Annotated in this window: 64 protein-coding genes (2 of these 64 only partly in view); 47 read left to right on the top strand and 17 right to left on the bottom strand. The window is 57.0% G+C overall.

Annotation, left to right across the window (positions count from 1 at the left end):
- From secE to rplQ, 40 genes are all read left to right on the top strand, one after another.
- Positions 1 to 92 carry the 3' end of a preprotein translocase subunit SecE gene (gene secE / locus IIA05_00600; protein MCH9025602.1) on the top strand. It extends 286 nt beyond the left edge of the window, so the window shows 92 of its 378 coding nt (coding positions 287-378); its start codon lies off the left edge, out of view; the stop codon is at positions 90 to 92.
- A gap of 1 nt (position 93) precedes the next feature.
- On the top strand, positions 94 to 627 hold the full coding sequence (gene nusG / locus IIA05_00595; protein ID MCH9025601.1) for a transcription termination/antitermination protein NusG: 534 nt from the start codon (positions 94 to 96) through the stop codon (positions 625 to 627).
- 121 nt (positions 628 to 748) lie between these two features.
- Positions 749 to 1,180: a 50S ribosomal protein L11 gene (gene rplK, locus IIA05_00590; GenBank protein MCH9025600.1), complete on the top strand. Its 432-nt coding sequence runs from the start codon at positions 749 to 751 to the stop codon at positions 1,178 to 1,180.
- 1 nt (position 1,181) lies between these two features.
- Positions 1,182 to 1,871 (top strand): 50S ribosomal protein L1, encoded by a 690-nt coding sequence (gene rplA, locus IIA05_00585; protein MCH9025599.1) that lies wholly within the window; start codon positions 1,182 to 1,184, stop codon positions 1,869 to 1,871.
- A 319-nt stretch (positions 1,872 to 2,190) separates the two neighbouring features.
- Positions 2,191 to 2,718, top strand: coding sequence for a 50S ribosomal protein L10 (rplJ, locus tag IIA05_00580; protein ID MCH9025598.1), 528 nt, complete (start codon positions 2,191 to 2,193; stop codon positions 2,716 to 2,718).
- 63 nt (positions 2,719 to 2,781) lie between these two features.
- A complete protein-coding gene (rplL, locus tag IIA05_00575) occupies positions 2,782 to 3,159 on the top strand; it encodes a 50S ribosomal protein L7/L12 (GenBank protein ID MCH9025597.1) in 378 nt (125 codons plus the stop codon).
- 160 nt (positions 3,160 to 3,319) lie between these two features.
- On the top strand, positions 3,320 to 7,399 hold the full coding sequence (gene rpoB, locus IIA05_00570) for a DNA-directed RNA polymerase subunit beta (protein ID MCH9025596.1): 4,080 nt from the start codon (positions 3,320 to 3,322) through the stop codon (positions 7,397 to 7,399).
- A 4-nt stretch (positions 7,400 to 7,403) separates the two neighbouring features.
- The gene (gene rpoC, locus IIA05_00565) at positions 7,404 to 11,708 is read left to right on the top strand and encodes a DNA-directed RNA polymerase subunit beta' (GenBank protein ID MCH9025595.1); all 4,305 of its coding nucleotides are present in this window, start codon (positions 7,404 to 7,406) and stop codon (positions 11,706 to 11,708) included.
- Between the two features lie 270 nt (positions 11,709 to 11,978).
- The gene (rpsL, locus tag IIA05_00560) at positions 11,979 to 12,353 is read left to right on the top strand and encodes a 30S ribosomal protein S12 (GenBank protein ID MCH9025594.1); all 375 of its coding nucleotides are present in this window, start codon (positions 11,979 to 11,981) and stop codon (positions 12,351 to 12,353) included.
- Positions 12,354 to 12,400: 47 nt separating this feature from the next.
- Positions 12,401 to 12,880, top strand: coding sequence for a 30S ribosomal protein S7 (gene rpsG / locus IIA05_00555; protein ID MCH9025593.1), 480 nt, complete (start codon positions 12,401 to 12,403; stop codon positions 12,878 to 12,880).
- A gap of 31 nt (positions 12,881 to 12,911) precedes the next feature.
- A complete protein-coding gene (fusA, locus tag IIA05_00550; protein ID MCH9025592.1) occupies positions 12,912 to 15,005 on the top strand; it encodes an elongation factor G in 2,094 nt (697 codons plus the stop codon).
- Between the two features lie 56 nt (positions 15,006 to 15,061).
- Positions 15,062 to 16,252, top strand: coding sequence for an elongation factor Tu (gene tuf, locus IIA05_00545; protein ID MCH9025591.1), 1,191 nt, complete (start codon positions 15,062 to 15,064; stop codon positions 16,250 to 16,252).
- Between the two features lie 21 nt (positions 16,253 to 16,273).
- On the top strand, positions 16,274 to 16,588 hold the full coding sequence (gene rpsJ, locus IIA05_00540) for a 30S ribosomal protein S10 (GenBank protein ID MCH9025590.1): 315 nt from the start codon (positions 16,274 to 16,276) through the stop codon (positions 16,586 to 16,588).
- 167 nt (positions 16,589 to 16,755) lie between these two features.
- Entirely contained in the window at positions 16,756 to 17,400 is a 645-nt protein-coding gene (rplC, locus tag IIA05_00535) for a 50S ribosomal protein L3 (GenBank protein MCH9025589.1), read from the top strand.
- A gap of 15 nt (positions 17,401 to 17,415) precedes the next feature.
- A complete protein-coding gene (gene rplD, locus IIA05_00530; protein MCH9025588.1) occupies positions 17,416 to 18,021 on the top strand; it encodes a 50S ribosomal protein L4 in 606 nt (201 codons plus the stop codon).
- A complete protein-coding gene (gene rplW / locus IIA05_00525; protein ID MCH9025587.1) occupies positions 18,018 to 18,314 on the top strand; it encodes a 50S ribosomal protein L23 in 297 nt (98 codons plus the stop codon). Before rplD ends, rplW begins: the two co-directional genes overlap by 4 nt.
- Positions 18,315 to 18,356: 42 nt before the next feature.
- Positions 18,357 to 19,184, top strand: coding sequence for a 50S ribosomal protein L2 (rplB, locus tag IIA05_00520; protein MCH9025586.1), 828 nt, complete (start codon positions 18,357 to 18,359; stop codon positions 19,182 to 19,184).
- A gap of 24 nt (positions 19,185 to 19,208) precedes the next feature.
- Positions 19,209 to 19,478 (top strand): 30S ribosomal protein S19, encoded by a 270-nt coding sequence (gene rpsS / locus IIA05_00515; GenBank protein MCH9025585.1) that lies wholly within the window; start codon positions 19,209 to 19,211, stop codon positions 19,476 to 19,478.
- Positions 19,479 to 19,494: 16 nt separating this feature from the next.
- Positions 19,495 to 19,827, top strand: coding sequence for a 50S ribosomal protein L22 (gene rplV, locus IIA05_00510; protein ID MCH9025584.1), 333 nt, complete (start codon positions 19,495 to 19,497; stop codon positions 19,825 to 19,827).
- 14 nt (positions 19,828 to 19,841) lie between these two features.
- The gene (gene rpsC, locus IIA05_00505; protein MCH9025583.1) at positions 19,842 to 20,522 is read left to right on the top strand and encodes a 30S ribosomal protein S3; all 681 of its coding nucleotides are present in this window, start codon (positions 19,842 to 19,844) and stop codon (positions 20,520 to 20,522) included.
- Between the two features lie 31 nt (positions 20,523 to 20,553).
- Positions 20,554 to 20,967, top strand: a complete 414-nt coding sequence (gene rplP, locus IIA05_00500) for a 50S ribosomal protein L16 (protein MCH9025582.1) — start codon at positions 20,554 to 20,556, stop codon at positions 20,965 to 20,967.
- Positions 20,967 to 21,182 (top strand): 50S ribosomal protein L29, encoded by a 216-nt coding sequence (rpmC, locus tag IIA05_00495; GenBank protein ID MCH9025581.1) that lies wholly within the window; start codon positions 20,967 to 20,969, stop codon positions 21,180 to 21,182. The genes rplP and rpmC overlap by 1 nt, the downstream gene beginning before the upstream one ends.
- Positions 21,182 to 21,463, top strand: coding sequence for a 30S ribosomal protein S17 (gene rpsQ, locus IIA05_00490; GenBank protein ID MCH9025580.1), 282 nt, complete (start codon positions 21,182 to 21,184; stop codon positions 21,461 to 21,463). Before rpmC ends, rpsQ begins: the two co-directional genes overlap by 1 nt.
- 43 nt (positions 21,464 to 21,506) lie before the next feature.
- Entirely contained in the window at positions 21,507 to 21,875 is a 369-nt protein-coding gene (gene rplN / locus IIA05_00485) for a 50S ribosomal protein L14 (protein ID MCH9025579.1), read from the top strand.
- A gap of 21 nt (positions 21,876 to 21,896) precedes the next feature.
- Positions 21,897 to 22,214: a 50S ribosomal protein L24 gene (gene rplX, locus IIA05_00480; protein MCH9025578.1), complete on the top strand. Its 318-nt coding sequence runs from the start codon at positions 21,897 to 21,899 to the stop codon at positions 22,212 to 22,214.
- Between the two features lie 13 nt (positions 22,215 to 22,227).
- On the top strand, positions 22,228 to 22,767 hold the full coding sequence (gene rplE, locus IIA05_00475; protein ID MCH9025577.1) for a 50S ribosomal protein L5: 540 nt from the start codon (positions 22,228 to 22,230) through the stop codon (positions 22,765 to 22,767).
- Between the two features lie 14 nt (positions 22,768 to 22,781).
- A complete protein-coding gene (rpsN, locus tag IIA05_00470) occupies positions 22,782 to 23,087 on the top strand; it encodes a 30S ribosomal protein S14 (GenBank protein ID MCH9025576.1) in 306 nt (101 codons plus the stop codon).
- Between the two features lie 27 nt (positions 23,088 to 23,114).
- Positions 23,115 to 23,510: a 30S ribosomal protein S8 gene (gene rpsH, locus IIA05_00465; GenBank protein MCH9025575.1), complete on the top strand. Its 396-nt coding sequence runs from the start codon at positions 23,115 to 23,117 to the stop codon at positions 23,508 to 23,510.
- Positions 23,511 to 23,545: 35 nt separating this feature from the next.
- A complete protein-coding gene (gene rplF, locus IIA05_00460) occupies positions 23,546 to 24,079 on the top strand; it encodes a 50S ribosomal protein L6 (protein ID MCH9025574.1) in 534 nt (177 codons plus the stop codon).
- Between the two features lie 7 nt (positions 24,080 to 24,086).
- Positions 24,087 to 24,440, top strand: a complete 354-nt coding sequence (gene rplR / locus IIA05_00455) for a 50S ribosomal protein L18 (protein MCH9025573.1) — start codon at positions 24,087 to 24,089, stop codon at positions 24,438 to 24,440.
- Positions 24,441 to 24,487: 47 nt separating this feature from the next.
- A complete protein-coding gene (gene rpsE, locus IIA05_00450) occupies positions 24,488 to 24,991 on the top strand; it encodes a 30S ribosomal protein S5 (GenBank protein ID MCH9025572.1) in 504 nt (167 codons plus the stop codon).
- Positions 24,992 to 24,995: 4 nt separating this feature from the next.
- A complete protein-coding gene (gene rpmD / locus IIA05_00445) occupies positions 24,996 to 25,184 on the top strand; it encodes a 50S ribosomal protein L30 (GenBank protein ID MCH9025571.1) in 189 nt (62 codons plus the stop codon).
- 1 nt (position 25,185) lies between these two features.
- Positions 25,186 to 25,632 carry a 50S ribosomal protein L15 gene (gene rplO / locus IIA05_00440; GenBank protein MCH9025570.1) on the top strand — a complete coding sequence of 149 codons (447 nt, stop codon included), beginning with the start codon at positions 25,186 to 25,188 and terminating at the stop codon, positions 25,630 to 25,632.
- A 26-nt stretch (positions 25,633 to 25,658) separates the two neighbouring features.
- The gene (gene secY / locus IIA05_00435) at positions 25,659 to 26,996 is read left to right on the top strand and encodes a preprotein translocase subunit SecY (GenBank protein MCH9025569.1); all 1,338 of its coding nucleotides are present in this window, start codon (positions 25,659 to 25,661) and stop codon (positions 26,994 to 26,996) included.
- A gap of 37 nt (positions 26,997 to 27,033) precedes the next feature.
- Complete coding sequence (gene rpmJ / locus IIA05_00430) at positions 27,034 to 27,147, top strand: 50S ribosomal protein L36 (protein ID MCH9025568.1); 114 nt, start codon at positions 27,034 to 27,036, stop codon at positions 27,145 to 27,147.
- 61 nt (positions 27,148 to 27,208) lie between these two features.
- On the top strand, positions 27,209 to 27,565 hold the full coding sequence (gene rpsM / locus IIA05_00425; protein MCH9025567.1) for a 30S ribosomal protein S13: 357 nt from the start codon (positions 27,209 to 27,211) through the stop codon (positions 27,563 to 27,565).
- 53 nt (positions 27,566 to 27,618) lie between these two features.
- Positions 27,619 to 28,005 (top strand): 30S ribosomal protein S11, encoded by a 387-nt coding sequence (rpsK, locus tag IIA05_00420; GenBank protein MCH9025566.1) that lies wholly within the window; start codon positions 27,619 to 27,621, stop codon positions 28,003 to 28,005.
- Between the two features lie 9 nt (positions 28,006 to 28,014).
- Positions 28,015 to 28,635: a 30S ribosomal protein S4 gene (gene rpsD / locus IIA05_00415; protein MCH9025565.1), complete on the top strand. Its 621-nt coding sequence runs from the start codon at positions 28,015 to 28,017 to the stop codon at positions 28,633 to 28,635.
- A gap of 18 nt (positions 28,636 to 28,653) precedes the next feature.
- Positions 28,654 to 29,658, top strand: a complete 1,005-nt coding sequence (gene rpoA, locus IIA05_00410; protein MCH9025564.1) for a DNA-directed RNA polymerase subunit alpha — start codon at positions 28,654 to 28,656, stop codon at positions 29,656 to 29,658.
- 41 nt (positions 29,659 to 29,699) lie between these two features.
- Positions 29,700 to 30,071 carry a 50S ribosomal protein L17 gene (rplQ, locus tag IIA05_00405; protein ID MCH9025563.1) on the top strand — a complete coding sequence of 124 codons (372 nt, stop codon included), beginning with the start codon at positions 29,700 to 29,702 and terminating at the stop codon, positions 30,069 to 30,071.
- An 81-nt stretch (positions 30,072 to 30,152) separates the two neighbouring features.
- On the opposite strand, the gene pepQ is transcribed toward rplQ, so the two are convergent.
- Entirely contained in the window at positions 30,153 to 31,475 is a 1,323-nt protein-coding gene (gene pepQ / locus IIA05_00400) for a Xaa-Pro dipeptidase (GenBank protein MCH9025562.1), read from the bottom strand.
- A 96-nt stretch (positions 31,476 to 31,571) separates the two neighbouring features.
- Here pepQ and ggt point away from each other — a divergent pair, with 96 nt between their 5' ends.
- Positions 31,572 to 33,272 carry a gamma-glutamyltransferase gene (gene ggt / locus IIA05_00395; protein MCH9025561.1) on the top strand — a complete coding sequence of 567 codons (1,701 nt, stop codon included), beginning with the start codon at positions 31,572 to 31,574 and terminating at the stop codon, positions 33,270 to 33,272.
- A gap of 330 nt (positions 33,273 to 33,602) precedes the next feature.
- On the opposite strand, the gene IIA05_00390 is transcribed toward ggt, so the two are convergent.
- The 14 genes from IIA05_00390 to IIA05_00325 form a co-directional block, all read right to left on the bottom strand.
- The gene (locus tag IIA05_00390) at positions 33,603 to 34,256 is read right to left on the bottom strand and encodes a protocatechuate 3,4-dioxygenase (GenBank protein MCH9025560.1); all 654 of its coding nucleotides are present in this window, start codon (positions 34,254 to 34,256) and stop codon (positions 33,603 to 33,605) included.
- A gap of 195 nt (positions 34,257 to 34,451) precedes the next feature.
- The gene (locus tag IIA05_00385; protein ID MCH9025559.1) at positions 34,452 to 34,595 is read right to left on the bottom strand and encodes an addiction module protein; all 144 of its coding nucleotides are present in this window, start codon (positions 34,593 to 34,595) and stop codon (positions 34,452 to 34,454) included.
- 202 nt (positions 34,596 to 34,797) lie between these two features.
- Positions 34,798 to 35,397, bottom strand: a complete 600-nt coding sequence (locus tag IIA05_00380; protein MCH9025558.1) for a DUF4919 domain-containing protein — start codon at positions 35,395 to 35,397, stop codon at positions 34,798 to 34,800.
- An 88-nt stretch (positions 35,398 to 35,485) separates the two neighbouring features.
- Positions 35,486 to 35,812 (bottom strand): toxin-antitoxin system HicB family antitoxin, encoded by a 327-nt coding sequence (locus IIA05_00375; protein ID MCH9025557.1) that lies wholly within the window; start codon positions 35,810 to 35,812, stop codon positions 35,486 to 35,488.
- Positions 35,805 to 36,056 (bottom strand): toxin HicA, encoded by a 252-nt coding sequence (locus IIA05_00370; protein MCH9025556.1) that lies wholly within the window; start codon positions 36,054 to 36,056, stop codon positions 35,805 to 35,807. The genes IIA05_00375 and IIA05_00370 overlap by 8 nt, the downstream gene beginning before the upstream one ends.
- Before the next feature lie 206 nt (positions 36,057 to 36,262).
- Complete coding sequence (locus IIA05_00365) at positions 36,263 to 36,694, bottom strand: hypothetical protein (protein MCH9025555.1); 432 nt, start codon at positions 36,692 to 36,694, stop codon at positions 36,263 to 36,265.
- A 258-nt stretch (positions 36,695 to 36,952) separates the two neighbouring features.
- Positions 36,953 to 37,246: a hypothetical protein gene (locus tag IIA05_00360; GenBank protein MCH9025554.1), complete on the bottom strand. Its 294-nt coding sequence runs from the start codon at positions 37,244 to 37,246 to the stop codon at positions 36,953 to 36,955.
- A 736-nt stretch (positions 37,247 to 37,982) separates the two neighbouring features.
- Complete coding sequence (locus tag IIA05_00355) at positions 37,983 to 40,628, bottom strand: hypothetical protein (protein ID MCH9025553.1); 2,646 nt, start codon at positions 40,626 to 40,628, stop codon at positions 37,983 to 37,985.
- 182 nt (positions 40,629 to 40,810) lie between these two features.
- Positions 40,811 to 41,350 carry a DUF1697 domain-containing protein gene (locus IIA05_00350; protein MCH9025552.1) on the bottom strand — a complete coding sequence of 180 codons (540 nt, stop codon included), beginning with the start codon at positions 41,348 to 41,350 and terminating at the stop codon, positions 40,811 to 40,813.
- 90 nt (positions 41,351 to 41,440) lie between these two features.
- Positions 41,441 to 41,908, bottom strand: coding sequence for a hypothetical protein (locus tag IIA05_00345; GenBank protein MCH9025551.1), 468 nt, complete (start codon positions 41,906 to 41,908; stop codon positions 41,441 to 41,443).
- A gap of 151 nt (positions 41,909 to 42,059) precedes the next feature.
- Positions 42,060 to 42,779, bottom strand: a complete 720-nt coding sequence (locus tag IIA05_00340; GenBank protein ID MCH9025550.1) for a DUF4386 domain-containing protein — start codon at positions 42,777 to 42,779, stop codon at positions 42,060 to 42,062.
- Positions 42,780 to 42,945: 166 nt separating this feature from the next.
- On the bottom strand, positions 42,946 to 44,205 hold the full coding sequence (locus tag IIA05_00335) for a beta-lactamase family protein (protein ID MCH9025549.1): 1,260 nt from the start codon (positions 44,203 to 44,205) through the stop codon (positions 42,946 to 42,948).
- A gap of 134 nt (positions 44,206 to 44,339) precedes the next feature.
- On the bottom strand, positions 44,340 to 44,678 hold the full coding sequence (locus IIA05_00330) for a toxin-antitoxin system HicB family antitoxin (protein MCH9025548.1): 339 nt from the start codon (positions 44,676 to 44,678) through the stop codon (positions 44,340 to 44,342).
- On the bottom strand, positions 44,671 to 44,868 hold the full coding sequence (locus IIA05_00325) for a type II toxin-antitoxin system HicA family toxin (protein MCH9025547.1): 198 nt from the start codon (positions 44,866 to 44,868) through the stop codon (positions 44,671 to 44,673). Before IIA05_00325 ends, IIA05_00330 begins: the two co-directional genes overlap by 8 nt.
- 418 nt (positions 44,869 to 45,286) lie before the next feature.
- On the opposite strand from IIA05_00325, the gene IIA05_00320 reads away from it, so the two are divergent.
- A complete protein-coding gene (locus IIA05_00320; GenBank protein MCH9025546.1) occupies positions 45,287 to 46,270 on the top strand; it encodes an integron integrase in 984 nt (327 codons plus the stop codon).
- A 5-nt stretch (positions 46,271 to 46,275) separates the two neighbouring features.
- On the opposite strand, the gene IIA05_00315 is transcribed toward IIA05_00320, so the two are convergent.
- A complete protein-coding gene (locus IIA05_00315; protein ID MCH9025545.1) occupies positions 46,276 to 46,749 on the bottom strand; it encodes an OsmC family protein in 474 nt (157 codons plus the stop codon).
- Positions 46,750 to 46,844: 95 nt separating this feature from the next.
- On the opposite strand from IIA05_00315, the gene IIA05_00310 reads away from it, so the two are divergent.
- Complete coding sequence (locus IIA05_00310) at positions 46,845 to 48,953, top strand: tetratricopeptide repeat protein (GenBank protein ID MCH9025544.1); 2,109 nt, start codon at positions 46,845 to 46,847, stop codon at positions 48,951 to 48,953.
- Between the two features lie 27 nt (positions 48,954 to 48,980).
- On the opposite strand, the gene uvrA is transcribed toward IIA05_00310, so the two are convergent.
- The gene (uvrA, locus tag IIA05_00305) at positions 48,981 to 51,833 is read right to left on the bottom strand and encodes an excinuclease ABC subunit UvrA (protein ID MCH9025543.1); all 2,853 of its coding nucleotides are present in this window, start codon (positions 51,831 to 51,833) and stop codon (positions 48,981 to 48,983) included.
- Positions 51,834 to 51,907: 74 nt separating this feature from the next.
- Between uvrA and IIA05_00300 the strand changes: the two genes are divergently transcribed.
- From IIA05_00300 to miaB, 4 genes are all read left to right on the top strand, one after another.
- A complete protein-coding gene (locus IIA05_00300) occupies positions 51,908 to 53,119 on the top strand; it encodes an MFS transporter (protein MCH9025542.1) in 1,212 nt (403 codons plus the stop codon).
- Between the two features lie 58 nt (positions 53,120 to 53,177).
- On the top strand, positions 53,178 to 53,603 hold the full coding sequence (ssb, locus tag IIA05_00295; GenBank protein ID MCH9025541.1) for a single-stranded DNA-binding protein: 426 nt from the start codon (positions 53,178 to 53,180) through the stop codon (positions 53,601 to 53,603).
- A gap of 120 nt (positions 53,604 to 53,723) precedes the next feature.
- Positions 53,724 to 55,436 carry a bifunctional sulfate adenylyltransferase/adenylylsulfate kinase gene (locus IIA05_00290; protein ID MCH9025540.1) on the top strand — a complete coding sequence of 571 codons (1,713 nt, stop codon included), beginning with the start codon at positions 53,724 to 53,726 and terminating at the stop codon, positions 55,434 to 55,436.
- A gap of 92 nt (positions 55,437 to 55,528) precedes the next feature.
- Positions 55,529 to 56,212, top strand: partial view of a tRNA (N6-isopentenyl adenosine(37)-C2)-methylthiotransferase MiaB gene (gene miaB / locus IIA05_00285; GenBank protein MCH9025539.1) — the 5' portion only. Its footprint extends 657 nt past the window's final position; 684 of the gene's 1,341 nt are visible here — the first part of the coding sequence; it begins with the start codon at positions 55,529 to 55,531; the stop codon falls past the right edge of the window.

Genomic DNA, 56,212 nt, shown 5'->3' with positions numbered 1-56,212 from the left:
TTGTTTTCGTCATCATCCTGGGCGTGTTTTTCTGGGGTCTGGATATGGGTCTGTTGTGGGTAACCAAGACTTTGACCGGGCAGGGAGGCTGACATGGCCCTGCGCTGGTACGTAGTGCATGCCTACTCGAATTTCGAGCACAAGGTGAAAAAATCGCTGGAAGAGCGTATCGAGCTCGATGGCATGCAGGATAAGTTTGGCGAGATTCTCGTCCCCACCGAAGAAGTGGTGGAAATGAAGAATGGCCAGAAACGGCGGAGCGAAAGAAAGTTTTACCCGGGCTATGTGCTGGTGCAGATGGATATGGACGAGGAGACCTGGCACCTGGTGAAGTCAGTACCCAAGGTTTTGGGGTTTATTGGCGGGACCAGCGACAAGCCAGCGCCAATTTCCGAGAAGGAAGCGGAGGGCATCGTGCAGCGGGTTCAGGAAGGTGTCGACAAGCCGAGGCCCAAGGTGCTGTTCGAGCCCGGCGAGTTGGTGCGCGTGGTTGACGGGCCATTCAACGATTTCAACGGAGTCGTCGAGCAGGTCAACTATGAAAAGAGTCGTCTGCAGGTTGCTGTGCAGATACTCGGACGCTCCACACCGGTGGAGTTGGATTTTTCCCAGGTCGAAAAAGCCTGAGGCGGGTTTCAGGATGAAAACAGCGGCTGGAATTACAAGGACGAGGCCGGTTTGCCGGCATGTCGGAATGGAAGCAGGCGGGGAGCCGCAAGGCGTTTGCACCCAAACGAGGATTTAAATCATGGCCAAGAAAGTTCAGGGATTTATCAAATTGCAAATCCCGGCTGGCCAGGCTAACCCCAGCCCACCGGTAGGACCGGCGCTGGGCCAGCATGGCGTCAACATCATGGAATTTTGTAAAGCCTTCAATGCCCATACCCAGGGTGTCGAGCCCGGCTTGCCGATTCCTGTGGTGATCACGGTTTACAGCGATCGCAGCTTCACCTTTATCAGCAAGACACCGCCCGCCGCGGTCTTGCTGAGGAAAGCCGCGAAAATCAAGAAAGGCAGCGGCACGCCGAATACCGAGAAAGTCGGCAGGGTCAGTCGCGCCCAACTCGAGGAAATTGCCACCGCCAAGGAGCCGGACCTGACCGCTGCCGATATGGATGCGGCCGTTCGCACGATCGCGGGTACGGCCCGTAGCATGGGCATAGAAACGGAGGGCGTTTGAGATGGCCCGGATCAGCAAACGCAAAAAATCCTGGGCTGACAAAATCGAGCCGGGCAAGGCTTACGCCGTTGACGAGGCGATAGCGTTGGTCAAGGAAATGGCCACGGCCAAATTTACCGAGTCGGTCGATGTGTCGGTCAACCTGGGCGTGGATCCTCGCAAGTCCGACCAGGTCGTTCGTGGCTCGACCGTGTTGCCGCATGGTCTTGGGAAAACGGTGCGCGTGGCGGTTTTCGCCCAGGGCGACAACGCTGAAAAGGCGACGAAAGCCGGCGCCGATATCGTAGGTTTTGAAGACCTGGCCAAAAAAATCAAGGCTGGCGAACTGGACTTCGACGTTTTGATTGCGACCCCGGATGCGATGCGGGTAGTCGGTCCATTGGGGCAGATTCTGGGTCCGCGCGGGTTGATGCCCAATCCAAAAGTTGGCACGGTGACCGCCGATGTGGCATCCGCCGTAACCAATGCCAAGGCAGGGCAAGTACGTTATCGAACCGACAAGGCCGGGATCATCCATTGCCCGATCGGGGTCAGCGGCTTCGAAGTCAAGGCGCTGCGGGAAAATCTCGACGCCTTGCTGTCCGACCTGGTCAAGGCAAAGCCGGCATCGGCCAAGGGCATATATATGAAAGGCCTGACCCTGTCGTCGACTCAGGGACCGGGGATACCGGTGGATCAGGCCACGATTTGAGTACCGGAGTGGTTGTCGGGTTGGTCGGCGATTTTTGTCGGCTGAGTTCGGGAACCGCAAGGGAGTGCATGAGAGCCGGAGCAATCCGGTAATCGTCAAAGACCGCAGGTGAGTGACGCATGGCTGTAAAGACGCGGCCGGATTGTGGAACTTTTAATTGAGGCTATCGGCCTGCGCAGACGGTGTTACCCACGTCAGCATCCTGTGCTGGAGGGCCACTGTCGAAGCTGCGATGGCGGAAACGCCGGAGCATTCGTGAGGGGGTGGAACAGGAAGTTCCTCCTTATTTATAGATGGACCCTTTTTTCAGGAGGTAACCATGCCATTGCGTCTGGAAGACAAAAAAGCACTTGTCGCAGAGGTCAATGTAGTGGCCGCCAATGCTTATTCAGCCTTGGCGGCTGAGTATCGTGGACTGACTGTTACGCAAATGACGGAGTTGCGCAAACAAGCGCGCGAGTCCGGTGTTTACCTGCGTGTGGTCAAGAACACGCTGGCGCGCAGGGCGATCGAAGGCACTGAATTCGAGTGCCTGGGCGAGATCCTGAATGGCCCGTTGCTACTGGCGTTCTCTCAGGAGGACCCGGGCGCAGCGGCCCGTGTGGTGAAAAAGTTCGCCAAGGAAAACGACAAGCTGGTAACAGTCGGTCTGGCCATTAGCGGCAATTTGCTGCCGGCCGCCGATCTGGATCGTTTGGCATCACTGCCAAATCTCGAGCAGGCACTGGGCATGCTCGCAGGCGTCATACAGGCGCCGATCACCAAGCTGGTCCGCACTCTTGCCGAACCGCACACCAAACTGGTGCGTACGCTAGCGGCTGTTCGCGATCATAAGCAGGCGGCATGACCCGCTACTGACCTGACGACTAATCAATATATTTGTGTGGGTAACACAACAGGAGTTTTAGAAATGGCTGTATCGAAAAACGAGATTCTCGAAGCAATCTCCAAGATGAGCGTGATGGACGTTGTTGAACTGATTTCCGACATGGAAGAGAAGTTCGGCGTGTCCGCTGCTGCCCCCGTGGCGGTTGCCGCAGCACCGGCTGCCGGTGGCGAGGAGGCAGCCGTGGAACAGACCGAGTTTGAGGTCGTCATGACCTCGTTTGGCGCCACCAAGGTGCCCGTCATCAAGGTCGTTCGCGCATTGACAGGTCTCGGCCTGAAAGAAGCCAAAGACCTGGTGGAATCCTCTCCCGCCTCGATCAAGGAAGCGGTAAACAAGGACGAAGCCGAGGACGTCAAAAAGCAGCTTGAGGAAGCTGGCGCAAGCGTTGAAATCAAGTAAGCGGAAGCTGCTTGCTATGTTTTGCGGGTACGGGCATTGCCCGTCAACCGGGATCGGCTGGTGATTGTGATCGCCGGCCTTTTCCCGTTTCTGTTTTATGCCGGGCTGAAAGCCGCTGTATAGCGGCCTGATGCAACAGCCCGAACCGAGGTAGCACACGATGGCATATTCGTTCACTGAGAAAAAGCGCATACGCAAGGATTTTGGCAAACAGCCGAGTATTCTTGATATACCTTATCTTTTGTCCATACAACTCGATTCGTACCGTAAATTTCTGCAGGTCGATATCGAGGCGAAAAAGCGCAAGGACATGGGCTTGCACGCAGCATTCAAATCGGTGTTTCCGATTGTCAGTTATTCCGGGAATGCCGCGCTACAGTATGTGAGCTATCGTCTCGGTGTGCCGGCATTCGATGTCAAGGAATGCCAGCTCCGCGGTCTGACCTATTCGGCCCCGTTGCGGGTACTTGTCGATCTCGAAATTCGTGACAAGGAAGCGCCGGGCAGTGTAAAGCCGGTGAAGGAAATCCGTCAGCAGGAAGTCTATCTTGGTGAGATGCCGCTGATGACCGATAACGGTACTTTTGTGATCAACGGAACGGAGCGCGTCATAGTCTCGCAGTTGCATCGCTCGCCGGGCGTGTTTTTTGACCACGACAAGGGCAAGACCCATTCATCGGGAAAATTGCTGTTCAACGCGCGGGTCATCCCGTATCGCGGTTCATGGCTTGATTTCGAGTTCGATCCGAAAGACTGCATTTTTGCCCGCATCGATCGCCGCCGCAAACTGCCGGTCACGATTATTCTGCGTGCCCTGGGGATGGACGACGAGGAGATTTTGTCCACGTTTTTCGAATTCAACAACATTACGCTGGGCAAGACAGCGATAAAAATGAAGCTGTTGCCATCGCGGTTGCGCGGAGAGCCGGCGCCGTTCGATATCAAGGTGGGGCGCAAGATCATCGTCGAAGAGGGGCGTCGCATCAGCGCCCGCCATGTCAAGCAGATCGAGGACGCCAAGATCAAGGAACTGGAGATATCTCCGGAATATCTTGAAGGCAAGATCCTGGCGCACAACATCGTCAATAAGGAAACCGGCGAGCTGCTGGCCAAGGCCAACGACGAGCTGACCGTGGAACTGATCGAGCAGTTGAGGGAGGCCGGCGAAAAGAAAATACAGACTCTGTATATCAATGAGCTGGACAAGGGCCCGTTTATCTCCAATACGCTGCGTATCGATCCGGCCACCAATCGCCTTGAGGCGCTGGTCGAAATTTATCGCATGATGCGTCCTGGCGAGCCGCCGACCAAAGATGCGGCGGAGAACCTGTTTAACAATTTGTTTTTCAATCCGGAGCGTTACGACCTGTCGGCTGTTGGGCGCATGAAGTTCAACCGCAGGGTTGGTCGCGACCATTCCGAGGGCTCGGGTGTACTCAACAAGGAAGACATCATCGCCGCCCTGCGTACGCTGATCAATATCCGCGACACCAATGACACGGTCGATGATATCGACCACCTGGGTAACCGCCGTATCCGCAGCGTTGGCGAAATGGCCGAAAACGCATTCCGTATCGGCCTGGTTCGCGTCGAGCGCGCGGTCAAGGAACGGCTGAGTCTGGCCGAATCCGAAGGGCTGATGCCGCAGGAGATGATCAACGCCAAACCGGTGGCAGCGGCGGTCAAGGAATTTTTCGGTTCCAGCCAGTTGTCCCAGTTTATGGATCAGAACAATCCTTTGTCGGAGGTTACCCACAAGCGGCGCGTGTCGGCGCTTGGGCCGGGTGGTCTTACTCGTGAGCGTGCCGGCTTCGAGGTTCGTGACGTTCACCCGACTCACTATGGCCGGGTGTGCCCGATCGAAACACCCGAGGGTCCGAATATCGGCCTGATCAACTCGCTGGCGGTTTATGCCCGCACCAACGAGTACGGTTTCCTCGAGACACCGTACCGCAAAGTGAAGAAGGGCAAGGTCAGCGGCAAAATCGAGTACCTGTCGGCGATCGAGGAAGGCCAGTACATGATTGCCCAGGCCAACGCGAAACTGGACAAGCTCGGGCGTTTTACCGAAGACCTGATTTCCTGCCGTTCCCGTAACGAGTTCACGATGGCCAACCCGGATCAGATCAGCTATATGGATGTTTCGCCGCGGCAGATCGTATCGGTCGCCTCATCGCTGATCCCGTTCCTCGAGCATGACGATGCCAACCGCGCCCTGATGGGGTCGAATATGCAACGTCAGGCTGTGCCCACGGTGCGTGCTGAAAAGCCGTTGGTGGGAACCGGGATGGAACGCATCGTCGCCATAGACTCGGGTGTTACCGTGCTCGCGCGTCGCGGCGGCGTGGTCGATTTGGTCGATGCGTCCAGAATCGTGGTGCGCGTCAATGACAAAGAGACTGGCGCCAACGAATCGGGCGTGGACATTTATAATCTGACCAAGTACACGCGCTCCAACCAGAACACCTGCATCAATCAGCGCCCGCTGGTAAAAGCCGGTGACCAGATCGAGCGCAACGATGTGCTGGCCGACGGGCCGTCAACCGATATGGGTGAACTGGCGCTGGGCCAGAACCTGATGGTCGCGTTCATGCCGTGGAATGGCTACAACTTCGAAGATTCCATACTGATCTCGGAGCGCCTGGTCCACGAGGATCGCTTTACAACCATCCACATTGAAGAGCTGACTTGCGTGGCGCGCGATACCAAGCTGGGTTCCGAGGAAGTCAGCGCGGATATTCCCAATGTCGGCGATTCGGCGCTGGCCAATCTCGACGAATCGGGAATCGCCTTTATCGGTGCAGAAGTCAATGCCGGCGATATTCTGGTGGGCAAGGTTACGCCAAAGGGCGAGACTCAGCTCACGCCGGAAGAAAAACTGTTGCGGGCCATTTTTGGCGAGAAAGCATCGGATGTTAAAGACACTTCTTTACGGGTCCCGCCGGGGATGGATGGAACCGTTATCGATGTCCGGGTGTTTACCCGTGACGGCGTCGAGAAGGACGCGCGTGCGCTGGCGATCGAAGGTAGCGAGCTGAAGCAGGTCAAGAAAGACCTCAACGATCAGCAGCGGATCCTCGAAGAAGATATCTTCCAGCGGATCGAGAAAATGCTGCTCGCCAAGGTCGCCGACGGCGGTCCGAACAAGCTGAAAAAGGGTAGCAAGATCACCAAGGCCTACATCGAGGAATTATCGCGAGACCAGTGGTTTGAGATTCGATTGCACAACGACAATGCGGCGGGCAAACTCGCCCGCGCCAAGGAACGCCTCGAGGAGCAACGCCGGGAATTCGATCTCCGCTTCGAAGAGAAAAAGCAGAAAATTACGGCAGGCGACGACCTCGCCCCGGGCGTGCTCAAAATGGTCAAAGTGTATCTTGCCGTCAAGCGCCGCATCCAGCCGGGCGACAAGATGGCTGGCCGGCATGGCAACAAGGGCGTCATCTCGACCATCGTACCGGTCGAAGACATGCCTTATCTTGAAGATGGCACGCCGGTCGACATCGTGTTGAACCCGCTGGGTGTGCCATCGCGCATGAACGTCGGCCAGGTGCTGGAAACGCACCTGGGCTGGGCGGCCAAGGGACTCGGTCGAAAAATTGCCGCGCTGCTGGATCAGCAGCGGCCGATAGCCGAACTGCGCAAATACCTCCACCAGATTTACAACACCACCGGTGGCAAGCAGGAAGACCTCAAGTCCTTCAGCGACGCGGAGTTGATTGAACTGGCGGGTAATCTGCGCGACGGCGTGCCGATGGCGACACCGGTATTCGATGGCGCGGACGAGAGCGAGATCAAGAACATGCTGGAACTCGCCGGTCTGGCCACCGATGGTCAGAGCATTCTTTACGACGGCCGTACCGGTGAGCGGTTCGACCGACCCGTAACCGTGGGTTATATGTACATGCTCAAGCTTAACCACCTCGTTGACGACAAGATGCATGCGCGCTCAACTGGGCCGTATAGCCTGGTTACCCAGCAGCCGCTGGGAGGTAAGGCACAGTTCGGCGGCCAGCGCTTCGGTGAGATGGAGGTCTGGGCGCTGGAAGCCTATGGCGCCGCCTATACGCTGCAGGAAATGCTGACGGTCAAGTCGGATGACGTGCAAGGCCGCACGCGTATGTACAAAAACATTGTTGATGGCACGCACATGATGGATGCGGGTATGCCCGAGTCCTTCAACGTGCTGGTGAAGGAAATTCGCTCGCTGGGCATCAACATTGAACTTGAGCAGGATTGAGCCAATGAGAGATTTACTGAAATTTGCAAAGCAGCTGACTCCGAACGACGATTTCGATGCGATTCGCATCGGGCTGGCGTCGCCGGAAATGATCCGTTCGTGGTCCTGGGGTGAAGTCAAAAAACCTGAGACCATCAATTACAGGACCTTCAAGCCGGAACGCGATGGCTTGTTCTGCGCCAAGATTTTCGGCCCGAACAAGGATTACGAATGTCTTTGCGGCAAGTACAAGCGCCTGAAGCATCGTGGCGTGGTCTGCGAGAAATGCGGTGTCGAGGTCGTTCAGTCGAAGGTGCGCCGCGAGCGTATGGGCCACATCGAACTGGCCAGCCCGGTTGCGCATATCTGGTTTTTGAAATCATTGCCGTCGCGTATCGGCCTGATGCTGGATATGACGCTGCGCGAAATCGAGCGCATCCTCTATTTCGAGGCCTTCGTCGTTATCGACCCCGGCATGACGCCGCTGGAGCGTGGGCAACTGCTTTCGGACGAGGCCTATCTGGATACCATCGAACAACATGGCGATGATTTTGACGCCAGGATGGGCGCGGAGGCGGTTTATCAACTGCTGGGGAGCCTGGACCTCAACGCCGAAGTCGTGAAAGTCCGCGAGGACATGGATGCCACCGGTTCGGAGACCAAGCTAAAAAGGTTGTCCAAGAGGCTGAAGCTGCTGGAATCTTTTATCTCCTCGGGCAACCACCCGAAGTGGATGGTGCTGACCGTCCTGCCGGTGCTGCCACCGGACCTGCGTCCGCTGGTGCCGCTTGATGGCGGCCGTTTTGCGACTTCCGATCTGAACGATTTATACCGCCGCGTTATTAACCGCAACAACCGCCTGCGCCGGCTGTTGGAGTTGAACGCACCGGATATCATCGTGCGCAACGAAAAACGTATGTTGCAGGAATCGGTCGATGCGCTGCTCGACAACGGCAGGCGCGGCCGTGCGATCACCGGCACCAACAAACGCCCGCTGAAGTCGCTGGCTGACATGATCAAGGGCAAGCAGGGGCGGTTTCGCCAGAACCTGCTCGGCAAGCGAGTGGACTACTCCGGCCGTTCGGTCATCGTGGTCGGTCCTACGCTGAAACTGCACCAATGCGGGTTGCCAAAGAAAATGGCGCTCGAGCTATTTAAACCCTTTATTTTCAGCAAGTTACAATTGCGTGGCGAAGCGGCGACGATCAAATCCGCGAAACGCCTGGTTGAACGCGAAGGCCCGGAAGTCTGGGATATCCTCGAAGAGGTGATTCGCGAGCACCCGGTAATGCTCAATCGGGCGCCGACGCTGCATCGCCTGGGCATCCAGGCATTCGAGCCGGTGCTGATCGAAGGCAAAGCGATCCAGCTTCACCCGCTGGTCTGTACGGCGTTTAATGCCGACTTCGATGGCGACCAGATGGCGGTTCATGTGCCCTTGTCGATCGAGGCGCAACTCGAAGCGCGCGCGCTGATGATGGCATCGAACAATATTCTTTCGCCGGCCAATGGTGACCCGATTATCGTGCCGTCACAGGATGTGGTGCTCGGTCTTTATTACATGTCGCGGGAGCGCATTAATGCGCGCGGTGAAGGCAGTATGTTTGCCGACGTCGCCGAAGTACATCGTGCCTACGAGAACAGGCACGTTGAGCTGCAGGCCCTGGTCAAGGCCCGGATAAAGCTAACGATGTTCGATGAACAAGGGGAGAAAACCACAACCTGCAAGGTTTACGACACCACCGTGGGGCGCGCGCTGCTCAGCGAGATATTGCCCGAGGGGCTGTCATTCGACCTGGTTAATCAGACCATGGACAAGAAAGCGATTTCGCGAGTCATCAACGCTTGCTACCGCGACGTCGGTCTGAAAGAAACGGTCGTTTTCGCCGATCGCCTGATGTACACCGGATTTCACTATGCAACGCGTGCCGGTATATCCATCTGCGCTAACGACATGGTTGTGCCGGATGAAAAGGCGGAGATCCTGACGGCGGCCGAAGCCGAGGTAAAGGAAATCCAGGATCAGTACTCCTCCGGATTGCTGACCGATGGCGAGCGCTATAACAAGGTCGTGGATATCTGGTCGCGTACCAATGATCAGGTGGCCAACGCGATGATGAAAGAGTTAGGCACCGAAGTGGTGGTTAACGCCAAAGGCGAGAAGGTCAGCCAGGAATCCTTTAACTCAATTTATATGATGGCTGATTCGGGGGCTCGTGGTTCGGCGGCACAGATCAGGCAACTGGCCGGGATGCGTGGACTGATGGCCAAACCGGATGGCTCGATTATCGAGGCGCCGATTACCGCGAATTTCCGGGAAGGCCTGGATGTCCTGCAGTACTTTATCTCCACTCACGGCGCGCGCAAGGGTCTGGCCGACACTGCACTGAAAACTGCGAACTCGGGTTACCTGACACGACGCCTGGTCGATGTTGCGCAGGACCTGGTCGTCACAGAGGAAGATTGTGGCACCACGGCCGGTCTGATAATGACTCCGTTGGTCGAAGGCGGTGACGTGGTCGAACCGCTGAGCGAGCGTGTGCTGGGCAGAGTCCTGGTCAGGGACGTCGTCAAACCCGGAAGAAAAAAAGAGGTGGTCGCGACGACCGGTACGCTGTTGGATGAGCACTGGGTGGATATGCTGGAGCAGAACCAGATCGACTCCGTAATGGTCCGCTCGCCGATCGCTTGTGAAACCCTGTATGGAGTCTGCGCAAGCTGTTATGGGCGCGATCTGGGTCGTGGCGATCGGATCAACATCGGCGAAGCCGTGGGTGTAATTGCCGCGCAATCGATCGGTGAACCCGGTACCCAGCTGACGATGCGGACCTTCCATATCGGTGGCGCCGCATCGCGTGCCGCAGCCGTCAACAGCGTTGAGATCAAGAGCAAAGGCACGGCACACCTGCGCCACATCAAGACTGTGCAGCACGCCAAGGGGCATCTGGTCGCGGTATCGCGTTCAGGCGAGCTTGGCGTGATGGACGAATACGGTCGCGAACGCGAGCGTTACAAGATCCCCTACGGTGCGATGATTACGATCCGCGACGGGGCAAAAGTCGAGCCAGGGCAAATGGTCGCGACCTGGGACCCGCACACCCACCCGGTCGTCACCGAAGTGGACGGATACATCCGCTTTGAGGACTTTGAAGATGGCGTGGCCGTCAGCCGCCAGGTCGATGAGTTTACCGGCCTGACCAGCATCGAAGTACTGGATGCCAAGCAGCGCACGGCTGTGGGCCGCGATCTGCGTCCGACCGTCACGCTGATGGACAAAAAGGGTAAGGACGCCAAGCCGGTTTGTTTTGCCAATACCGATATTCCCGCGGTCTACGCCTTGCCAGCGGGAGCGCTGGTCAACAAGGAAGACGGCGCCAAGGTGTCTGTCGGTGATGTGCTTGCGAGGATACCGCAGGAAACCTCGAAGACCCGTGATATCACGGGTGGTCTGCCGCGCGTGGCCGATCTTTTCGAGGCCCGCAAGCCGAAAGAAGCATCGATTCTGGCCGAACATACCGGTACGGTTAGTTATGGCAAGGAAACCAAGGGTAAGCGCCGCCTCGTGATCACCGATGAGAACGGCGAGGCACACGAGGAGTTGATCCCAAAATGGCGGCACCTGAACGTGTTCGAAGGCGAGCAGGTCGAGCGCGGCGAAGAAATTGCCGATGGCGAGCCCAATCCGCATGACATTCTGCGTTTGCAGGGAGTAGAGCAGCTGGCTGACTACCTGGTTCGCGAAATCCAGGACGTTTATCGGCTGCAGGGCGTTAAAATCAACGACAAGCATATCGAGGTGATCATTCGCCAGATGCTGCGCAAAGTTGAGATCAAGGATCCGGGCGATACCCGCCTGTTGAAGGGCGAACAGCTGGATCGCGCCAGGCTGATCGAGTTGAACCAGGAAATGGAACGCATGAACAAGAAGCAGGCCGAGCTCACGCCGGTGCTGCTGGGCATCACCAAGGCCTCGCTGGCCACCGAATCGTTCATTTCGGCGGCCTCTTTCCAGGAAACGACCCGGGTTCTGACCGAGGCAGCCGTTCGCGGTTTGCGCGACGATCTTAGGGGACTGAAGGAGAACGTGATCGTCGGACGCCTGATACCCGCCGGTACCGGCATGTCGTATCACCGCAAACGGCGCCGTTCGAAGGCTGAAGCGCTGGCGGATCAGTTGATTCAGATCCCCGCTGCTGAAGAAGCCGAGGCAGAAACTGCCACGGTGGAGGCACCGGGCGCTATCGAAGAAGCAGTCCAGGCTCAGGCCGCGGAAACGGCTGCGCCGGTGCTTGTCAAGGAGGCCAAAGAGGCAGCGGACGAGCAGGCCTGAGGCCGGCTGGCAAACCGGTTCCGGGGCGAGTGTGGAGTTGGGGGTTTTTCGCCCGACTTTGCTTGACACCCGGGGGGCCGGTTCATAAAATTCGCGCATCTTAACCAGGCAGGTCGGCTGGGGCCGATCTGTGCGCTTGTTTAAGGGATTTCACGAGCCGCCGATTTAGGCGGCTCGCTGTGTCTCCGCTTGGATATTTTCGGTTTCGGATGCCGGCGGAGATCGTTTTACAGGTGCGCCTGAAAGCGCGTCAAATAAAGAGTAAAGAGCATGGCGACAGTAAATCAATTGGTCCGCAAGGCGCGCAAAAAGCGGGTTGCGAAAAGCACGGTTCCGGCTCTCGAAGCCAGCCCGCAAAAGCGTGGCGTGTGTACGCGTGTCTACACGACAACGCCGAAGAAGCCGAACTCGGCTCTGCGGAAAGTGGCCCGGGTCCGCCTGACCAATGGTTTTGAAGTGACCAGTTACATCGGTGGCGAAGGGCATAACCTCCAGGAGCACTCGGTGGTTCTGATTCGAGGTGGCCGGGTCAAGGATTTGCCGGGTGTCCGTTACCACACGATTCGGGGAACCCTGGATTGCGCCGGTGTATCCGACCGGCGCAAGGGCCGCTCCAAGTACGGCGCCAAGAAACCCAAGTCCTGACAGCGGCAAGAAAGCAGTCCCCACCAACAGTTAAAGAGTATTGATCAATGTCCAGACGTGTATCCGCTCCAAAACGTGTAATTCTCCCGGATCCCAAGCACGGTAGTGAACTGCTTGCGAAATTCATGAATATGGTCATGAACGACGGCAAGAAGTCGGTGGCCGAGAAAGTGATCTATGGCGCGCTGGACCGCATTGCCGAGAAAAAGTCATTGAGCGATGAGCAGGCCATCGAATTGCTGGAGCAGGCGCTGGAAAACGTCAAACCCCAGGTTGAGGTGAAGTCCCGCCGTGTCGGTGGCGCCACCTACCAGGTTCCGGTCGAAGTCCGGCTGGTTCGCCGGCAAACTCTGGCCATGCGCTGGATTATCGATGCCGCACGCAAGCGCAGCGAAAAGTCCATGGCGCATCGCCTGGCGAATGAACTGATGGACGCGTCGGAAAACCGTGGCGCTGCCGCCAAAAAGCGTGAAGACACGCATCGTATGGCAGAAGCCAACAAGGCTTTCGCCCATTTCCGCTGGTAGACCAGCGCTTTAGCTTACAGAGGAACGGATAGTGCCACGGACCACGCCCATCGATCGCTACCGCAATATCGGCATCATGGCCCATATTGATGCGGGCAAGACGACGACGACCGAGCGCATCCTGTTTTATACCGGTGTCTCCCACAAGATCGGTGAAGTGCACGATGGGGCTGCTGTCATGGATTGGATGGAACAGGAGCAGGAACGGGGGATCACCATTACCTCGGCGGCGACGACCTGTTTCTGGTCCGGGATGAACAAGCAGTTCCCGGAGCACCGGATCAATATTATCGATACACCCGGACACGTTGATTTTACGATCGAGGTCGAGCGTTCACTGCGCGTGCTGGACAGCGCTGTCGCGGTGTTCTGTTCGGTCGGCGGGGTCGAACCCCAGTCGGAAACGGTTTGGCGTCAGGCCAACAAGTATGGCGTGCCGCGCATGGCTTTTATCAACAAGATGGACCGGGCCGGCGCCGACTTTTTTCGTGTCCTTCAGCAGATCAAGGAGCGTCTTGGCGGCAACCCGGTTGCCTTGCAGATCCCGATCGGCGCCGAGGAGCATTTCGAAGGCGTCATCGACTTGCTGCAGATGAAGGCGATCTACTGGGACGATTCAACCCAGGGCACCAGTTATGAGGCACGCGAGATTCCCGAAGAAATGCGGGCGGCTGCCGAGAAATGGCGCGAGATCATGGTCGAGGCCGCAGCCGAGGCCGACGAGGTTTTGCTCGAGAAATACATCGAAGAGGGCGACCTGAGCCGCGAAGAAATTGTTCGTGGCCTGCGCCGGCGCACCATTAACAACGAAATCGTACCAACTGTCTGTGGTTCCGCGTTCAAAAACAAGGGCGTACAGGCGGTGCTGGACATAATTATCGAGTTGCTGCCTTCGCCGATCGATGTGGCGGCCATCCAGGGCGAGTTGGAGAACGGTGAGAAAGAAGAGCGCCCAGCGGATGACGATCAGCCGTTTGCGGCGCTGGCGTTCAAGATTGCCACCGACCCGTTCGTCGGTTCGCTGACCTTTTTCCGCGTTTATTCGGGTGTGCTCAAGTCGGGCGACACGGTTTACAACCCGGTCAAGGGCCGCAAAGAGCGGATTGGCCGGATTTTGCAGATGCACGCCAACGATCGTACCGAAATCAAGGAAGTATTTGCTGGCGATATAGCTGCTGCGGTCGGCCTGAAGGATGTCAACACGGGCGATACGCTGTCCGATCCAAAGCACATAATCACGCTGGAACGCATGGAATTCCCGGAGCCGGTCATCGCCGTTGCGGTCGAACCGAAAACCAAGGCCGATCAGGAAAAGATGGGTATGGCGCTTAGCAAACTGGCCAAGGAAGACCCGTCGTTCAGGGTGCATACCGATGAGGAATCGGGCCAGACCATCATCTCGGGCATGGGCGAACTGCACCTCGATATCATCGTTGACCGCATGCGCCGTGAATTTAACGTGGAATCCAATGTTGGCAGGCCCCAGGTGGCCTATCGCGAAACCATTCGTACGATGGTCGAACAGCAAGGCAAGTTTATTCGGCAATCCGGCGGCCGCGGTCAGTATGGTCACGTGTATATCCGGATCGAGCCAGTCGAGCCCGGCTCCGGTTATGAATTTGAGAACGCCATCGTCGGCGGTTCGGTTCCGAAGGAATACATCAATGCCGTGGACAAGGGCATCCAGGAACAAATGTGTAATGGCGTAATCGCCGGGTATCCGGTCGTCGATTGCAAAGTAACCCTTTACGACGGTTCCTATCACGACGTCGACTCGAGTGAGATGGCGTTCAAGATCGCCGGTTCAATGGCGTTCAGGGATGGCGCGCTCAAGGCCGACCCGGTGTTGCTCGAGCCGATCATGGCGGTAGAGGTGGTATCGCCGGAGGACTACATGGGCGACGTAATGGGCGACCTTAACCGCCGTCGTGGCCAGCCATCGGGCATGGAAGACAGCCCCGCCGGCAAGCTGATCCGTGCCGAGGTGCCGCTGGCCGAGATGTTCGGCTACGCGACTACGCTGCGCTCCATGTCACAGGGCCGCGCGACTTACACGATGGAGTTCGCCAAGTACGCCCAGGTGCCGCATAGCGTGGCGGACGACGTCATTAAAAAAGCGTCCTGAGCAAGACGGTTTTACAGAGCAAAACACAGACACACCAGACAAAGCAGAGGTGCATCGTGTCCAAGGAAAAATTTGAACGTACGAAGCCGCATATCAACGTAGGCACGATTGGTCATGTGGATCATGGCAAGACGACGCTGACGGCGGCATTGACCAAGCTGATGGCTGAGAAGCACGGCGGCGAGTATCGTGCGTATGATCAGATTGACAATGCACCGGAAGAGAAGGCGCGGGGGATCACGATCGCGACGGCGCACGTGGAGTACGAGAGCGCAAATCGGCATTACGCCCACGTTGACTGCCCGGGTCATGCCGATTACGTGAAGAACATGATCACCGGGGCGGCGCAGATGGATGGCGCGATTTTGGTGGTCTCGGCGGCCGATGGCCCGATGCCGCAGACCCGCGAGCATATCCTGCTGGCCCGCCAGGTGGGCGTGCCGTACATCCTGGTGTATATGAATAAGGCGGACATGGTGGATGACGCCGAGCTGATCGAGCTGGTGGAGATGGAGATCCGTGAGCTGCTGTCGATTTACGAGTTCCCGGGCGATGACACGCCGATCGTGGTGGGTTCGGCGCTGAAGGCGCTGGAAGGCGACGACAGCGATATCGGCGTAGCCAGCGTATTGAAGCTGGTTGAGGAAATGGACCGCTATATTCCCTTGCCCGAGCGTGCGATCGACGGTGATTTCCTGATGCCGGTCGAGGATGTGTTTTCGATTTCCGGTCGCGGCACGGTGGAGACCGGGCGTCTCGACCGCGGGGTTGTGCATGTGGGCGACGAGGTGGAGATCGTCGGGATCAACGAGACCACCAAGACCACCTGTACCGGTGTAGAGATGTTCCGCAAGCTGCTCGACGAGGGGATGGCTGGCGACAACGTGGGGGTTTTGCTGCGCGGCACCAAGCGCGAGGAAGTGGAGCGCGGCCAGGTGCTGGCGAAGCCGGGTTCGATCCACCCGCACACCAAGTTTGAAGCCGAGGTGTATGTGCTGACCAAGGAAGAAGGCGGTCGTCACACGCCGTTTTTCAAAGGCTATAGGCCGCAGTTTTATTTTCGGACCACCGATGTCACCGGCGCGGTATACCTGCCCGATGGCACCGAGATGGTGATGCCGGGCGACAATGTGCAGGTCACGGTTGAGTTGATTGCACCGATCGCCATGGAAGAGGGTCTGCGCTTTGCCATCCGTGAGGGTGGCCGGACCGTCGGCGCCGGCGTCGTCGCCAAGATCATCGAGTAAACAGGCAAACGAGAGACAGACATGGCAAGCAATCAGAATATCCGTATACGGCTGAAATCGTTCGATCACAGGCTGATCGATACCTCGGCCAGGGAAATTGTCGAAACAGCGAAGCGGACTGGCGCCCACGTGAAAGGTCCGGTGCCTTTGCCGACCAAGATGGAGCGCTTTACGGTGCTGATTTCGCCCCATGTTAACAAGGACGCCAGGGACCAGTACGAGCTGCGCACCCACAAGCGGCTGATGGACATCGTGGACCCGACCGACAAGACCGTGGATGCACTGATGAAGCTTGAATTGCCGGCGGGTGTGGACGTCCAGATTAAATTGAACTAGCGGGTTTTCCTGCTATAATACCGGGCTCTTTTTGGCCCGGCGCGGTAAATCTGCGTCGGGCCAGCTATTTGACGGCCGCCCGGCGGAGTTTTGCCGCCTGGAGCGGGCGCTTTTTTTGTAGTCAGTGCTGGCCAATCGAAGTCGGCACGGTGTAGAGGAACAGGACAATGGCACTTGGTCTGGTTGGCCGCAAATGCGGTATGACTCGCGTGTTTACGGACGCCGGAGTATCGATTCCGGTCACCGTCATTGAGGCGTTGCCGAATCGGGTCACCCAGGTAAAGACCGTGGAAAACGACGGCTATCGCGCGCTCCAGGTCACCACCGGTACGCGCAAGCTCTCGCATGTCAGTAAAGCCATTGCCGGACACTTCGCCAAGGCCGGGCAGGAGCTGGGCCGCGGTCTGTGGGAATTCCGCCTGCAAAACGACGAAGGAGCCGATTTTCCAGCCGGGTCCGAAATAAAGGTCGATTTTTTCGAAAATGGCCAGAAAGTCGATGTCGAGGGTACCTCCATCGGTAAAGGTTACGCTGGCGTTATCAAGCGGCATCATTTCCAAATGCAGGACGCGACCCACGGTAACTCGCTGGCCCACCGGGCCCCGGGCTCCATCGGTCAGAACCAGACCCCGGGCCGCGTATTCAAGGGCAAGAAAATGGCTGGGCACATGGGCAACGTGCGCCGCACCTCGCAGAACCTGGAAGTGGTTCGCGTGGATGTGGAGCGCAACCTGCTGCTGGTCAAGGGAGCTGTCCCGGGTAATGCCGGCGGCGACGTGATCATTCGTCCGGCGGTCAAAGGCGGGAAGTAGGGCATGGCTATGAAACTGAAATTGCACAAGGCTGCAGGCGGTTCCGATATCCAGGTTTCCGAAACGGCTTTTGGCAGCAAATTTAATGAAGCACTGATCCACCAGGTGGTCACAGCGTACATGGCCGGTGCGCGCAGCGGCACCAAGGGGCAGAAAAACCGCTCTTCCGCACGCGGCGGCGGCGCCAAGCCCTGGCGCCAGAAAGGCACGGGCCGGGCACGCGCGGGCACGATCCGCAGCCCGATCTGGGTCGGCGGCGGGCGCACATTTGCCGCCAAGACACGTGACCACAGCCAGAAGGTCAACCGCAAGATGTATCGCAGCGCGATTCGTTCGATGCTGTCCGAGCTGGTCCGTCAGGATCGGCTGGTCGTTATCGACACGCTGGAGCTTGCAGAGCCGAAAACGAAACTGCTGGTGCAGAAGCTGAAGGAGTTCGGTCTGGACAATGTCCTGATCATTATTGAAGCCTTTGATGAAAATGTGTTTCTGGCCGCGCGCAACCTTCACAACGTCGATGTGCTGGATGCGACGGCACTGGATCCGGTCAGCCTCGTGCGTTTCGAAAAGGTGCTGATCACCGTTCCGGCGGTCAAAATGATCGAGGAGCGCCTGCGATGAGCCAGGAAAGACTGATGACAATCCTGCTCGGGCCGCACGTTTCCGAAAAGACCACCCGGGTGGCGGAAAAGCATAACCAGGTCGCGTTTCGGGTGCGCACCGACGCCAAAAAGGCGGAAATTCGCAAGGCGGTCGAACTGCTGTTCGAAGTCAAGGTTGAAAACGTCACCGTGGTCAATGTCAAGGGTAAGGCCAAGCGGTTTGGCCAGACTCCGGGACGCCGGTCGGATTGGAAGAAGGCCTACGTAAAGCTGGCCGAAGGCCACGATATTGATTTTCTGAATCCGGAATAAAAACGGGTTCTGGCAAAAGGTTAACGATACAGAGCTAAAGTTATGGCATTGCAAAAAGCAAAACCAACATCAGCCGGACGCCGCTTCGTTGTTCGCGTAAAGAACACCGGGCTGCATAAGGGCGAGCCTCACGGTCCTTTGCTGGCGCCCAAGAGCAAGACGGGCGGTCGCAACAACCAGGGGCGGATTACGGTTCGCCATCAGGGTGGTGGCCATAAGCAGCGCTATCGCATTATCGATTTCAAGCGCGACAAGGATGGTGTGCCCGGCAAGGTCGAGAGGATCGAATACGATCCGAACCGCACCGCGCACATCGCGCTGGTGCTGTACGCCGACGGTGAGCGGCGCTACATCATTGCGGCGAAAGGCATGCAACAAGGCGATCAGATCATGGCCGGCCGGGAGGCGCCGATCAAGACGGGCAACGCTCTGCCGTTGCGCTACATACCGGTCGGCTCGCTGGTGCATTGCGTGGAGCTCAAACTGGGCAAGGGCGCCCAGCTTGCCCGCAGCGCTGGCTCATCGGCACAGTTGGTTGCCCGCGAAGGCGCCCACGCAACACTGCGCCTGCGCTCTGGAGAAATGCGCAAGGTGCTGGCCAACTGCCGCGCGACGATCGGCGAAGTCGGCCATTACGAACACAACCTGCGCAAGCTGGGCAAGGCGGGAGCCAGCCGCTGGCGCGGGGTGCGCCCGACCGTCCGCGGTGTGGCGATGAACCCGGTCGATCACCCACACGGTGGCGGCGAAGGGCGTACCTCTGGTGGTCGTCACCCGGTCTCGCCATGGGGCGTGCCGACCAAGGGTTACAAGACACGTAGTAACAAGCGTACGGACAGCATGATCGTCCGTCGCCGCAAGAAAAAATAAGCAGCTTAATCAGAGGAAGTCACTGTGCCACGCTCAGTCAAAAAAGGTCCTTTTGTGGATGCGCACCTCGCCAAAAAGGTAGAGGCAGCAGTAGCCAGCAACAGCCGCCGGCCGATCAAGACCTGGTCGCGTCGTTCCATGGTGTTGCCTGACATGGTGGGCCTGACGATCGCCGTTCATAACGGCCGTCAACACGTGCCGGTGCTGATTTCCGAAAACATGGTCGGCCACAAGCTTGGCGAATTCGCAATGACCCGGACTTTCAGGGGTCACTCGGGCGACAAGAAGACTTAATCGAGGAGTCGGGAGAATGCGGGTAGCAGCAAAATTACGGCATGCGCGGATCTCACCGCAGAAATGCCGTCTGGTAGCCGATGCCGTGCGCGGCCAACCGGTTGCAACAGCGCTGCAGACCTTGGCTTTTATGCCGAAGAAGGCCGCGCGGATCCTGAAAAAGGTGTTGGAATCGGCAATCGCAAATGCAGAGCACAATCACGGCGCCGACATCGATGAATTGCGGATTTCGGGCGTGATGGTAGATGAAGCGCCGACCCTCAAGCGATTCCGGGCGCGGGCAAAGGGCCGTGGCGCGAGAATTATCAAACGCAACAGTCACATCACCGTCCAGGTTGCGGACGAGTAAAGAGAGAAGCCGTAATGGGGCAAAAAGTACATCCGATCGGGATTCGACTTGGCATTACCAAGGACTGGTTGTCCACCTGGTATGCAGACAGCGCGCATTTCGCCGGGAATGTCGCCGCAGATCACAAGGTCAGGGAGTTTCTGAACAAACGCCTGGCGGAAGCGTCGGTCAGCCGTATCCAGATCGAACGTCCGGCTAACAAGGTAACGCACATCACCATTCACACGGCCCGTCCCGGCATCGTGATTGGCAAGAAAGGTGAAGACATCGAGAAGCTGCGCAACGATATCGCCAAGTTGCTCGACCTGAAGATTCAGGACGTAAAAATCAGGATTGCTGAAATTCGCAAACCTGAGCTGGACGCAAAGCTGGTCGCCGAAGGTATCGCACAGCAACTCGTGCGCCGCGTGATGTTCCGCCGCGCGATGAAGCGCGCGGTAACCAATACGATGCGCCTGGGCGCCCTGGGCATCAAGGTGAAAGTAGCCGGCCGCCTCAATGGCGCGGAGATCGCTCGCAGCGAGTGGTACCGCGAAGGTCGTGTGCCGCTGCACACACTGCGTGCCGATATCGATTACGGCCTGGCCGAAGCCAAAACGACCTATGGAGTTATCGGTGTAAAGGTCTGGATTTTTAAAGGCGAAATTTTCGATACCGCTGATACCGGTAGCGAAGCCGCCGACAACGCCGCTTGATGGCGTCGCTGGTTTGAGGAGCAGCTGAGAAATGTTACAGCCGAAGCGGACCAAATTCCGCAAACAGATGAAAGGTAAGAACCGGGGTCTCGCCCAGCGCGGCAACACGGTCGCTTTTGGTGTGTTTGGCCTGAAGGCCATCGGACGAGGGCGGTTGACCGCGCGGCAGATCGAGGCGGCGCGGCGTGCGATGACCCGCCACGTGAAACGCGGCGGCAAGATCTGGATCCGGGTTTTCCCGGATAAGCCGATTACCAAGAAACCGCTGGAGGTTCGCCAGGGCAAGGGCAAGGGTAACGTTGAATACTGGGTAGCCCAGATTCAGCCGGGTCGGGTTTTGTACGAAATGGAAGGGGTGGCGGAAGATGTGGCGCGCGAGGCATTTCGCCTGGCGGCAGCCAAGCTGCCGATTGCCACGACTTTCGTCACTAGGCAGGTGATGTGATGAAGGCAGGCGAATTTCGCAGCAAGAACGCTGCCGAGTTACAGGAAGAACTGATCAAACTGCGGCGCGAGCAGTTCAACCTGCGCATGCAGCGAGCGTCCGGGCAACTGGCGAAGCCTGATCAGTTCCGTAAGGTTCGTAAGGATATCGCGCGGCTGAAAACTGTGATGGGCGAGCAGCGGCGGGTATCGAGCCAGTCAAAGGATGATTCGTGATGAGTGGGAACAGCACAGAAAAAAGGGGAAAAGTGCAGCGCACGCTAACCGGCAAGGTGGTCAGCGGGGCGATGAACAAGTCAATTACCGTTTCGGTGGAGCGGCTGGTCAAGCACCCGATGTATGGCAAGTACATCCGGCGCACATCCAAGCTGATGGCGCACGACGAAAACAATGAGTGCCATACCGGCGATGTAGTAATTATTTCAGAATGCCGGCCCTTGTCGAAGAACAAGAGCTGGAGGCTGGACAGCATCGTGGAGCGGGCCCCCAGCCGTTGAGCGGGGAACCCGGATTTAAACAGAGCAAACTGGAAGCGTAGCAATGATACAGATGCAGACCGTACTAACCGCGGCAGACAACAGTGGGGCTCGCCGCGTGCAGTGCATCAAGGTGCTCGGCGGATCGAAGCGCCGCTATGCCGGCGTGGGCGACATTATCAAGGTCAGCGTCAAGGACGCTATTCCACGCGGCAAGGTCAAAAAGGGCGAGATCTACAATGCGGTGGTTGTGCGTACCCGTAAGGGCGTGCGGCGTCCCGACGGGTCGGTGATACGTTTCGACGGCAACGCGGCGGTGCTGCTGAATGCACGCATGGAACCGATTGGCACGCGTATTTTTGGCCCGGTGACCCGGGAATTGCGCACCAGCCGGTTCATGAAAATTATTTCGCTGGCACCTGAAGTGCTTTGAGCGGGTGCGGAGCAAAGAGTTATGAGAAAGATCAAAACAGGCGATGGCATCATCGTGATCACCGGCAAGGACAAGGGCCGCCGGGGTACCGTGTTGCGTGTCTATGATGACGAGCGAGTGCTGGTCGAAGGCATCAACATGGTGAAGAAACACCAGAAGCCCAATCCGCAGGCCGGCGTTAAGGGCGGCATTATCGATAAGGAAATGCCGATAGAACAAAGCAACCTGATGCTATACAACCCGCAAACCAAGAAAGGCGACCGGATAGGTATCCGCTTTTTGGAAGACGGCCGCAAGGTACGGTACTTCAAGTCGAACAACGAAGTTGTGGACGTTTAAGAGAGTAATGACGATGTCCAGATTACAGGAACATTACAAAAAAACAGTTGCCCCGGCGCTGATGAAAAAGCTGAACCTGAAAAACCCAATGGAGGTTCCGAAGATCAGCAAGATAACCGTCAACATGGGTATTGGAGAGGCGGTCGCCGACCGCAAGGTGATGGAAAAGGCGACTGCGGACCTGGCCCGTTTGTCCGGTCAGAAGGCGCTGGTTACGCGTGCCCGCAAATCAGTGGCCAGCTTCAAGATTCGCGATGGCTACCCGATCGGCGCGAAAGTCACCTTGCGGCGTGAGCGCATGTACGAGTTTCTGGACCGCCTGGTGAATATCGCGATCCCGCGAATCCGCGATTTTCGTGGCCTCAGCGCGAAGTCGTTCGATGGCCGCGGCAACTTCAGCATGGGCGTGCAGGAGCAGATCATATTTCCGGAAATCGAATTCGACCATATCGATTCGATTCGCGGCATGGACATCACGATTACCACGACGGCAAAGAATGACGAACAGGGAAGGGCGCTTCTGGAAGCGTTCAACTTTCCGTTCAAGAAATAAAAAGGACGATTGGAATGGCTAAAAAATCCATGATCGCAAGAGATGTCAAGCGCGCCCGTTGCGTACAGCGCTATGCGGCGAAACGCGCGCTCCTCAAAGAGATTATCGGCAACGTTAACAACAGCCTCGAAGAGAGGATGGCGGCAATGAGGAAAATACAGGCTTTGCCACGCAATTCCAGTCCGACCCGGATGCGCAATCGGTGCGCAATTACCGGCCGTCCCAAGGGTTTTTATCGCAAGTTCGGTCTCGGCCGGAACAAACTTCGCGAAGCCACGATGAATGGCGAGATACCAGGTCTGCGCAAGGCCAGTTGGTAAGCGGAATATTTAAACAGGATTACGAAAATGAGCATGAGCGATCCAATTGCCGATATGTTGACCCGCATCCGTAATGGCCAAAAGGCCGGTATGGTTCGCGTCAGCATGCCCGGCTCGAAAATCAAACAGGCGATTGCCAAAGTTCTCAAGGATGAAGGCTATATCATCGAATTCCAGACCGAGGTCAATGGCAGCCACAGCACGCTGCATGTGGATTTGAAATATTTTGAAGGCAAGCCCGTGATCGAGTCGCTTAAGCGCGCCAGCCGCCCGGGTCTGCGCAGTTACCTTGGCAAGGATGATCTGCCCAGAGTTTTGGGTGGCCTCGGGGTGGCGATCGTGTCTACGTCCCGTGGTGTGATGACTGACCGCGAAGCTCGCAAGCAGGGCCATGGCGGTGAGATTTTGTGTTTGGTGTCTTAAGACACCTTAATGAATATCGTATAGCGAGTTTAACGATGTCTAGAGTTGCCAAACAACCGGTTGAGTTGCCGAGTGGCGTGGAAGTGAATCTGAGCGGCAGCCAGGTGAGCATTAAGGGCAGCAAGGGCAACCTGACCCTCAACCTGCATGCGGATATACAGGTGGAGCAGGTGGACGGTGCGCTGAGCGTCAAGGTTCGTCGTGAAGAAAAATCGGTCATTGCGATCGCCGGAACAACCCGCGCCTTGCTGGCCAACATGATTCAGGGCGTGACCGTCGGTTACGAGCGCAAGCTGGAACTGCGTGGCGTCGGTTACCGTGCGGTAGTGCAGGGCAATATGCTGAAACTAACGCTGGGCTTCTCGCACCCGGTCAATTACCAGGTGCCGGAAGGCGTCACGGTCGAAACCCCGAGCCAGACGGAAGTAGTGGTCAAGGGAGTCGATAAGCAGAAAGTCGGCCAGGTCGCTGCCGAGATACGCGCTTATCGTCCACCGGAGCCCTATAAGGGTAAGGGTGTTCGCTATGTCGATGAGCAGGTCCGGATCAAGGAAGCGAAGAAGAAGTAGGTGAGGAATGGATAGCAAGAAAACGCGTTTGCGCCGGGCACGCAAGACCCGCGCCAGAATTATGGATCTGGGTGAGTTCCGCCTGACCGTGCATCGCACGCCGCGGCACATCTATGCCCAGATTATCGATCAGACCGGCGGCAAGGTTGTTGTCGCGGCTTCGACGGTGCAGAAAGATGTGCGGGCTTCGGTCAAGAAGACCGGCAATGTCGAAGCGGCAACGGTGGTCGGCAAGGCAATTGCCGAGAAGGCGAAAAAAGCGGGTGTCAAGCGCGTCGCCTTCGATCGTTCCGGATTTCGTTTTCATGGCCGCGTCAAGGCGCTGGCCGATGCCGCCCGCGAGGGCGGCCTGGAGTTCTGATCCCGTTGTGGGGTCGGACAGGGTTCTAGCAGGAAGAGTTTTTGCATATGGCTAAGTTTGATAGAGGTCCAAGCGACGATCTGGTTGAAAAGCTGGTAACCGTTAACCGCGTCGCCAAGGTTGTCAAAGGTGGCCGCCAGTTCGGTTTCACCGCGTTGACCGTGGTCGGCGATGGCAAGGGCCGGGTCGGTTTTGGTTATGGCAAGGCGCGCGAAGTGCCGATCGCCATTCAAAAGGCCATGCAGGCCGCGCGCAAGAACCTGCAGACCGTGGCCTTGAAGGACGACACCTTGCAATACGCCCTTAACGGTCGTCATGGCGCGACCCGGGTGTACATGCAACCTGCGTCCGAAGGCACCGGTGTGATTGCCGGTGGCGCGATGCGTGCCGTACTCGAGTGTGCCGGCGTGCGCAACGTGCTGGCCAAGAGTTATGGTTCGCGGAACCCGATCAACGTAGTACGCGCGACTATCAACGGTCTGCTGGGGATGCATTCTCCAGAGACCATTGCCGCAAAGCGCGGCAAGTCTGTGGAAGAGATTCTGGGTTAAAACCATGGCAGATAAGAAACAGTTGAAAGTCACTCTGGTGAAGAGTCGTTTTGGCCGCTTGCCCAAGCACCGTGATTGTGTGCGTGGCCTGGGGCTGCGGCGCATGAACCACAGCGTGACGGTTCTGGATACGCCGCAAAACCGCGGCATGATCAACAAGATTTCGTACCTGCTCAAGGTCGAGGAAGTCTAAGATGAGACTCAACGATTTAAAGCCCGCCGAGGGCAGTAAGAAGGCCGGTAAGCGCATGGGCCGCGGGCATTCCGCCGGTCAGGGCAAGACCTGTGGCCGTGGCCATAAGGGGCAGCATGCGCGATCCGGCGGTTATCACAAGGTCGGCTTCGAAGGCGGCCAGATGCCGTTGCAGCGGCGTCTGCCCAAAGTCGGCTTCGCCTCGCGCAAGGCCCGTTTTGCAGCCGAGGTCAGGTTGCATGAGTTGGTCATTGCCTGTGAAAAGGGGGCCACTGAAGATGTGGTCGATGATCTCGCATTGAAAAAAGCGGGATTGGTGCCTGCGCGCGCGGACCGGATCAAGGTCATTGCTTCGGGCAAAATCGACAAGGCGGTTACCGTCAAGGGTTTGCTGGTGACCAAAGGCGCTCGGGCAGCCATTGAGGCTGCCGGCGGAAAAATCGAGTAACAGGCACAGCGGACGAAAAGCATATCGTGGCAAAGGGAATAAGAAATCCAGCAGCGGCTCTCGGTGAAGCTTCGCGTTTCTCCGAGTTGCGCACGCGCCTGATATTCCTGGTCGGCGCACTGATCGTCTATCGCGTGGGTACGTTTATCCCGGTGCCAGGCGTCGATCCGGTAGCGATGGCTGCCTTGTTCGATCAACAAAGCGGTACCTTGCTTGACGTTTTCAACATGTTTTCCGGCGGCGCGCTGGAGCGCATGAGTATTCTCGCGCTGGGCATCATGCCCTATATTTCCGCGTCCATCATCATGCAAATGATGAGCCACGTCGTCCCTACCTTGCAGCAGATGCGCAAGGAAGGCGAGGCCGGACGCCGCAAGATTACGCAGTACACGCGCTTTGCCACGGTTGGGCTGGCCGGCTTTCAATCAATTGCCGCTGCTACCGCCCTGCAAAGCCAGGCCGTGGTGGTCACTCCTGGCACCGCCTTTGTTTTCACGGCGGCAGTCAGCCTGGTCACCGGAACCATGTTCCTGATGTGGCTGGGCGAGCAGGTCACCGAGCGCGGGATTGGCAACGGTATTTCGATGATCATCCTGGCCAGTATTATTTCCGGTTTGCCATCGGCGATCGGCGGTACCTTCGAGCTGGTGCGCACCGGCCAGATGCTGCCGGCGCTGGCGCTGATCCTCTTTATCCTGGTGCTGGGCGTTACCGCTTTCGTGGTCTTCGTCGAGCGCGGCCAACGCCGCATCCCGGTGCATTACGCACGGCGCATGCAGGGCCGCAGGATGGTGCAGGGCCAGAGTTCGCATCTGCCATTCAAGCTCAACATGTCGGGTGTAATTCCGCCGATTTTCGCGAGCAGCATCATCCTGTTCCCGGCGACGATTGCGGGCTGGTTCGGTGCCAGCGATAACGTCGGCTGGCTGCAGACCATAGCTGCGAGCCTGTCGCCCGGTCAGCCGGTTTACATCCTGCTGTACGGTTCGCTGATTATCTTTTTCTGCTTTTTTTATACTGCCCTGACGGTTAACTCCAGGGACACCGCCGACAACCTGAAAAAATCCGGTGCCTTTATTCCGGGCATGCGGCCCGGCCACCAAACGGCGGAGTACCTGGACAAAGTGCTGACCCGGCTGACGATGTGGGGGGCGTTTTACGTTGCCACCGTGTGCCTGTTGCCGGAATTCATGATTATGTACTGGCAGGTGCCGTTCTACTTCGGTGGGACTTCTTTGCTGATTATTGTTGTTGTGGTGATGGACTTCATGGGCCAGCTACAGGCGCACATGATGTCTCATCAGTACGAAGGTTTGATGAAGAAATCGAGTCTGCGCGGTTATGGTAGTGGGTCCAGGGCCTGAGGTCCTGCCTGGCTCAGGTTTTGATGGGAGATAGATCATGAAAGTGCGTGCATCGGTGAAGAAGATTTGCCGGAATTGCAAAATCATTCGCCGCAATCGCGTGGTCAGGGTGATTTGTACGGACCCCCGCCACAAGCAGCGGCAAGGATAGATTTTAAGCACTGGTTTTCATATACTGGCCGGCTTCGCGCTGGCTTTGAGGAGCGCCTTTAATGGCTCGAATTGCTGGAATAAACATACCGACCAACAAGCACATCGTCATTGGTCTGCAGCACATTTATGGTGTGGGGAGAAGCAGCGCTGGTAAGATTTGTTCGGCCGCGGATATTGATCCCGCGACCCAGGTCAGTGAACTGAGCGAGCCCGAAGTCGAGCGTATTCGTGGCGCGGTTGCCAACTACACGGTCGAAGGTGATTTGCGCCGCGAGGTTGCGATCAACATCAAGCGGCTATTGGATTTGGGGTGCTACCGCGGAATTCGTCATCGACGCGGCCTGCCAGTGCACGGCCAGCGTACCCGTACCAACGCGCGCACCCGCAAGGGACCGCGGCGCTTGGTCAGGAAATAGTTTTTTTGAAGTGGCGCCGCTAAGGGCGCACAGCAGATATTCAGGATACAAATATGGCAACCCAGACCAAGGCACGCAAGAAAGTGAAAAAACAGGTGGCAGACGCCATCGCTCACATCCATGCGTCCTTTAACAACACCATCATCACCATAACCGATCGCCAGGGCAATACCCTTTCATGGGCGACCGCGGGGGGCTGTGGCTTTCGTGGATCGCGCAAGAGTACGCCCTTTGCTGCCCAGGTTGCTGCCGAGAAAGCGGGCAACGCGGCGCTGGAATTCGGTATCAAGAATCTGGAGGTTCGCGTCAACGGTCCAGGCCCGGGGCGTGAAGCAGCCGTTCGTTCGCTGAATTCAGTCGGTTTCCGCATCACCAGTATCGCTGACGTGACGCCGATACCCCACAACGGTTGTCGTCCGCCGAAAAAGCGCAGAGTCTGAGGAATAAAGATGGCAAGGTATACAGGTCCAAAGTGTAAGCTGTCACGCCGCGAGGGAACCGATCTGTTCCTCAAAAGCGGGGTCCGGCCACTGGAATCAAAGTGCAAGCTGGACGTGCCCCCTGGCGGACCGGGTCAGCGCCGTACGCGGTTGTCGGATTACGGTCTGCAATTGCGCGAGAAACAGAAACTGCGCCGCATGTATGGGGTGCTGGAGCGCCAGTTCCGCAACTATTACAAGAATGCGGCCGGCCGCAAAGGCGCGACCGGCGAACTGTTGCTCAAGCTGCTGGAAAGTCGCCTGGACAACGTGGTTTACCGCATGGGTTTCGCCCGCACCCGTGCCGAAGCTCGCCAGCTGGTCAGTCACAAATCCGTGCTGGTCAACGGCAAGGTCGCCAACATTCCTTCCTACCAGGTGGCAGCGGGCGATGAGATTTCCATACGCGAAAAAGCGCGCAAGCAGGACCGTATCAAGGCTTCGATCGATATTGCCGGCCAGGTAGGTTTGCCGGACTGGGTCGAGGTAGATGTGAAAAAAATGAGCGGTGTTTTCAAGGCTGTCCCGGAAAGAGACGAGATTCTTCCGGATATCAATGAAAACCTGATTGTCGAGTTGTACTCCAAGTAAATGTGAAGGTATCGATCAATGCTGGATAGCACTACAGATTTTCTCAAGCCACGGGTCGTCAAGCTGATTTCCCGCGATGAAAACCAGGCCCGAGTGGTTATCGAACCGTTCGAGCGTGGTTTTGGCCACACGCTGGGCAACGCCCTGCGTCGTATCCTTTTGTCTTCGATGCCCGGTAGCGCCATTGTCGAGGCGGAAATCGAGGGTGTGCTGCACGAGTACACCAGCATCGAAGGCGTGCAGGAAGACATCGTCGATATCCTGCTCAACCTCAAGCAAGTTGCGTTGTGCATGCACACGCGCGAGGAAGCGACGCTGAGCCTGGTCAAGAAAGGCCCCGGCCCGGTGACCGCCGGCGATATAGCCGTCGATCACGATATCGAAGTGGTCAACCCCGATTTTGTCATTGCGAACCTGACCAAGAAAGGTGAGCTTCGCATGACTTTGAAAATCCGGCGTGGCCGCGGCTATCTACCGGCCAAGCAGCGGGTCAGCTTTGACGAGGCTTCGCGCGAGATCGGCGTCCTGCAGCTCGACGCCTCGTTCAGCCCGATTCGCCGCGTGACGTACAGCGTCGAGGCGGCCCGTGTCGAGCAGCGCACCGACCTCGACAAGCTGATCATCGATATCGAAACCAACGGCGCGATCGATCCGGAGGAAGCGATACGCCGTGCCGGCAGCATTCTCAAGGATCAGCTCTCGGTATTCGTCGACCTGCAAGGGCAGGATGACATGGCGGCGAGCACGGCAGAAGCGCAGATCGATCCGATCCTGCTGCGCCCGGTTGACGATCTTGAGTTGACGGTTCGCTCGGCAAACTGCCTGAAGGCGGAAAGCATTAACTACATCGGCGACCTCGTTCAGTGTACCGAAGTTGAACTGCTGCGCACGCCGAACCTGGGCAAGAAGTCGCTGACAGAGATCAAGGAAGTTTTGCTCAGCCATGAACTGTCGCTGGGCATGCGCCTGGAAAACTGGCCGCCACCCAGCCTGCAACCTGAAGAAGAGCGGGTTATTGCCTGATCCGCGCGGATCCGCTCTCTTCATGAATTGGAATCAATAACATGCATCATCGCAAATCCGGCCGCAGACTCGGGCGCAACAGCTCGCACCGCAAAGCCATGTTCAAGAACATGGCGGTGTCCTTGCTGCGTCATGAAACCATCCGCACCACGCTGCCGAAGGCCAAGGAACTGCGCCGGGTTGTCGAGCCGCTGATCACGCTGGCCAAGACCGATGGCGTTGCACAGCGCCGCCGCGCTTTCGATCGCCTGCGCGACAAGGAAGCCGTGGGCAAACTTTTTACCGAAATCGGTCCACGCTACGTCAACCGTCCCGGCGGTTACCTGCGCATTCTGAAGGCAGGGTTGCGACCGGGCGATTCAGCCCCGATGGCGGTGGTCAAACTGGTCGAGGAAACGCCCGCCAGCGAATAAACCACAGCAACAATAAGGCCAGGCAGGCTGGATAGTCTGTCAGCCGCACCAAAAAAACCGCGTTCACCCGCGGTTTTTTGTTTAGAGCGCGGAAAATGCGTCCCGGGTCAGGTTTTCGCAAGCCCCATCGCTTGCCCGCACATTGTCCTCGACCCTGATGCCGCCGTAGGGGCTGAATTTATCGATCGCGGCCCAGTTAATCCTGGCCGAGTCGCTGCCATCGCGAACCGGTTGCAGCAGTTGCTCGATAAAATAAATCCCCGGTTCGATGGTCATGACCCAGTCCTCTTCGAGTACGCGCGTCAGCCGCAGGTACGGGTGACCGTCTGGCGGGGCTATCCTGCCGCCGCCGGCGCCGGCGGAGAAACCGCCGTTGTCATGCACGTGCAGACCGATCAGGTGACCCAGGCCATGCGGGAAAAACACGCCGCTCAGCCCGCTGGACACAGCTTCTTCGGCGCTGACATTGATCACATCGAAGTCGGCGAGGAGGCCTGCCAGCAGCAGATGGGCCTGCAAATGCAATTCGCGGTAATCCAGGCCGGGTTTGACCCGTGAACATATCTCCAGCTGGGTTTTCTCCATGGCCGCAATCATGGCCTGGAAATCACCGTCTTCCGCCGCGTAGGTTCGCGTGATATCGGAGGCATAGCCATTGCATTGCGCGCCGGCATCGATCAGGAACGACAATCGTTCAGCCGGGTTTTCCCGTTCCAGGGCCTGGTAATGCAAGACCGAGCCGTGATTGTTGAGCGCAATGATGTTGCCGTAGGGGAGTTGGTGCTCCATATGGCCGGTGGCTTGCAGGTAGGCGAGATGGATTTCGAACTCGGTCGCACCATCCCGGAATGCACGCTCGGCCGCACGGTGGCCACGGCACCCCAGTTTCGATGCCGCGCGCATGCAGGCGAGCTCGTATCCTGATTTCGCGGCGCGGTGGTGGTCGAGATGATCGATCAGGGGTTGCGGATTGACCGCGGATACGCCCCAACTGCCAGCGCTGTCAGTGTCCTCGCCGATGAAAGCGGTTTTCGATAGGTCTTTGGGTAGCAGATCGCGAATCTCGTCCGGATCACCGATCAGTTTCACAGCGAAATGATCGACCCAGTAATCGGTCGGCGCGAGCGCCGCATCGTGCCAGTAATCGATTGGCCGGAAAAAGATAAACAGCGGTTTCTCGCCCGGCCGGTAATGCAGCCAGCAGTTTGGGTTATCGGTTACCGGCGCCCACCATCTGAGGTGTGGATTCGCCTTGAACGGATAGCTGTTATCGTCGTGGAAAACGATCTTCAGCGCACCACCGGCGATGAGTAGACCGTCGTAGCCGGTGGCCTCCAGTGCCTGGTCCGTATAGCCCTTCACCCGCTCCAGGTGGGCCGGGTAATGCGTCGCCAACTCAGTCATTGTGTGGTCCCTGCAAAAGAATCCAGTGTATAACAACCCTGCTGGCCATTACGATTTTGTGGGACAATCAGGGATCGCCGACGATGGAGACCCCGAATGCGAAGCCAGTGGATTTTGAGTGGACTGATGTTGTTTATGGTGACCCCGATGGCATATGGATACGACCGAGAATCAGGCAACAGCTTTGCCGGCCGCTCCGAAGTCATTGCAACTCATGGCATGGCGGCGACCAGCCAGCCGCTGGCGACCCAGATAGCGATCGATATTCTCAAGACCGGTGGCAACGCGATCGACGCAGCCATCGCGGCAAACGCCGCACTCGGCCTGATGGAGCCGACCGGTAACGGCATCGGCGGCGATTTGTTCGCGATAATCTGGGACGCCAAAACGAAGAAACTGTATGGCCTGAATGCCAGCGGGCGCTCGCCGCGCTCCCTCACCCGGGAATGGTTCATCGACAACGGCTACGAGTCGATCCCACGGCGTGGGGCACTGCCGGTCAGCGTGCCGGGCACGGTCGATGGCTGGTTCGAGATGCATCAGCGCTTTGGCTCGCTGCCGATGAAAGAAATACTCGAACCCGCGATCGATTACGCCCGCGATGGCTTCCCGGTCAGCGAATCCATCGCCTGGCTGTGGAAAAAATACGAGACCATACTCGGCGATTACCCTGCGTTCCGTGAGACCTATTTGCCCAATGGCCGGGCGCCCGCCAAGGGCGAGATTTTCAAGAACCCGCGACTGGCAAATACCCTGGAAAAAATCGCCGAGGGCGGGCGTGATGTGTTCTACAAGGGTGAGATGGCGCATGTCATCGCCAACCACGTGCAGGCCAACGGCGGCTTCCTCAGCTACGAGGATCTGCTCAGTCACCATTCCGAATGGGTTGAGCCGGTCTCGACGAGTTATCGCGGTTACGATGTCTGGGAGCTGCCGCCGAATGGACAGGGTATCGCGGCCCTGCAGATGCTGAACATTCTCGAAGCCTACGATCTTCGATCAATGGGTTTTGGCAGCGCTGATTACCTGCACGTGCTGACCGAAGCAAAGAAACTGGCTTTCGAGGATCGGGCGAAGTTCTATGCCGATCCCGATTTCGCCGATGTGCCGGTCAAGGAATTGATTTCGAAGGAATACGCAGACCGGCGGCGAAAACTTTTGAACATGGACAAAGCAGCGATGGTATTTCCGCCGGGAGATCCGAAGCTGGAAAACGGCGATACCATTTACCTTGCGACGGCCGATAAATACGGCAACATGGTCTCGCTGATCCAGAGCAATTATCGCGGCATGGGTTCGGGCATGGTGCCGCCCGGCCTCGGCTTCAACTTGCAGGACCGCGGTGAGTTGTTCAGCCTCGAAGAGGGCCATGCCAACAGCTTCGAGCCGGGCAAACGCCCTTTCCATACCATCATCCCGGCATTCGTTACCAAAGACGGCAAGCCCTGGCTGAGTTTTGGCATTATGGGTGGGCCGATGCAGCCACAGGCGCATGTGCAGATCCTGGTCAACCTGATCGATTTCGGCATGAACCTGCAGGAGGCGGGCGACGCGCCACGCCTGCGCCACGAAAGCAGCAGCCAGCCGACCGGTGGGCAAATGCGCGATGGCGGCGTGCTTTTTCTGGAATCCGGAATTGACGATCAGGTCATTATGGAACTGACCCAAAGAGGTCACACTGTGAGCCTGTCGGCCGGCAAATTTGGCGGCTACCAGGCGATCCGCCGCGATGAGGAAAACGGCACTTATATCGGTGCGTCCGAATCCAGAAAGGACGGGCACGCAGCAGGTTATTGAGAGGCTGGCGCTTGGCGGGCAGCGGCTTCGTACAGGCTTATTTACTGTCCAACTGGCGCTAGCCTGGCGTGAATTGCGCGAGTATACGTGCGATCGTTTTTTGAATGACCGGCGATGGTTCCTGCCGGTCGGGGTCGCTTATCGTCGATACACGACCAAGTATTAGCGGGAATCGATTTTCCGGCTCCTGCCAATATCTGTTTTTTTTGCCAGGCGCTTCAGTTCTTTCCCAGGTTCGATTGGCAGCATAGATTCTCCTCCGGGAAACTCAAAGTAAAATACCTAACGCCTCGATTCACCGACGCATTTAGCCTCCGGTGCTGTTGGTAGTCATGCCTTTTGCAAAACGATTGTGTAAGCATAAACGCCTGGTCGTTCTTCTATTCTTGAAGCAATCATCAGTTTTCTTTCTTCATTGCTCTTTCGTTTTAACAAAAGATCTGAATCGTTAAGTTGATGTCCCGGGAAATACATTTGTGTAGTGAGTTCAATAAATCCTCTCTTGCTGACCTTGAAATGTATATGTGGAGGCCTTGTCCAATTATCAGATGCCGGATAAGCGCCAGGGCTGACAGTTTTGAAACGAAACTTTCCTTCTTTTCCACTTGGCACGATAGCCCAGCCTTGAAAGTTAGGGTCCAATGGAGCTTCGCTCGAATCATGCGGATGCCTATATCTTCCAGCTGCATTCGCTTGCCACAAGTCAACCGTGACATCCTCAACTGGGTTGCCATCCGTATCCAGAACTTGCCCCTGGATGATGATGGTCTTTCCCTTAGCCACTCCCTGTTTGCCCTCTACCCGTGTTAGATCAAAGTCCTTGTCTTTCTGCGCTAAAACGGGATAGAAAGGCCCTTCGCCTTCTGATGGAGTGGGGTCTAAGGTTGGCAAATATCTCGCATAAGCAGAACTTGCAAACAGACTTGCCGCTCCGCCGATTACCCCGTGCCTTAGAAATTTTCGCCTGTTCATTTTGGACTCCATTGTCTTTGCATAACAGCTAAAGCAAATCGATTCTCTTATTATAACTGTAGTTGATTGCAACAGTTTGTTTGGCAATCAATAGGGTCTAATTTTCGTCAGTTTCCGCCTGTTCTTTCGTGATTCCAGAGTCTTCCAGGTTCTTCTCCAAGTCTCCCTGCTCTGCTTTTGCCTCGGAAAGCAGGCGGTATCTCGGCGTCAGCCCCGGTTCAGAATTGCTTCAGAAATCTCTTCACCCGAATGAGCGGTTGTCTGACCGCTGCGGTATGCTGCCAGGCGTCTCTCGGCCTCATCAAGCCACTGTTGTTCGACATCTCCGTCATTTTGTCTTTCAAGCGTCACAATGAGGCGCCGAAATAGCCGTACTCTTTCTTTTATCGGCGGCGTCGCGCTTGGGATTCGATATCTGCCTGACTCTTTGCCACAGGGAAACTCTACGCCTGCGTTGGATGCTCAGTCAATGGCAAAAATCGGCAAAATGTTAACGAAAGCATCCAACGTTTAGCCCACTGCCGGTTAAGTGCGCTTTCTCGCTCGCACATCGCTAATCCAGCGTTTTCAGCATTTTGGCTAACCTCGCAAAATGAGCTGCGGGATTAAAATAAATCGATACTTCCTCGCCCTTATCGTTTAACGCTGTGATCAAATCACACATTATTGGGCCGGAAACAAGTGCCTGGGATTTTCGTTCCAAACCAAAAAAATACAATGCGTCATATTCCTCGGCAACTGAAATTGTTACGTAAGCTGTTTCGGGCGTCTTGCCATCGCCGGAGGCGACAATCGAATCCATGAGGCCTTCTGCCCAGCGAAAGTGGTCCTGGCCTTCCTGCTCACGACCGAGTTTGGTCAACGCAATCCCGGTGTAGTGGTGGGCTCGAATGTCGACCGGACAGCGATCCAGCCAATTGAGTCCTTGGTTGGCAGCCGCCTCCCATTGTCCATTATTCATTGCCTCAACCATTGACTGCATCGGCCGGCTTCTCTCACAAAGAGAGTAGTAGTTGCCATCCCATCCGATTTGCTGCCTCAGCCCTGAGTAATCTGGACTATCGGTCCAGTTGTAGTTTGGCGTGGTCTTCTCTGCGGTCGTGACACAAGTACCGATAGTAAGAGCAAGCAAAACGATTAATCGATAACCCATAGTGCACTTAACGACCTGCATCAGTGGCCGGCCGCAGGCCGGTCCGGCGCCGCAGGCGCGAACTGCATGCGCTGGTTACGTGCCATAGCTACGTTAGTTTGCTCGCCACAAGACGATTCAAACTCACCCCCGACTCCGCTGCTTGAATTGCCAGCATTCGATGAGTCTGCGGTGGTACGCGAACCATGAACTTACCACTGAAACTCCTGGCGGATATTGCCTCCGGCACTACTTCCTTGTTTACAGCCATGTCTTTGATGCACGATTTCACAAGCTTGCGAATACCTGCCAAAGCTTTTTCCGGATGCTTTTCGAGCCAACTTAAACTTGGAAATTCAGCGCATAACCCAACGTGCTCCTGATCTTCCTCCGACCAGGTAACTCTATACGTGTAACGATCAATATCTTTAGCCATTTTCTTCCTCCAGGCGTTGAATTGCCTGTAGTACTTGGCGCACCTGGTATGGTTTGGCCTTACCCTTTGCGCTTTGAATATTTACCCGTGGGTTTCCCTGCCACGGTGTCTTATAGACCCGATGGCTGGTTCCCGACTGCCTGGGCTCCCCGAAGTACTGATCGCAAATCTTGCTAAGGTCTTTGAAGCTTACGCCCTTTGGATTTCGCCTCATTCGCTTCAGGATGTCGTCGGTAGAAGCCACCCACGAATAGTATCACTATTGATATTATGGTCAAGGGGTGAACCCCTGAAAATGGCACACAGTGTCTAAGGCATTTAACGCCATGCTCAGCGGCAATTTAAAGTGGCACGTTTTTGCGCATGCAAAAAAAGTGACGCTTTAATTTGTCCGCTGGAGCTATTTGTTAGGCTTTTTTTTGAATTCATCTATTGTAAACAGTAAAAGTTCTATGTTTTCTCTTTAGTGAATATCATCCGAACAGCTCTACCTTCTTCTCCCCAAGGTGCAATATTTGTCATTTGAAGAATTAGAGAACCGTCTGGCCGCTCAGTTAGTTTACTCTGCCAACCCCAACTTGGGCTTGAAGGTACTTCATAAGTATGTTTAAAAGTGAAGAGCCCCCATGCACCAGAAACGTCTGTACATTTAACAGCCTCTGGTTGATGCCAACTATCAACCCAACTTCCACCGCTTTCGTTAATAGTAAAATTACCTTTTTTTGTTTCGCCTTCGTGAATCCAAGTGTAGTTTATAGCACCACTCTTAACTTGCAATTGACAGTCATAAGAATCAGCTTTATTTCCTTCAGGGTCGAGCCAAAGCTCGCCTCTTCCTGTCCATTTCGTTCCTTCTAGCTTAGAAAGTAATTGCCTATCCATAATCCCCGCCAATCATCAATTTAAATGATATTTTTCTGATAAACCTAACGATAGAACTCAGCAGCGCTTGAGGCTGACGTGGGCTTTGCGGCAGCAAAGGGCGCGGCAGGGTCAAGTGACTGCTGCAGTGGCTTGTTAGGCTGCATTTGCTCATTTCCTAATGTCATATGTCGTCGAAATGTGAATAAACTTTAGCTCCCAATCTGAATCTCCAAACAGGATATCCTCTCCACCCGAAACCACAAGTCCATCAATGCATCATTCACACAATAAATTTCCGAATTTGGACTTGTAGCCAGCTTCCCATTGGACTTCGAGACTATATCGCGGGCGGCTTTCTTCGCAGATTGGACAACGTAGAGATTTGCGGCGGCTTTTCGGTGAAACGGCGATAACGCGCGCAAAGCGGAACAACTCGTACCAAGATAGGCCTTCTGGAGGAATCGTTCCGCCAATCGGGACATTTACTACCGACCCAACCATTGCCTCAATTTCGCGATCGGTCAGGCGGTCACTTAGTCCGGAGACCTGAATATTTGTCGATTCATTCATGAGATCGGTTCGCAGCCTAACGAATTGGAATTCTGCCGCCGCACCCGCCCGCTGACAAACCACAAGCGCTACCCGACAGGAGACGCCGAGCGAAGCTGACGGACACCCAAGCCCAATCCTAGGACCAGTGACGCTACCACCACGGCGAAGAGGTTCACAGCCGAGTCTATCGCAATGACGCGCGGTGAAAGGGCCTCCTGCCAGGCCCACACAGCCATTCCGACCGTCCCTGGGACCCAAAGAACGAGGGTTGCAGCAAGAGTAGCTCTCAGCGCCGCAGCCTGGCGAGACCCGCTCGTCATGTAGGCCGTAATCGCCGCGCCAAAGAGTAGAGTCAGTGGCAACCACACGACCAAGAAGTCGGGAGTCCAAGGCATGGGGCGGCCGCTTGCGACCGTCGCCTCCAGCCACTCCCGACGCATAAACACGAACCAGGCGATACCCCAGACGGAGTTGTAAGCGGCAGCCCACGCCGCCCCACCGGCAAAGATCCGCAGCCATTTTTTCCAGCGCATTGGCGGTCCCTCCAAGTGCCTGGTTAATCCGCAGCCTAACGCTTGGCATCAGCCGCCGCCGTAGGCGGTCGGCTGGATGCCATTGTTATGTTGCGGATTCAAAACTACCTACATGCTTACGCCTGGGATTATGATTTAAGAGAATTCCGAGATGCCCTACCACTTTACCTTCACATACTGAGATAAGCTCTACCTCAATGCTCATCACGATTCCTCCCTGGTTACGACAGAAAACGGATCACTCCCGCCGTCCCATCGACTTCGACCCTCTGGCCGTCGTAGAGCTTCGTCATCACCCGGTCGATGCCCACAACGCACGGCTTTCCGTACTCGCGCGCGATCACCGCACCGTGCTGCAGAATCCCGCCGACCTCGAGCACGACCGCGGCGGCGTTCACGAACAGCGGCGTCCAGCCCGGATCCGTCGTGTACGCGACCAATACGTCCCCCTTGTTGATGGGCTTCTCGTAGGGGTCGCGGAGCATCTTGACCGGACCCGTCACCACACCGGGCGACACACCCATCCCGCTCAGCTCGCCGGGCTTCTCCTCGCGCGGAGCGGGCCGAAGGATCCGGCCTCGCGAGTCGATCACTTGAGGGAACTCCGTCACCTGGGCTTCGAGTATCTTGAGGAAACGCGTCCGCTCCTCACGGACCTTTCGCAGGTCCAGCGAAGGATCCAAGTTGGCCGATTCGAGGTCGCGGACCGTCAGATCGAAGACGTCCTCGGCTGCATCGAGACGCCCCTCTCGGACCAGGCGTTTGCCCTCGATCAGGGCGCGCTTGCGCAGGGCGTAGTTGAACAAGACTATTTGGTGTTTGGGCGTGTCGCGGTGTCCGGCGAACAATTCAATGAGAAGGTGGACCCGGCGCAATAATACCCGCCGCAGCCAGCTCAACCGGCTCATCAACTCTTGGTAGGCTTGTCGTCGCTCGGCTACGTGGCGTTGGTGCGCGGCTTCCGGATCAAAGCCCTCGTCGTCGACGGTCATGAAGGACATCTGCCTCAGTGCGAGACCGGGGTCGTCTGCATAGCGCGGGCTCGCCTGGTCCATCTCCAGAGGACCGCGCCAGCCGTACGTCGACAGGAAAGCGTCCCACGCGCTCAAGAACTGCGCGGACATCTGGCGATTCTCGACACGTTCGGCCAACCGGGCCAGGTCCTCGAAGTCGGATGGCTCCAACAGCTTGGCCAGACGAAACATCGCGATCCCCATCTCGACGACGACGTTGCCCGTGAAGCCGAGCTGGAGCTTCTTGGCGAGAGCGTTCACCTCGGCTGACTTCTTGCCGACCACACGATGGACCGACGCCATTGCGAGTAAGCCGGCCCCGAGCGCTCCCCCTGTAACGCCGAACATCTGAAACATGGGTGCGACGCAGGTCTGCCGGAATTCGGCGAGTGGAAGGCTATAGTCGAGGTTCTCGGTAAACTCTACCTCGTAGGCGTCGACCTTCCGCTGGTACGCTCGGTGTGCGCGCTCTGGAGCCAGGATGGCCCACAGCATGCTCCAGAGGCAGCCGCGTGAAAGCCACAACACCCTGGGAACTGACCATAGGATCCCGAATCGCATCCATAGCGGTCTCGTGGCCGACCGGTACCGCTTCTCATCGATGTTGGCCATGATATCCCCCAGCAACACGTCGTTGGGGGCGTTCCCCTTAGACAGTTTCTTTGGACTCACCAACCACATCACGTTGGATAAATTTGTGTACATGCGGCCGCCCGCGAAGAACAGCAGACCCTTCTCAGAGCTAACGTCGATTCCGAAGAACTTCTCCAGAAAGGAGCCAACGAAATCTTCCTGCCATTCCTGCTCCATCGGCGAGATGGGTGCATTAATCGTCATCCCCTTCGACAGGGCACTGTCCACGTACAGCCGCCTGCGTTGACCGGGCTTGGTCAGCATTTCGGGCGGGAGCGGCACGTAGGTGGTAATGGGGCGCGCCTGCAGCACGTGGAGCTGACCGTCAGCGTAGGCCCACTCGATGTCCGTCGGCTTATCAAAGAGCGTCTCGATTCGACACATCACCTCGGTCAGCTCGCCGAGCTGGGCGTCGCTGAGGGTGAGCTCCGACGAACGGTGGCCCTTCCGTTCGATGGTGCCGCCATCAGGACCTAGCCAGACCGAAACCTTCTTGGCGCCCAGCTTCTTGTCCACGACCCGTCGATTGACCTTGTCGACGATGAAGTGGTCGGGTGACACGAGCCCGGCAACGACCGACTCTCCCAGGCCCCAGTTCGCATCGATGACAGCCTCGTCATAGTCGTTCGTGAGCGGGTTGAGCGAGAACCCCACGCCAGCGACCTCGCTGTCGATCTGCTGCTGCACGACCACGGCGATGCGCGGCGACAGCACGTCGAAGCCGTGTTCCTTTTTGTAGACGAATACGCGCTCGTCGAGGCTTGAGGCAAAGCAGTGTCGCACCGCGTCTTCCAGATCGGCCGGGCGCACGCCCAGGCGGGTCTCGTAGCCCCCGGCGAACGAGGCCGACGCCAGGTCTTCCTCGGGCGAGGACGAGCGCACCGCGAACAGCACGTCGTCGTCCAGCGCTGCGAGGTCCTTGCGCAGGTCCAAAAGGGCTTGTCGCTGGGTCGCCGTCAGCGTGAGGGCAGGGCAGAGCCTCTTCAGTTCGTTGCAGAGGGGCGCCCACTTGTCCGGCGTCGCGTCGGCCAGCGCCGTCCACGTCGCGGACCCCTGAATCTCGTCGAACCAGGGCGCGAAGAACTCCGTGGTGAGCACGGCGCCGGGCGGAACGGGCAAGCCCGCTTCGACCATCCGGATCAGCGAATAGCCCTTGCCGCCGACCTCCGCGAGGGTCGTCTGCTCGGTACCAGGAAACGAAATGGTCAGGGTTATGCCCATACCTCCGCGCTTGATTGTTTGGATAGAAGACTCCGCTCGCAACGTCCATTGTAGATGAGATACTTCATTGGATCGAAAAACCATGCGCGGCATAACGCCCATAACAGGCGCCGTTGGAAAGCGCCCAAAAAATGCGTAATAGTTTCCCGGTCGCATGCTTATGCTGGTTATGTGGGACTTCGCTACGCAGACAATTCATACAATTTATGTACAGACTTCCAATTTCTAGTGGTTGCCTCCACTCCAAGCTTATTCTCAAGAAAGGTATTCGACAGCTTACTTTTCCCGTAGCCATTGGGACAATACAGGTATACCTCTGTCCCTTTAACAACCAATTTTTCGGGTGAAACAACATATTTAAGAATATTAGAAACCTTAATTTTATTCGGCTTAGACCTTAAAAATGTTACTAACACCTTTGTCCCTTCTTCTACCAGATCAACAGGACCAAATGGGTTATTTTTAATAATATTCTCAAACTCCAATTTTGTGCGAATTTCCACAGGAACATGAAATTTATATTTCTTATCTATAGCTTCCTCTATCTTGGTTTTTAGATCAGTTTTATTTTTATCATTTGACTCAAATATCACATTGCCACTTTGTATGTAAGTCACGACATTCTTAAACCCCAGCGACTCATACAATGATTTCAGATCGAGCATTTTAATCTTCTTTTGCCCACTGACATTTATACCTCGAAGTACCGTAATATATTTCATGCATTCCTACGCTTTAAAGCACATAACGACCTGCATCAGCGGCCGGCCGTAGGCCGGTCCGGCGCCGCAGGCGCGAACTGCATGCGCTGGTTAGGTTTCAAACGCATCTCCAAGCTGACCTTTGCGCTCCAATTCGAGCCATTCCTCAAAGCCACTTTGTACTTCAATTGCATCAGCTTGTCGAAATTTTTCGTACGTCTGCAGCATAAATCGTATGCCTTCCATGGGCCGATTTTCCCTGACGCTATTTAGGAGCTGGTATTCCACATTTCCGGCAACATACGCACCAAGAAATTTAGAATTGGCATCAGATTCGATAGCGCCTAATTCAAATGGAAGATATTTCGCGTCAATTAGGACGAGAACGTCATCGGACCGCTCGGCAAAATTCAGCACGATTGCCACGGCGGCGAGAGCATCTTCGCTAACTGGATCGTCCCGAAATAGCTGAATTGCCTTAAGAGCAGTTTGTGGTGATATGTCATCGGCCCAATCGCCAGCAAAAGTGCAGAAAGAGCCCAGGATGGCCAGTAAAAAGACTATGAGTTTGGTTTTCACTAAAATTTGAAGAAACCTAACGACTTCGGCATCACCTGCGGTGCGCGAAGCACCGTCAGGTGCATGCCGTTGTTAGGCAGCGGCTCGCGTGCCTGCTGCCGTGTACGTTGGACAGCGATGAGCGAACCCCAATTTGTGAGCGCGACCAGCGTCACTGTGCAGTGAATTGATGAGCACACTTCTCCCATTTCTCGACATCGACACCCTTGATTAAGAGCCACAGCCAGAGTGCTAATTCCGACAGATGGGTAACGACGAGAAACGGATTAGTCCACAACGTGCGCTCTGATCCCGGGAACAGAAACCCTTGAACGAAGAGCACCAGATAGCCAAGACTTCCGATCATCAGCAGAATACCTATGGCCCTGGGAAGGAACCCGGACTTGAAGACTAGGAGCCCGAGAGGAAACAGCCACAGCCCGAAGAAGATCGAGGCGACGAGGCTTCCAAATCGCTGAAACTCCAGATATAACTTCACCTGCTCGTGCAGTTGGTCCGATGCTGATAGCAGGGCGGCGAACAGATTGACTTGATTGAGCATGTAGATGGGAACCGATGCCAGAACGAGAACGACCATGGTCATTGCGTGACTCTTGTCCACCGGTCGAAGAAGCCTGTAAAGGAGCAGCGCATAGAAAAGCCACGCGACCATCATTATGAGATTGCTGACGATACCGAGGCGAAGCATGAACTCGGAGGCCACGAAGTTGCCCGACGTCGCCACGATATCGTCACGTACAATGAGACGCGATATAACCACGTTTGCAAACGATCCGCTGGCGAGCATGGGCACACCGACGAGCGCAGTTGCCCTCGCATGAACGAGCGGCGACCGGCCGATGAGTTCTGAGAATCGTAAGTCTGAAGTCATTGCGGATCTCCGTATAGGTCTTGCTCAAGCTGCCTAACGTCGAGCTAACCGGCGCAGCTGAGACGCCGGAAAAGATGCACCGCCAACTGGCGCGACCGGTTCAGCGCCTTGTTAGGCGGCTCATGGCAATGGAACTTAATCTAGTCCAGAAGCCGATCATGATGGGTCATCGCACCGCGCCTGTCTGAACCGGCGTCCGGTCGTACGGAATGTATCCTTCCCACTCCAAGGGCGTGTAGGTGTCGGCGATAGTAAGGATCAGGAGGTGGTCGAAGATGCTCTCGGCGTTGTCGCTGTTGCTCATGAGGAGCACCCCCAAGTCCCTCTCGGGGAAGACAATCGAGTAGTGCTGAAAGCCGTCGCCGTGCCCCTCCTTGAACGCGCCCCAGCCGTAAGGAGTGCGGAGGAGGCCCCGGCCCAGCCCATAGCTGAGCTCGATCGCGTCGTTTGCACTGGTTTCCTCCGTGGCGCCCGCGCCGAACTGAGTCCTGAAGCGGATACGTACCTGCGGGCTGAAGATCTCGTTCCATGACGCCTGGCTGAGTCCCTCGCCACGCAGGACCGCCTCCATGAACCGCGTATAATCTTCAGTCGTGGTCTCCAGGGTGCTCGGCGCCCGGGCGGCGTTGTCCTTGTCCTTGGGGTAGACGGTCCCGTCCGCGCGGTGACCGACGGCGTAATCCCTTTCGAAGCGCGTCTGCCAAGTGTAACTGGAGGTCTTCATCCCGTACGGCCCGAAGATCTGCTCCTGCATCAGCTGCTCGAGCTGCTTGCCGGTGAGCTTCTCGAGGACGATCTGAAGAAAGGTCATCCCCTCGCCCGAGTAGCTGTAGCGCTCACCCGGCTCGAAGTGGATGCGCAGCTTGTGGTCCGGCTCGAACCAGCGCCAGTTGGGCAAGCCGGTGGTGTGGCTAAGGCTCATGCGAGCCGTGATTCGCCGATACCGCGGGTCGTCGCGCAGGTCGCCGAGATCCTCGTGCCATGACTCGCCCTGGTTCTCCCAAAGCGGCTCGTCCAGGTACTCCTGAAGCGGCGTGTCCAGGCCGATGACGCCCTGCTCGACGAGCCTCATTACCAGAACGGCGAAGACTGCCTTGCTGAGGGAGGCCCCGTAGAGCTCGGTGACGAGCCGGAGCGGCTGGCCCGCCGGGAGGTTGGCGAAGCCGAAGGCTCGCGAGTAGACCTTCTCGGCATCGTTGAAAATGGTGACGGTCAACCCTTGCACATCTGCCGCGCGGGTTAGCTCCTCAATGCGCTCAGTAAGGGTGGTGGGGTCGATCGTCGTGCCGTCCAAACGGATAATGTCCGGGTGCGCCGACCCCGGCCCTAGGGTGGCGCAGCCAGTGAGGCCAAGTAGAAGCACAATCGGCGATGCGCAGCGTATCCATCCTGCCCCCACACTTTTCTTACCCTTTTCCGGCTCCATAGCTCGCTCCCCAAAATTCGTGGTATTTCGATGGTGGTGCCGCCTAACGATTAGATAAGCGGCGAACCATGGCCGGCGATTTTCTTGCGCAAGCAAGAAAAGTGACGGGTAGGGTCGTCCGCTTCATCGACTGGTTATAAGCCAACCTCATCTCTTAGTACCTTCACGCAATATGAGTTCAGGCTTTCTTTTTCCTTCATGGACTCAATAGCCAAACGCTCATGAAGTGTTTCGCCTAGCCGGATATTGAAGCGACCCGAATATTTTTTTCCCGCTGTAGCTCGTGGCAGCGGAGCCCCATCCGCCTCGTAAATAGCGATCCACTCATCAACGAGGGTGCCGAGCTTTTTATAAACTTTGGCTTCGTTTTTCCCATGAACACCACCCAAAGCCAAGCCTGGTGCCCGACCAATGAAACACTGATCTTCTTCAGACCACTCGACCACTTTCAAATATTGATTACGTTTATTCATCACCGCTCAGCTCTATAGCTCGTTTGACGTCTCTAATCTGGTACCGCTTTGCATCCTGACCGGGCTTACCACTGAGTGTGATGTTGACACCTTCCGGATGTCGAAAGTTGCGGTGACCACCTTTGCCACCTCGATTCGCGAAGCCTGCGGACTCTAGGTCTCGAATCAATTCGCGAATCTTTGGTGGCATGCTATAATAGTACCATTATGGTACCACAATGACAAATAGCACGCTGGCGCTAATGTTCTAAGGCTTATAACAGTTAATTCTTTTGTTGTGGGTTTTGACGATCATTCAATGTAATTACTCGTTTTTGAATGCCTGTGGCTCGGAAAACTCCACTGACGCCATCCGTTGACGCGATATTCGAAGATCCCGCCGCTGTGGCTTTCGATCGCGAGCTTTGTATGCTGCGGCTAATTTATATGATAGCAAATTCCCAAAAGAGATAGAAAAGCTTTGTAAATCATGAATCTGGCGTAATTGGCTAGATTTGCGACTCGTGCGAGCAAACCCGGTGCCATATATCTAGTCGGGTGGTTTTTCAGAAGCACCAGAAAGGCTGCAGTGCCGCAGCAGACGGGGCGGCTTTATTGCTGGAATGATCATGGATGATATACGGCCCGCATTACCAAAGGAGTCGAATCGCTTTGTTTCTTTGTTCCGGAAATCGATTTGCGATCGCGGTCTGAGTTACGCGACTGAGAAAACCTACTTGCATTGGGTGCTTCGCTATATTCGTTTCCACCAGCGGCGGCATCCGCGTGAGCTCGGCAGTGAGCATATATCGCTTTTTCTCAGCGATCTCGCGGTGCAGCGGCATTGTTCCGTGGGTACGCAAAGAACTGCGCTGAATGCGCTGGTTTTTTTGTACAAGCATCATCTGGGCATCGAGTTGCCCAAGATCCGTTTCCGTTATGCCAGGCGGCCGCGCAGGATGCCGACGGTTTTTAGTCACAACGAAGCACTTGCCGTTATTCAACAGCTCGATGGCGTCGACAAGCTGATCGCCCGCATCCTGTACGGGTCCGGTCTGCGTATCAATGAGGCATTGCGGCTGCGGGTCAAGGACCTCGATTTCAGCAGTCTGCAAATCACTGTGCGAGATGGCAAGGGCGGTAGCGAGCGTTTTACCTTGCTGGCACGCTCTTTGGTCGACGATTTGCAAGCGCAGATCGGCAAGGCGTTGAAGTTGCACGATTATGACCTGTCGTGTGGCTATGGTGAGGTCTATTTGCCTGATGCGCTGGCGCGCAAGTATCCGTCAGCGGCGACGAATCCGGAATGGCAGTTCCTGTTTCCGGCGGCCACTATCGGAGTGGACCCGCAAACCGGTGTCCTTCGCCGTCATCATCGGCATTACTCGGCTTTTCACAAAGCGCTCAGGCCGGCGATTCGCAGGGCCGGCATTCACCGCAGGGCAGGGTCGCACACTTTTCGGCACTCCTTCGCCACGCGCCTGATCGAAACCGGCTACGACATCAAGCTGGTGCAGTCGTTACTCGGGCACGGCGATATTCGAACGACGGAGATCTATCTTCATGTCGTCCGCAACCGTGCCGGCGCGATCGTTAGCCCCGTTGACAGCTGAGCCCGCTATCCGGTTCCTGAAAACATGCTCGTGCCGCCGTTGGTTTTTGCTTGCCCGAAACTTGCTTTGTCGGTGATGGATACGCCTTTTGCCAAAGTTTTGTGGACCGGGCATCTTTGGACAATCTCTGCCAGCCTTTTTTTCTGTGCATCGTCAAAATCGCCGCTAATCTTTACATCGCTGTTGATGTGATCGATGAATCCCTGGGTCTCGTCATCGCAGTCATCACAGTCCTTTGCGTGTATCCGGTCGAATTCATAGCTCGCGGTAACTGAATCGAGTGCGATTTTTTTATGGCGACAATACAATGCCAGCGTAATGCAGGTACAGGCGGCCAGCGAGCCGAGCAGTAACTCGTAGGGATTGGGGCCGGTATCGGTGCCGCCCACAGGCACTGGCTCGTCCGCCTTCCATGTGTGGCGGCCGTTCGACAATTCGACTTCAGTCCCGGATGACAGTGTGGCGGTGATTTGACTCATGATCTTTGTCCTTTCGATGGCGTTGCCAGTCGCAGCATTGACATCTGCTAAAATCAAACCGGATCAACAGCCAACAGTATCTTTGCTCACTCGTTATGAATCAAACCATTCGCCTTGATGATGGCAGCGAAGTGCCGCTGCAGCAGCTTCTCGATCAGGCACTCCGGTTGCACCAGGCGGGAGCGCTTGATGAAGCGAAACCAATTTACGAGATGGTATTGCGGGCCGTTCCCGGCCAGTTTCACGCATTGCATTTTTTGGGCCTGGTTTATCATCAGCAAGGTGGGCACCAGCATGCCGAGGAACTGATTCTCCAGGCATTGGCCGCTGAACCGGGCGACGCGGACGCATTGTGCAATCTCGGTGCGGTGTATAACGCGATGCAAAAATCCGCCGAGGCCGCCGAACGTTTCCAGGCAGCGCTTGCGATCGATCCGGCATTGTCCGCCGCGCTAAACGGTCTTGGGAACGCGCGCTTCCGGCAAGGGCGTCTCGATGATGCGCAGGCGCAGTTCGAGGAGGCTCTGCGTGCTTCGCCAGGCTACCCGGAAGCGGGCACCAACTTGAGCATGGTTTTGCAGGCGCAGGGCGACCTGGAATCGGCGGAACAGGCGGTACGCAAGGCATTGCAGGCCGCGCCTGGACACCCGGGCTGCCTGGCGCAACTGGGTTCTGTGCTGGCGGCAAAAGGCGATCGGCAGGAGGCGGTGAGCGCATATCAGGCGTCCCTGAAAACCGTCCCGGACAATGCCGATACCTGGTACAACCTGGGCTTGTTGCTGGATGATTCCCGCATGGCCGGTGAGGCGCTAAGTTGTTATGGCCGCGCCTTGCAAATCGAACCGCTTCATGGCGGTGCGATCTCCGCAGCATTGTTTTTGCGCCGGGCGCTTTTTGACTGGGCTGGCGCCGAGAGATTGTCGCAGCAATATTTCAAGGCGCTTGAGCAGGGCGTCGGTGGGCTGACCCCGTTTTCCCTGACCCTCGAACACAGCACCGCGCAACAGCAAAGACATTGCGCCGAATTATGGGCGCGGCGGTTTTCCGGAATCGAGAAACTCCCTCCCGCGGAAAAATCCGGCAAGAATCAACTGGGCGATGACCGATTGACGCTCGCCTACGTCTCCGCCGATTTTTACCAGCACCCGACCGCACACCTGATGGCCGGATTGTTCGCCGCGCATGACCGTTCCAAATTTCGCCTGCTGGCCTATTCAAACGGCCCGGATGACAACAGCGCGATTCGCCGGCGGGTCATGGGTGCGTTCGACGAGTTTGTCGAAGTCAGCGGGTGGACGTCTGCGAAGATTGCCCAAAGAATCCGCGATGACCGGGTCGATATCCTGATTGACCTGAAAGGCTACACGCTGGATGCGATATCCGAGGTTTTCGCCTACCGGCCTGCGCCGGTGCAGGTCAGTTTTCTCGGCTATCCGGGAACGATGGGCGCGGAGTTTATCGATTACCTGATCGCCGATGACTTCGTGATACCCGATGGTAGCGAATCGGCATATAGCGAAAAAATCATACGCATGCCGGGTAGCTATCAAGTCAACGATCGTGATCGCGAAACCGCAACCGGCACGCCGGGCCGTACCGAGTTGGGATTGCCCGACAAAGGCATGGTTTATTGCTGTTTCAATGCGAGCCAGAAAATTACCCGGCAGACTTTTGCACGCTGGGTGGAAATTCTAAACGCGGTCCCGGGCAGCGTCCTTTGGCTGCTCGATCCCGACCCCAGGTGGCCGGCAAAAGATCACCTTCGGTCTTCTGCGAAAGACCTGGGGCTGGCGCCGGAACGCCTGATTTTTGCCAAAAAAATCGAACAAAAACAATATCTTGCCACATACCGTCATGCAGACCTGTTCCTCGATACGCTGCCTTACAACGCGCACACGACAGCCAGCGATGCGTTGTGGATGGGTTGCCCGGTGCTGACCTTGCCGGGGGAGACTTTTGCCTCGCGGGTCGCCGGAAGTATTTTGACGGCGGCAGAGTTGCCGGAACTGATCATGAATTCGGAAACGGAATATCGCGATATGGCGATTCACCTCGGGCAAGACAAGCAAGACCTGGCCGATCTGAAAAAGAAACTCGCGCGCAAACGGGAAACCTGCGCGTTGTTTGATACCGGAAAATTCACCAGGGATTTCGAGAAGGCCTTGCTGGATATTTCCTCGGGTAACCGAAAGATTCTGTTTTGATGCGGCTCTGTTGACCCGCGGACATCATCACGCCGTCTTCCGTTTTCCGTTCGCCACTTTTCTCAACACGATCTTCAGATATTCACCGGTATAGGAGCCAGGGGTTTCACTGACATCCTCCGGCGTGCCGGTGGCGATGACTTCGCCGCCGCCATCGCCGCCTTCGGGCCCGAGATCGATGATCCAGTCGGCGGTCTTGATGACGTCGAGGTTGTGCTCGATTATGACGACGGTGTTGCCCTGGTCGCGCAACCGCTGCAACACCAGCAGTAACTGGGCGATGTCATGGAAGTGGAGGCCGGTGGTCGGCTCGTCGAGAATGTACAAGGTGCGGCCGGTCGCGCGTTTGGATAATTCCTTGGCGAGTTTTACGCGTTGCGCTTCGCCACCGGACAACGTGGTCGCGTTCTGGCCGAGCCGGATGTAGGTCAGGCCGACATCGGTCAGAGTCTGCAGTTTTTTTGCAATCACCGGGATATTGGTAAAAAATATCAGCGCATCCTCGACTGTCATATCGAGCACTTCGTGAATGTTCTTGCCCTTGTACAGGATTTGCAGGGTTTCGCGGTTGTAGCGTTTACTCTTGCAGATATCGCAGGCTACATAGATATCGGGCAGGAAATGCATCTCGACCTTGAGTACGCCATCGCCCTGGCAAGCCTCGCAGCGACCCCCCTTGACGTTAAAGCTGAAGCGCCCGGGGGCATAGCCGCGCGAACGGGCCTCCGGGGTGCCGGCGAAAAGATCGCGTATCGGCGTGAACAGGCCAGTGTAGGTCGCCGGGTTGGAGCGCGGAGTCCGGCCGATCGGGCTCTGGCTGATGTCGATGACACGGTCCAGGTGCTCGAGGCCGTCTACGCCATCGTTCGGCGCCGGGTTGTGCGAGGAGGGATTGATGCGATCGGCCACCGCTTCGTACAGCGTGCTGTTGATCAGCGTGGATTTGCCGGATCCGGAAACCCCGGTCACGCAGGTCATCAGTCCGATCGGAATATCCACATCGATTTTTTTCAGGTTGTTGCCGCGTGCTCCCCGGATTGAAAGTACCCGCTTGTCGTCTTTGGGTGCGCGCATCAGCGGCATCGGTATGCTGCGCCGGCCGGACAGGTACTGGCCGGTGAGCGACTCGGCCTGTGCCTGTATTTCCCGCGGGCTGCCCTGGGCGACAATCTGCCCGCCGTGGACGCCGGCGCCAGGGCCCAGGTCGACCACGTGATCGGCTGCCAGGATCGTCTCCTCGTCGTGTTCGACCACGATCACGGTGTTGCCCAGGTCGCGCAGGTGAAACAGCGTGCGCAGCAGGCGCTTGTTATCGCGCTGGTGCAGGCCGATCGAAGGTTCGTCGAGGATGTACATGACCCCGACCAGGCCCGAACCAATCTGGCTGGCCAGCCGGATACGCTGCGCTTCGCCACCCGACAGGGTCTCGGCGCTGCGGTCCAGCGTCAGGTAATCGAGACCGACATCGGCAAGGAAGCGCAGTCTTTCGCCGACTTCCTTGACCACCTTGGCCGCAATTTCTCCACGCCAACCCTGCAATGTCATGCCTGCAAAAAACTTCCGTGCCTGGCCGACCGCCATCGAGGTGATTTCCGACAGGGTTTTTTCCGCGACAAAAACATTGCGGGCGGCACGGTTGAGCCTTTTGCCCTCGCATTCCGGGCATGGCTGGCTGGACATGTACTTGGCGAGTTCTTCGCGCACCATGCTGGATTCGGTTTCGCGGTAGCGTCGCTGCATGTTTGGAATAATGCCCTCGAAAACATGCCGCCGCCTGAGGTGGCCGCCGCGGCCGTCGAGATACTGGAAATCGATTTTTTCCTTGCCGCTGCCATAAAGAATGATCTCGCGGATATCGTCGGGCAGATCCTCGAACGGTGACTCGATATCGAACAGGAAGTGTCTCGCCAGTGACTGGATCATCTGGAAGTAATAGGCATTGCGCCGATCCCAGCCGCGGATCGCACCGCCCGCCAGGCTCAGGTTGTTGTGCAGGACCACGCGGCCGGCATCGAAAAACTGCTTGATCCCGAGGCCGTCGCAGTCCGGGCAGGCACCGCTCGGGTTATTGAAAGAAAACAGGCGCGGTTCGAGCTCGCTCAGGCTGTAACCGCAGACCTTGCAGGCAAAGCGGTCCGAAAAAACCAGTTCGGTTTTGTCCGCGTTGTCCATCCAGGCGATCCGGGCCACGCCCTCGGTCAGTTGCAGTGCGGTCTCGAATGATTCCGCCAGGCGCAGGTTGATATCGGCGCGCACCTTGAAGCGATCGACAATCACCTCGATCGTGTGTCTGCGTTTCAGATCCAGTTTCGGTGCGTGCTCGAGTTCGCAAATCTCGCCATCGATCCGCGCGCGGATAAAACCCTGGCGGCGGATCTCGCGCAACAGCTGAATATGTTCGCCCTTGCGCTCCTGGACCACCGGGGCCAGCAACATCAGCCGGTTGCCTTCATCCAGCCCCATGACCGTGTCCACCATCTGGCTGATGGTCTGCGCCTCCAGGTCACCGCCGTGGTCGGGGCAACGCGGAATGCCGGCACGCGCATACAGCAGCCGCAGGTAATCGTAGATCTCGGTGACCGTGCCGACCGTGGAGCGCGGGTTGTGTGAGGTGGCTTTTTGCTCGATGGAAATGGCCGGCGACAGACCTTCTATATGGTCGACATCCGGTTTTTCCATTATCGACAGGAATTGCCGCGCATAAGTGGACAGCGACTCGACGTAACGCCGCTGACCCTCGGCGTATATGGTGTCGAACGCCAGCGAAGACTTGCCCGAACCGGACAGGCCGGTGAGCACGATCAACCTTTCCCGTGGCAGTTCCAGGTCCAGGTTTTTCAGATTGTGGGTGCGGGCGCCCCGGATGCTGATCTTTTTCATGGTCCGCTGTATTGACGAGTCAACCTGCTAATATACGCCGCTTTGGATTCGCGGGGCAAAGGGAGCGGCTTTTGATGGACGGCGCACAAGGCAATGGCCTGAATTCACTTGAACGGCGGGTAACCGCGGTGCTGGCCGGTGTCTATGGCGTGCGCATGCTGGGCCTGTTCTTGCTGTTGCCGGTGCTGGCCCTGTACGCGGCCGATTTGCCGGGTGCGACGCCGCTGCTGATCGGTTTGGCGGTCGGCGCTTATGGCATTACCCAGGCCACGCTGCAGGTTCCGTTCGGTGTCTTGTCGGACCGGATCGGGCGCAAGCCGGTCATCATTTTAGGCTTGTTGATTTTTATTGCCGGCAGCATTATCGCCGCGCGTGCCGATACCATGCTGGTGCTGATCGCGGGTAGGGCGCTGCAAGGCGCTGGTGCGATATCGGCTGCGGTCACCGCCTGGCTGGCCGATCACACGCGCATCGAGTTTCGAACCCGCTCGATGGCGATCGTCGGGGTCACCATCGGCGGTTCTTTCATGTTGTCGCTGATGCTCGGACCGGTGCTCGCAAACCTGTGGGGTGTCGCCGGCTTGTTCTGGCTGGCGGCGATACTCGGGGTCGTGGCGATGCTGCTGGTTGGCTTCGGGGTGCCGGCGGTTCCGCGGCAGCTCGCTGAATCCGGCAACCTGGCCGATGGTCTCGCCGACCGCAGGCTGCGGCTGCTGTATGGCGGTGTTTTTGTGCTCCACCTGGCGCTGACCGGCTTGTTTGTTGCGTTGCCGCTGATGCTCAGGGACGAGTTGGGTTTCGCCGTCGATCAGCACTGGAAGTTATATCTGACGTCGCTGCTGTTGTCCTTGCTGGGAACCGTACCGATGATCTTGCTTGCCGAGCGCCACAGTCGGACCGGCGGTGCCGGCGCGCTGACGGCAGCGGTGCTATTGGTCGTTGGCGGCCAGTTGGTCTTGTACACGGGCCTGGGCGGGCTGACTGGAATCGGTGTCGGTCTGATCCTGTTTTTCGCCGGCTTCAATTTTCTCGAGGCGCGGATGCCGGCCTTGCTGTCGATACTGGCGGCGGCGGAAAATCGCGGCGCGGCGTTAGGCATCTATGCCACCAGCCAGTTCCTCGGCGCCTTCGCCGGCGGCGTATTGGCGGGCGTGGTCATGAGCAGCGGCGGCACCGCCATGGTTTACGCGGTCGGGGCGGGCTTGCTTGCCGCGTGGGGGCTGCTGGGCAAAATACTGAATATCCGGCTCTTCGAGGCCAATTACCGGGTGCTAAAAAGCGGCTGAACGCATACAATACGCAACCCGTGCTTAGCGCAACCCACCCAAACAATACGGAGCAAACATGGCCCGCGGAATCAACAAAGTCATACTGATCGGCAACCTTGGCTCAGACCCGGAAACGCGGGCGATGCCCAGCGGCGCCTATGTCACCAACATCAGTGTCGCGACCAGCGAATCGTGGAAAGACAAGCAGACCGGCGATCAAAAAGAACGCACCGAGTGGCACAAGGTCGTTTTCTTCGGCCGCCTGGCCGAGATTGCATCCGAATATCTGCGCAAGGGCTCGCAGGTCTATATCGAGGGTGGGCTGCGCACCCGCAAGTGGCAGGACAAGGATGGCCGTGACCGGTACACCACCGAGATCGTGGCCCGCGAAATGGAAATGCTCGGTGGCCGGCAGGGTGCGGGCGCACCGGCGATGGCTGCCAGCGCTGGCGGGGCTCCGGCACCGGCCAATGACCAGTTTGACGACGATATTCCTTTTTAACAGGTACCGAGGTCGCGCCTGTGCGGCGGCCGCAGAGTATCAGAACTGATCGGCGCACCGTGGGTGCGCCGATTGTTTTTCCCCAACCCGTTTTTTTTAGATCACAACTTGAGTTACAACATGTCAAAATTAATCGCTCCGCATGGCGGAGAACTGAAAATTCTTTACCTGCCCGATGAACAACGCGAGGGTGCGCAAGAAAAAGCGCGCAACCTAAAATCCTGGGACTTGAGCGACCGGCAATTGTGCGATATCGAGCTGCTGCTTTGTGGCGCGTTTTCCCCGCTGGAAGGATTTCTGAACCAGGCCGATTACGACTCGGTGCTGAAGGACATGCGCCTGGCCGACGGTACGCTGTGGCCGATGCCGATCACGCTGGATGTCAGTGAGCAGTTCGCCGGCGAACTGGTCGCAGGCGACGAGATCGCCCTGCGCGACCACGAAGGCGTGCTGATCGCCACGCTGGCGATCGACGATATCTGGCAGGCGGACAAAGCCGCCGAAGCCAAAGCGGTCCTTGGCACGACAGACGATAAACACCCGGCGGTCCATTACCTCAATCATATTGCGCACCCGGTTTATCTGGGTGGTCGCCTGGTCGGCATCGAATCTCCGGAGCATTACGATTTCAAACATCTCAGGGAAACGCCCACCGAGCTCCGGCGGCGATTCGAAAAAATGGGCTGGCGGAAAATCGTCGCGTTCCAGACCCGCAATCCCATGCACCGCGCCCACCAGGAGCTGACTTTTCGCGCGGCGCGCGATGTCGAAGCCAATCTGCTGATCCACCCGGTTGTCGGCATGACCAAGGCAGGCGATATCGATCATTTCACGCGGGTCCGTTGTTACGAGCACATACTCAGTCAATATCCGGAGCAGACCACGGCGCTCAGCCTGTTGCCGCTGGCGATGCGTATGGGCGGCCCGCGCGAAGCCGTGTGGCATGCTTTGATCCGGAAGAATTTCGGTTGCACGCATTTTATTGTGGGTCGCGACCATGCCGGTCCCGGTAACGATTCGAATGACCAGCCTTTTTACGGTCCATACGATGCGCAGGATCTGATCGAGCAATACGCCGATGAAATCGGCATCGAAATGGTGCCGTTCAAGATGATGGTCTATGTCCAGGAAAAGGCCCAGTACATCCCGGCCGATGAAACGACCGAAGAGCAGACGGTGCTGAATATTTCCGGTACCGAGTTTCGCCGGCGGTTACAGGAAGGTCTGGATATACCTGACTGGTTTTCTTATGGCGATGTCGTGGAGGAGTTGCGCAAGACCCATCCGGCTCGTCACAATCAAGGGATGGCGGTGTTTTTTACCGGTCTGTCGGGCTCAGGGAAGTCAACGATAGCCAACGCGCTGATGACCAAACTGATGGAAATGGGTGGCCGCCCGGTCACGCTGCTGGATGGCGATATCGTCAGGAAAAACCTGTCGAGCGAACTGGGTTTCTCGCGCGAGCACCGCGACCTGAACATTCTGCGCATTGGCTTCGTCGCCAGCGAGATCGTCAAGAACGGCGGTATCGCAATCTGTGCGCCGATCGCGCCTTATTCGGCTACGCGACGCAAGGTCAGGGAGTCGATTGAGCAATACGGCGGCTTTATCGAGGTGTATGTTTCGACGTCCCTGGAAGTCTGCGAGCAACGCGACCGGAAAGGTCTCTATGCGAAGGCGCGGGCAGGCATCATCAAGGAATTCACGGGTATTTCCGATCCATACGAAAAACCCAAGACTCCGGAGGTCGACATCGATACCCAGCATATTTCACCGGACAATGCCGCGCACCAGATCCTGATCAAGCTGGAAAGCCTCGGCTACATCCGTTAGTCAGGGTTTGTTGCGTGGCGCTGGAAAAACGCAAGGAAAAATAGTAACTTAGATCTTTTAACAGGCCAGCTTGGCCGGTCTTTGTCAGCACGATGCCAGGAAAACTCTATATCAAGACTTTTGGTTGCCAGATGAATGAGTACGACTCCGACAAAATGGCGGATGTACTCAGGGAGTCGCACGGCCTGGAATTGACTGACGACCCGGAACAGGCGGACATCCTGTTGCTCAATACCTGTTCGATCCGCGAAAAGGCCCAGGAAAAGGTGTTTTCGCAACTGGGCCGCTGGAAGAAATGGAAAAAAGACCGGCCCGGGCTGGTCATCGGTGTCGGTGGTTGCGTGGCTTCACAGGAAGGGGAGGCCATCCGCCGGCGCGCCCCCTATGTCGATCTGGTTTTTGGCCCACAGACACTGCACCGTCTGCCGGCGATGGTCGATAAATTGCGCGCGACCGGTGAAGGCCAGGTCGATATCAGTTTCCCGGAGATCGAGAAATTCGATGCCCTGCCGCAACCGCGCGCCGACGGGGCAACGGCATTCGTTTCGGTGATGGAAGGATGCAGCAAGTATTGCACCTTTTGCGTCGTACCCTATACCCGCGGCGAGGAATTTAGCCGCCCGTTCGATGACATCATCGCCGAGGTCGTGCAGCTTGCCGAGCAGGGTGTGCGGGACATCAACTTGCTCGGGCAGAACGTCAACGCCTATCGTGGGCCGATGAACGACGGCATCGAGGCGGATCTCGCAACCTTGATTCATTTTGTCGCGGCGATC

The sequence above is a fragment of the Pseudomonadota bacterium genome, from assembly GCA_022572885.1.
In the GTDB taxonomy this organism is placed as follows: Bacteria; Pseudomonadota; Gammaproteobacteria; order Steroidobacterales; family MnTg04; genus MnTg04.
Note: the sequence above shows the minus strand (reverse complement) of the source record. Positions and strands in the feature narration are given on the sequence as shown.

Coding starts and splice junctions, on each gene's coding strand:
- nusG (MCH9025601.1), top strand. CDS start 94: ATGGCCCTGCGCTGGTACGTAGTGCATGCCTACTCGAATTTCGAGCAC.
- rplK (MCH9025600.1), top strand. CDS start 749: ATGGCCAAGAAAGTTCAGGGATTTATCAAATTGCAAATCCCGGCTGGC.
- rplA (MCH9025599.1), top strand. CDS start 1,182: ATGGCCCGGATCAGCAAACGCAAAAAATCCTGGGCTGACAAAATCGAG.
- rplJ (MCH9025598.1), top strand. CDS start 2,191: ATGCCATTGCGTCTGGAAGACAAAAAAGCACTTGTCGCAGAGGTCAAT.
- rplL (MCH9025597.1), top strand. CDS start 2,782: ATGGCTGTATCGAAAAACGAGATTCTCGAAGCAATCTCCAAGATGAGC.
- rpoB (MCH9025596.1), top strand. CDS start 3,320: ATGGCATATTCGTTCACTGAGAAAAAGCGCATACGCAAGGATTTTGGC.
- rpoC (MCH9025595.1), top strand. CDS start 7,404: ATGAGAGATTTACTGAAATTTGCAAAGCAGCTGACTCCGAACGACGAT.
- rpsL (MCH9025594.1), top strand. CDS start 11,979: ATGGCGACAGTAAATCAATTGGTCCGCAAGGCGCGCAAAAAGCGGGTT.
- rpsG (MCH9025593.1), top strand. CDS start 12,401: ATGTCCAGACGTGTATCCGCTCCAAAACGTGTAATTCTCCCGGATCCC.
- rpsJ (MCH9025590.1), top strand. CDS start 16,274: ATGGCAAGCAATCAGAATATCCGTATACGGCTGAAATCGTTCGATCAC.
- rplC (MCH9025589.1), top strand. CDS start 16,756: ATGGCACTTGGTCTGGTTGGCCGCAAATGCGGTATGACTCGCGTGTTT.
- rplW (MCH9025587.1), top strand. CDS start 18,018: ATGAGCCAGGAAAGACTGATGACAATCCTGCTCGGGCCGCACGTTTCC.
- rplB (MCH9025586.1), top strand. CDS start 18,357: ATGGCATTGCAAAAAGCAAAACCAACATCAGCCGGACGCCGCTTCGTT.
- rplV (MCH9025584.1), top strand. CDS start 19,495: ATGCGGGTAGCAGCAAAATTACGGCATGCGCGGATCTCACCGCAGAAA.
- rpsC (MCH9025583.1), top strand. CDS start 19,842: ATGGGGCAAAAAGTACATCCGATCGGGATTCGACTTGGCATTACCAAG.
- rplP (MCH9025582.1), top strand. CDS start 20,554: ATGTTACAGCCGAAGCGGACCAAATTCCGCAAACAGATGAAAGGTAAG.
- rpmC (MCH9025581.1), top strand. CDS start 20,967: ATGAAGGCAGGCGAATTTCGCAGCAAGAACGCTGCCGAGTTACAGGAA.
- rpsQ (MCH9025580.1), top strand. CDS start 21,182: ATGAGTGGGAACAGCACAGAAAAAAGGGGAAAAGTGCAGCGCACGCTA.
- rplN (MCH9025579.1), top strand. CDS start 21,507: ATGATACAGATGCAGACCGTACTAACCGCGGCAGACAACAGTGGGGCT.
- rplX (MCH9025578.1), top strand. CDS start 21,897: ATGAGAAAGATCAAAACAGGCGATGGCATCATCGTGATCACCGGCAAG.
- rplE (MCH9025577.1), top strand. CDS start 22,228: ATGTCCAGATTACAGGAACATTACAAAAAAACAGTTGCCCCGGCGCTG.
- rpsN (MCH9025576.1), top strand. CDS start 22,782: ATGGCTAAAAAATCCATGATCGCAAGAGATGTCAAGCGCGCCCGTTGC.
- rpsH (MCH9025575.1), top strand. CDS start 23,115: ATGAGCATGAGCGATCCAATTGCCGATATGTTGACCCGCATCCGTAAT.
- rplF (MCH9025574.1), top strand. CDS start 23,546: ATGTCTAGAGTTGCCAAACAACCGGTTGAGTTGCCGAGTGGCGTGGAA.
- rplR (MCH9025573.1), top strand. CDS start 24,087: ATGGATAGCAAGAAAACGCGTTTGCGCCGGGCACGCAAGACCCGCGCC.
- rpsE (MCH9025572.1), top strand. CDS start 24,488: ATGGCTAAGTTTGATAGAGGTCCAAGCGACGATCTGGTTGAAAAGCTG.
- rpmD (MCH9025571.1), top strand. CDS start 24,996: ATGGCAGATAAGAAACAGTTGAAAGTCACTCTGGTGAAGAGTCGTTTT.
- rplO (MCH9025570.1), top strand. CDS start 25,186: ATGAGACTCAACGATTTAAAGCCCGCCGAGGGCAGTAAGAAGGCCGGT.
- rpmJ (MCH9025568.1), top strand. CDS start 27,034: ATGAAAGTGCGTGCATCGGTGAAGAAGATTTGCCGGAATTGCAAAATC.
- rpsM (MCH9025567.1), top strand. CDS start 27,209: ATGGCTCGAATTGCTGGAATAAACATACCGACCAACAAGCACATCGTC.
- rpsK (MCH9025566.1), top strand. CDS start 27,619: ATGGCAACCCAGACCAAGGCACGCAAGAAAGTGAAAAAACAGGTGGCA.
- rpsD (MCH9025565.1), top strand. CDS start 28,015: ATGGCAAGGTATACAGGTCCAAAGTGTAAGCTGTCACGCCGCGAGGGA.
- rpoA (MCH9025564.1), top strand. CDS start 28,654: ATGCTGGATAGCACTACAGATTTTCTCAAGCCACGGGTCGTCAAGCTG.
- rplQ (MCH9025563.1), top strand. CDS start 29,700: ATGCATCATCGCAAATCCGGCCGCAGACTCGGGCGCAACAGCTCGCAC.
- pepQ (MCH9025562.1), bottom strand. CDS start 31,475: ATGACTGAGTTGGCGACGCATTACCCGGCCCACCTGGAGCGGGTGAAG.
- ggt (MCH9025561.1), top strand. CDS start 31,572: ATGCGAAGCCAGTGGATTTTGAGTGGACTGATGTTGTTTATGGTGACC.
- IIA05_00390 (MCH9025560.1), bottom strand. CDS start 34,256: ATGGAGTCCAAAATGAACAGGCGAAAATTTCTAAGGCACGGGGTAATC.
- IIA05_00380 (MCH9025558.1), bottom strand. CDS start 35,397: ATGGGTTATCGATTAATCGTTTTGCTTGCTCTTACTATCGGTACTTGT.
- IIA05_00375 (MCH9025557.1), bottom strand. CDS start 35,812: ATGGCTAAAGATATTGATCGTTACACGTATAGAGTTACCTGGTCGGAG.
- IIA05_00365 (MCH9025555.1), bottom strand. CDS start 36,694: ATGGATAGGCAATTACTTTCTAAGCTAGAAGGAACGAAATGGACAGGA.
- IIA05_00360 (MCH9025554.1), bottom strand. CDS start 37,246: ATGAATGAATCGACAAATATTCAGGTCTCCGGACTAAGTGACCGCCTG.
- IIA05_00355 (MCH9025553.1), bottom strand. CDS start 40,628: ATGGGCATAACCCTGACCATTTCGTTTCCTGGTACCGAGCAGACGACC.
- IIA05_00350 (MCH9025552.1), bottom strand. CDS start 41,350: ATGAAATATATTACGGTACTTCGAGGTATAAATGTCAGTGGGCAAAAG.
- IIA05_00340 (MCH9025550.1), bottom strand. CDS start 42,779: ATGACTTCAGACTTACGATTCTCAGAACTCATCGGCCGGTCGCCGCTC.
- IIA05_00335 (MCH9025549.1), bottom strand. CDS start 44,205: ATGGAGCCGGAAAAGGGTAAGAAAAGTGTGGGGGCAGGATGGATACGC.
- IIA05_00330 (MCH9025548.1), bottom strand. CDS start 44,678: ATGAATAAACGTAATCAATATTTGAAAGTGGTCGAGTGGTCTGAAGAA.
- IIA05_00325 (MCH9025547.1), bottom strand. CDS start 44,868: ATGCCACCAAAGATTCGCGAATTGATTCGAGACCTAGAGTCCGCAGGC.
- IIA05_00320 (MCH9025546.1), top strand. CDS start 45,287: ATGGATGATATACGGCCCGCATTACCAAAGGAGTCGAATCGCTTTGTT.
- IIA05_00315 (MCH9025545.1), bottom strand. CDS start 46,749: ATGAGTCAAATCACCGCCACACTGTCATCCGGGACTGAAGTCGAATTG.
- IIA05_00310 (MCH9025544.1), top strand. CDS start 46,845: ATGAATCAAACCATTCGCCTTGATGATGGCAGCGAAGTGCCGCTGCAG.
- uvrA (MCH9025543.1), bottom strand. CDS start 51,833: ATGAAAAAGATCAGCATCCGGGGCGCCCGCACCCACAATCTGAAAAAC.
- IIA05_00300 (MCH9025542.1), top strand. CDS start 51,908: ATGGACGGCGCACAAGGCAATGGCCTGAATTCACTTGAACGGCGGGTA.
- ssb (MCH9025541.1), top strand. CDS start 53,178: ATGGCCCGCGGAATCAACAAAGTCATACTGATCGGCAACCTTGGCTCA.
- IIA05_00290 (MCH9025540.1), top strand. CDS start 53,724: ATGTCAAAATTAATCGCTCCGCATGGCGGAGAACTGAAAATTCTTTAC.